General features: G+C 64.7%; 49 protein-coding genes and 2 pseudogenes (2 of these 51 running past the window's edge). 14 read left to right on the forward strand and 37 right to left on the reverse strand.

The annotated features are described in order from the left end of the window. Window positions 1-252, forward strand: the 3' end of a protein-coding gene (locus tag KSS93_RS20555; RefSeq protein WP_217885741.1) for a pirin family protein. Its footprint begins 471 nt before the window's first position; 252 of the gene's 723 nt are visible here — the last part of the coding sequence; the start codon falls outside the window, past its left edge; it ends in the stop codon at window positions 250-252. Between the two features lie 291 nt (window positions 253-543). On the opposite strand, the gene KSS93_RS20560 is transcribed toward KSS93_RS20555, so the two are convergent. The 3 genes from KSS93_RS20560 to KSS93_RS20570 all read right to left on the reverse strand — a co-directional run bounded on the left by KSS93_RS20560 (window position 544) and on the right by KSS93_RS20570 (window position 4,993). Continuing rightward, a complete protein-coding gene (locus KSS93_RS20560; RefSeq protein ID WP_217885742.1) occupies window positions 544-2,763 on the reverse strand; it encodes a TonB-dependent receptor in 2,220 nt (739 codons plus the stop codon). A 284-nt stretch (window positions 2,764-3,047) separates the two neighbouring features. Then, window positions 3,048-4,397, reverse strand: a complete 1,350-nt coding sequence (locus KSS93_RS20565; RefSeq protein WP_217885743.1) for a spinster family MFS transporter — start codon at window positions 4,395-4,397, stop codon at window positions 3,048-3,050. 167 nt (window positions 4,398-4,564) lie between these two features. Continuing rightward, window positions 4,565-4,993, reverse strand: a complete 429-nt coding sequence (locus KSS93_RS20570) for a hypothetical protein (protein ID WP_217885744.1) — start codon at window positions 4,991-4,993, stop codon at window positions 4,565-4,567. Window positions 4,994-5,079: 86 nt separating this feature from the next. Here KSS93_RS20570 and KSS93_RS20575 point away from each other — a divergent pair, with 86 nt between their 5' ends. After that, complete coding sequence (locus KSS93_RS20575) at window positions 5,080-5,439, forward strand: MerR family transcriptional regulator (RefSeq protein WP_217885745.1); 360 nt, start codon at window positions 5,080-5,082, stop codon at window positions 5,437-5,439. Between the two features lie 375 nt (window positions 5,440-5,814). Here KSS93_RS20575 and KSS93_RS27000 read toward each other — a convergent pair whose 3' ends face one another. The 4 genes and pseudogenes from KSS93_RS27000 to KSS93_RS20590 form a co-directional block, all read right to left on the reverse strand. Beyond that, window positions 5,815-6,321: a methyl-accepting chemotaxis protein gene (locus KSS93_RS27000; protein ID WP_437182134.1), complete on the reverse strand. Its 507-nt coding sequence runs from the start codon at window positions 6,319-6,321 to the stop codon at window positions 5,815-5,817. Window positions 6,322-6,351: 30 nt separating this feature from the next. Next, window positions 6,352-7,113 (reverse strand): annotated as a pseudogene (locus tag KSS93_RS27005) (PAS domain-containing protein); the annotation flags it as partial. 40 nt (window positions 7,114-7,153) lie between these two features. Next, the gene (locus KSS93_RS20585) at window positions 7,154-8,935 is read right to left on the reverse strand and encodes a sensor domain-containing phosphodiesterase (protein WP_217885747.1); all 1,782 of its coding nucleotides are present in this window, start codon (window positions 8,933-8,935) and stop codon (window positions 7,154-7,156) included. A 261-nt stretch (window positions 8,936-9,196) separates the two neighbouring features. Continuing rightward, the gene (locus tag KSS93_RS20590) at window positions 9,197-10,114 is read right to left on the reverse strand and encodes a LysR family transcriptional regulator (RefSeq protein WP_217885748.1); all 918 of its coding nucleotides are present in this window, start codon (window positions 10,112-10,114) and stop codon (window positions 9,197-9,199) included. A gap of 278 nt (window positions 10,115-10,392) precedes the next feature. Here KSS93_RS20590 and lysA point away from each other — a divergent pair, with 278 nt between their 5' ends. Beyond that, window positions 10,393-11,622, forward strand: coding sequence for a diaminopimelate decarboxylase (gene lysA, locus KSS93_RS20595; protein WP_217885749.1), 1,230 nt, complete (start codon window positions 10,393-10,395; stop codon window positions 11,620-11,622). A gap of 183 nt (window positions 11,623-11,805) precedes the next feature. Here lysA and KSS93_RS20600 read toward each other — a convergent pair whose 3' ends face one another. The 6 genes from KSS93_RS20600 to kdpF all read right to left on the reverse strand — a co-directional run bounded on the left by KSS93_RS20600 (window position 11,806) and on the right by kdpF (window position 19,774). After that, window positions 11,806-12,501, reverse strand: a complete 696-nt coding sequence (locus tag KSS93_RS20600; protein ID WP_217885750.1) for a response regulator — start codon at window positions 12,499-12,501, stop codon at window positions 11,806-11,808. Beyond that, window positions 12,498-15,152: a DUF4118 domain-containing protein gene (locus KSS93_RS20605; protein WP_217885751.1), complete on the reverse strand. Its 2,655-nt coding sequence runs from the start codon at window positions 15,150-15,152 to the stop codon at window positions 12,498-12,500. Before KSS93_RS20605 ends, KSS93_RS20600 begins: the two co-directional genes overlap by 4 nt. A gap of 187 nt (window positions 15,153-15,339) precedes the next feature. Then, on the reverse strand, window positions 15,340-15,903 hold the full coding sequence (gene kdpC, locus KSS93_RS20610; protein WP_217885752.1) for a potassium-transporting ATPase subunit KdpC: 564 nt from the start codon (window positions 15,901-15,903) through the stop codon (window positions 15,340-15,342). Window positions 15,904-15,915: 12 nt separating this feature from the next. After that, entirely contained in the window at window positions 15,916-17,970 is a 2,055-nt protein-coding gene (gene kdpB, locus KSS93_RS20615; protein WP_217885753.1) for a potassium-transporting ATPase subunit KdpB, read from the reverse strand. Between the two features lie 10 nt (window positions 17,971-17,980). Then, window positions 17,981-19,675 (reverse strand): potassium-transporting ATPase subunit KdpA, encoded by a 1,695-nt coding sequence (kdpA, locus tag KSS93_RS20620; RefSeq protein WP_217885754.1) that lies wholly within the window; start codon window positions 19,673-19,675, stop codon window positions 17,981-17,983. 9 nt (window positions 19,676-19,684) lie between these two features. Then, window positions 19,685-19,774: a K(+)-transporting ATPase subunit F gene (gene kdpF / locus KSS93_RS20625; RefSeq protein ID WP_033743702.1), complete on the reverse strand. Its 90-nt coding sequence runs from the start codon at window positions 19,772-19,774 to the stop codon at window positions 19,685-19,687. 1,135 nt (window positions 19,775-20,909) lie between these two features. Between kdpF and KSS93_RS20630 the strand changes: the two genes are divergently transcribed. The 4 genes from KSS93_RS20630 to KSS93_RS20645 all read left to right on the forward strand — a co-directional run bounded on the left by KSS93_RS20630 (window position 20,910) and on the right by KSS93_RS20645 (window position 25,479). Then, window positions 20,910-21,407 (forward strand): RNA polymerase sigma factor, encoded by a 498-nt coding sequence (locus KSS93_RS20630; RefSeq protein ID WP_217885755.1) that lies wholly within the window; start codon window positions 20,910-20,912, stop codon window positions 21,405-21,407. Continuing rightward, on the forward strand, window positions 21,404-22,396 hold the full coding sequence (locus tag KSS93_RS20635; protein ID WP_217885756.1) for a FecR family protein: 993 nt from the start codon (window positions 21,404-21,406) through the stop codon (window positions 22,394-22,396). Before KSS93_RS20630 ends, KSS93_RS20635 begins: the two co-directional genes overlap by 4 nt. 98 nt (window positions 22,397-22,494) lie before the next feature. Continuing rightward, window positions 22,495-24,906 (forward strand): TonB-dependent siderophore receptor, encoded by a 2,412-nt coding sequence (locus tag KSS93_RS20640; RefSeq protein ID WP_217885757.1) that lies wholly within the window; start codon window positions 22,495-22,497, stop codon window positions 24,904-24,906. Window positions 24,907-25,035: 129 nt separating this feature from the next. After that, window positions 25,036-25,479 (forward strand): EF-hand domain-containing protein, encoded by a 444-nt coding sequence (locus KSS93_RS20645; protein WP_217885758.1) that lies wholly within the window; start codon window positions 25,036-25,038, stop codon window positions 25,477-25,479. A 242-nt stretch (window positions 25,480-25,721) separates the two neighbouring features. Here the strand turns inward: KSS93_RS20645 and KSS93_RS20650 are convergent, their stop codons facing one another. The 8 genes from KSS93_RS20650 to KSS93_RS20685 all read right to left on the reverse strand — a co-directional run bounded on the left by KSS93_RS20650 (window position 25,722) and on the right by KSS93_RS20685 (window position 31,734). Further along, window positions 25,722-26,762, reverse strand: a complete 1,041-nt coding sequence (locus KSS93_RS20650) for an AI-2E family transporter (protein WP_217885759.1) — start codon at window positions 26,760-26,762, stop codon at window positions 25,722-25,724. Between the two features lie 11 nt (window positions 26,763-26,773). After that, the gene (locus KSS93_RS20655) at window positions 26,774-27,568 is read right to left on the reverse strand and encodes a DUF4892 domain-containing protein (RefSeq protein WP_217885760.1); all 795 of its coding nucleotides are present in this window, start codon (window positions 27,566-27,568) and stop codon (window positions 26,774-26,776) included. Between the two features lie 102 nt (window positions 27,569-27,670). Then, complete coding sequence (locus KSS93_RS20660; protein ID WP_217885761.1) at window positions 27,671-28,525, reverse strand: alpha/beta hydrolase; 855 nt, start codon at window positions 28,523-28,525, stop codon at window positions 27,671-27,673. After that, the gene (locus KSS93_RS20665) at window positions 28,522-29,310 is read right to left on the reverse strand and encodes an alpha/beta fold hydrolase (RefSeq protein WP_217885762.1); all 789 of its coding nucleotides are present in this window, start codon (window positions 29,308-29,310) and stop codon (window positions 28,522-28,524) included. The genes KSS93_RS20660 and KSS93_RS20665 overlap by 4 nt, the downstream gene beginning before the upstream one ends. Window positions 29,311-29,409: 99 nt before the next feature. Then, entirely contained in the window at window positions 29,410-29,793 is a 384-nt protein-coding gene (locus tag KSS93_RS20670) for a hypothetical protein (protein ID WP_217885763.1), read from the reverse strand. A 97-nt stretch (window positions 29,794-29,890) separates the two neighbouring features. Further along, the gene (sixA, locus tag KSS93_RS20675; protein ID WP_217885764.1) at window positions 29,891-30,349 is read right to left on the reverse strand and encodes a phosphohistidine phosphatase SixA; all 459 of its coding nucleotides are present in this window, start codon (window positions 30,347-30,349) and stop codon (window positions 29,891-29,893) included. Continuing rightward, the gene (locus KSS93_RS20680; RefSeq protein WP_217885765.1) at window positions 30,346-30,693 is read right to left on the reverse strand and encodes a DUF4389 domain-containing protein; all 348 of its coding nucleotides are present in this window, start codon (window positions 30,691-30,693) and stop codon (window positions 30,346-30,348) included. The genes sixA and KSS93_RS20680 overlap by 4 nt, the downstream gene beginning before the upstream one ends. A 15-nt stretch (window positions 30,694-30,708) precedes the next feature. Further along, window positions 30,709-31,734: an NAD(P)H-dependent glycerol-3-phosphate dehydrogenase gene (locus KSS93_RS20685; RefSeq protein WP_217885766.1), complete on the reverse strand. Its 1,026-nt coding sequence runs from the start codon at window positions 31,732-31,734 to the stop codon at window positions 30,709-30,711. 152 nt (window positions 31,735-31,886) lie between these two features. Between KSS93_RS20685 and KSS93_RS20690 the strand changes: the two genes are divergently transcribed. The 5 genes from KSS93_RS20690 (at window position 31,887) to fabB (ending at window position 38,803) form a co-directional block, all read left to right on the forward strand. Further along, entirely contained in the window at window positions 31,887-34,034 is a 2,148-nt protein-coding gene (locus KSS93_RS20690) for a TonB-dependent receptor plug domain-containing protein (RefSeq protein WP_217885767.1), read from the forward strand. Then, window positions 34,034-34,924: an ABC transporter substrate-binding protein gene (locus tag KSS93_RS20695; protein WP_217885768.1), complete on the forward strand. Its 891-nt coding sequence runs from the start codon at window positions 34,034-34,036 to the stop codon at window positions 34,922-34,924. The genes KSS93_RS20690 and KSS93_RS20695 overlap by 1 nt, the downstream gene beginning before the upstream one ends. After that, window positions 34,921-36,849: an ATP-binding protein gene (locus KSS93_RS20700; RefSeq protein WP_217885769.1), complete on the forward strand. Its 1,929-nt coding sequence runs from the start codon at window positions 34,921-34,923 to the stop codon at window positions 36,847-36,849. Before KSS93_RS20695 ends, KSS93_RS20700 begins: the two co-directional genes overlap by 4 nt. Before the next feature lie 206 nt (window positions 36,850-37,055). Then, on the forward strand, window positions 37,056-37,571 hold the full coding sequence (gene fabA / locus KSS93_RS20705; RefSeq protein WP_217839467.1) for a 3-hydroxyacyl-[acyl-carrier-protein] dehydratase FabA: 516 nt from the start codon (window positions 37,056-37,058) through the stop codon (window positions 37,569-37,571). Window positions 37,572-37,582: 11 nt separating this feature from the next. Next, on the forward strand, window positions 37,583-38,803 hold the full coding sequence (gene fabB, locus KSS93_RS20710; protein WP_217839468.1) for a beta-ketoacyl-ACP synthase I: 1,221 nt from the start codon (window positions 37,583-37,585) through the stop codon (window positions 38,801-38,803). 201 nt (window positions 38,804-39,004) lie between these two features. On the opposite strand, the gene KSS93_RS27010 is transcribed toward fabB, so the two are convergent. The 3 genes and pseudogenes from KSS93_RS27010 to KSS93_RS20720 form a co-directional block, all read right to left on the reverse strand. Beyond that, window positions 39,005-39,868: a methyl-accepting chemotaxis protein gene (locus KSS93_RS27010; RefSeq protein ID WP_437182135.1), complete on the reverse strand. Its 864-nt coding sequence runs from the start codon at window positions 39,866-39,868 to the stop codon at window positions 39,005-39,007. After that, window positions 39,860-40,666: pseudogene (locus KSS93_RS27015) on the reverse strand (MCP four helix bundle domain-containing protein); the annotation flags it as partial. The pseudogene KSS93_RS27015 and the gene KSS93_RS27010, both read right to left, overlap by 9 nt. Window positions 40,667-40,722: 56 nt before the next feature. Beyond that, the gene (locus KSS93_RS20720) at window positions 40,723-41,739 is read right to left on the reverse strand and encodes an amidohydrolase family protein (RefSeq protein ID WP_217885771.1); all 1,017 of its coding nucleotides are present in this window, start codon (window positions 41,737-41,739) and stop codon (window positions 40,723-40,725) included. 110 nt (window positions 41,740-41,849) lie between these two features. Between KSS93_RS20720 and KSS93_RS20725 the strand changes: the two genes are divergently transcribed. Then, on the forward strand, window positions 41,850-42,713 hold the full coding sequence (locus tag KSS93_RS20725) for a pirin family protein (RefSeq protein ID WP_217885772.1): 864 nt from the start codon (window positions 41,850-41,852) through the stop codon (window positions 42,711-42,713). A gap of 126 nt (window positions 42,714-42,839) precedes the next feature. On the opposite strand, the gene KSS93_RS20730 is transcribed toward KSS93_RS20725, so the two are convergent. The 4 genes from KSS93_RS20730 to KSS93_RS20745 form a co-directional block, all read right to left on the reverse strand. Then, window positions 42,840-43,565, reverse strand: a complete 726-nt coding sequence (locus KSS93_RS20730) for a dienelactone hydrolase family protein (RefSeq protein ID WP_217885773.1) — start codon at window positions 43,563-43,565, stop codon at window positions 42,840-42,842. 137 nt (window positions 43,566-43,702) lie between these two features. Further along, the gene (gene htpG / locus KSS93_RS20735) at window positions 43,703-45,610 is read right to left on the reverse strand and encodes a molecular chaperone HtpG (protein WP_217885774.1); all 1,908 of its coding nucleotides are present in this window, start codon (window positions 45,608-45,610) and stop codon (window positions 43,703-43,705) included. Window positions 45,611-45,704: 94 nt separating this feature from the next. Next, entirely contained in the window at window positions 45,705-46,163 is a 459-nt protein-coding gene (locus tag KSS93_RS20740; RefSeq protein WP_217885775.1) for a PaaI family thioesterase, read from the reverse strand. After that, a complete protein-coding gene (locus tag KSS93_RS20745; RefSeq protein WP_217885776.1) occupies window positions 46,160-46,636 on the reverse strand; it encodes a PaaI family thioesterase in 477 nt (158 codons plus the stop codon). Before KSS93_RS20745 ends, KSS93_RS20740 begins: the two co-directional genes overlap by 4 nt. A gap of 137 nt (window positions 46,637-46,773) precedes the next feature. On the opposite strand from KSS93_RS20745, the gene KSS93_RS20750 reads away from it, so the two are divergent. Then, a complete protein-coding gene (locus KSS93_RS20750) occupies window positions 46,774-47,058 on the forward strand; it encodes a hypothetical protein (protein WP_217839476.1) in 285 nt (94 codons plus the stop codon). Window positions 47,059-47,124: 66 nt separating this feature from the next. Here KSS93_RS20750 and KSS93_RS20755 read toward each other — a convergent pair whose 3' ends face one another. The 9 genes from KSS93_RS20755 to odhB all read right to left on the reverse strand — a co-directional run. Further along, window positions 47,125-47,871 (reverse strand): DUF599 domain-containing protein, encoded by a 747-nt coding sequence (locus KSS93_RS20755; protein ID WP_217885777.1) that lies wholly within the window; start codon window positions 47,869-47,871, stop codon window positions 47,125-47,127. A 236-nt stretch (window positions 47,872-48,107) separates the two neighbouring features. After that, the gene (brnQ, locus tag KSS93_RS20760; RefSeq protein ID WP_217839478.1) at window positions 48,108-49,421 is read right to left on the reverse strand and encodes a branched-chain amino acid transport system II carrier protein; all 1,314 of its coding nucleotides are present in this window, start codon (window positions 49,419-49,421) and stop codon (window positions 48,108-48,110) included. Window positions 49,422-49,778: 357 nt separating this feature from the next. Continuing rightward, a complete protein-coding gene (locus tag KSS93_RS20765; protein ID WP_217885778.1) occupies window positions 49,779-49,979 on the reverse strand; it encodes a hypothetical protein in 201 nt (66 codons plus the stop codon). 28 nt (window positions 49,980-50,007) lie between these two features. Continuing rightward, window positions 50,008-50,664, reverse strand: a complete 657-nt coding sequence (locus KSS93_RS20770) for a transposase (RefSeq protein ID WP_217885779.1) — start codon at window positions 50,662-50,664, stop codon at window positions 50,008-50,010. Next, window positions 50,661-51,431, reverse strand: a complete 771-nt coding sequence (locus KSS93_RS20775; protein ID WP_217885780.1) for a hypothetical protein — start codon at window positions 51,429-51,431, stop codon at window positions 50,661-50,663. The genes KSS93_RS20770 and KSS93_RS20775 overlap by 4 nt, the downstream gene beginning before the upstream one ends. A gap of 140 nt (window positions 51,432-51,571) precedes the next feature. Continuing rightward, on the reverse strand, window positions 51,572-52,456 hold the full coding sequence (gene sucD / locus KSS93_RS20780) for a succinate--CoA ligase subunit alpha (RefSeq protein WP_016393102.1): 885 nt from the start codon (window positions 52,454-52,456) through the stop codon (window positions 51,572-51,574). Continuing rightward, a complete protein-coding gene (sucC, locus tag KSS93_RS20785; protein WP_023629628.1) occupies window positions 52,456-53,622 on the reverse strand; it encodes an ADP-forming succinate--CoA ligase subunit beta in 1,167 nt (388 codons plus the stop codon). Before sucC ends, sucD begins: the two co-directional genes overlap by 1 nt. A 172-nt stretch (window positions 53,623-53,794) precedes the next feature. Then, on the reverse strand, window positions 53,795-55,231 hold the full coding sequence (gene lpdA / locus KSS93_RS20790; RefSeq protein WP_217885781.1) for a dihydrolipoyl dehydrogenase: 1,437 nt from the start codon (window positions 55,229-55,231) through the stop codon (window positions 53,795-53,797). A gap of 95 nt (window positions 55,232-55,326) precedes the next feature. Continuing rightward, window positions 55,327-56,542, reverse strand: the 3' portion of a protein-coding gene (gene odhB / locus KSS93_RS20795; protein ID WP_217885782.1) for a 2-oxoglutarate dehydrogenase complex dihydrolipoyllysine-residue succinyltransferase. It continues 41 nt past the right edge of the window; 1,216 of the gene's 1,257 nt are visible here — the last part of the coding sequence; its start codon lies beyond the right edge, outside the window; the stop codon is at window positions 55,327-55,329.

Raw genomic sequence — 56,542 nt, forward strand, 5'->3', positions numbered from 1 at the left:
CAGGTGCGTCAGGATGCGCGAGTGTATGCCGGCCTGTTCGACGGTGAAGAGCACGCCACCCTGAAACTGGCCAGAAACCGTCACGCTTATGTGCACGTGGCCCGCGGCAGTGTCGAGCTGAACGGCCGGCGGTTGCAGGAAGGTGACGGGGTGCGGGTAAGGCAGGAGCAGTTGCTGGAGCTGGCTAATGGCCGGGATGCCGAAGTGCTGGTGTTCGACCTGCGGCCCAACGAGCTGCCGCGCATGCCTTGAAGTGCAAATGCCCCGGGCCGGTGATGGCCTGGGGCATTGGCTTTTGCCGTTGGATCAGCAGCGCGTCGCATACCTTGTGGGAGCGGGTTTACCCGCGAAGCAGGCAACGTCGTGGATGGCACCGGCTACGCCGGTGATCGCCGGCAAACCCGCTCCTACAGGTACCGCGCCGGGTTCGGGCATCACGCGATCCTGTGGGAGCGGGTTTACCCGCGAAGCAGGCGACGCGGTGGCTGGCACCGGCTGCGCCGGTGATCGCCGGCAAGCCGGCTCCTACAGGGGGCGGACCGATCAGAAATCGATGGTGCCCGAGAACTTCACCAGGCGCGGATCACCCTGGGTCATGTAGCCGCCGTTGGCCGAGGCCCAGTAGTTCTTGTCGGTGAGGTTCTCCACGTTCACCCGCAGGGTCAGGTCCTTGTCCGAAACCTTCAGCTTGTAGCGGGCGCCGACGTCGAAGCGGTTCCAGGTGGGCAGGCTGAGTTTGTTCGCCGCATCGACATACTGCCCACCGGTGCGCAGCATGCGGCCGTTGAGCGCCAGGCCCGGCACGCCGGGGACATCCCAATCCACGCTGGCGTTGAGCTGGAAGGTCGGCACGCCGATGGCGTCGTTGCCATCGTTGGTACCGTTGGCGGTTTTCTTCTGCTCGGAGCTCATGCGGGTACCGCCGGCCATCAGGCGCAGGCCTTCGATCGGCTCGCCGAACACGCTCAGCTCGATGCCCTTGTTCACCTGCTCGCCATCGCGGATGTAGACATTGCCCAGGCGGTAGCCGTCAGAGGGTTTCTCGATACGAAACACCGCCAGGTTGGCGCCGTAGGTCTGCTTGTCGAACTTGATACCGGCTTCAAGCTGCTTGGTACGCCCCGGCGGGAACAGGGTGCCGGCGTTCACGGTACCGGCTGGTGCGCTCGGCCCCTGGGCCAGGCCCTCGATGCGGTTGGCGTACAGCGAGATGCTGTCGGTGGCCTTGAACACGATGCCGTAGACCGGCGTGGTCACGCCCTTGTCATAAGGCTGGTCCTTGCGGCTACCATCGTTAGCCGGGTTGGCGACGCCTTCGAAGGTCGAGCCATCATATTTGTAGTTTTCCATACGAAGTTGCTGGCGACGTAGACCATAGGTCAACAACAGGCGGTCATCGAACATGCCAAGCGTGTCAGAGATGGCAATGCTGCGGTTACGGGTCTTGGATGTCACACCCGGATCGCCCATGTCACCCCCAGTCATATAGGCATTGGTTGGTGCGGGCAGTTTCACCTTGTCGTAAATGCTGAAGTCACCTGGCGCAGCGCGATAAAACTTGTAGGCGTTTTCAGATTGCGTCCACATGGTGGTGGCGCCCACAGCGATCTGGTGGCTGAAAGGACCAGTTTGCAAGCGGCCATTCAGGCCAGCGCTAAAACTGGAGCTGTCTTCGCCATGGACGATGTCGGAACCGGCGATGGTGGCACGCCCGGTGTTACCCACCAGTGTCGGTGTGCCATAGGTGCCTTGCTCGCGAGTGTGACGGGCACCGCCGGCTAGGTAGGCGGTCCAACTCTCATTCAGGTCCCACTCACCACGGATCATGCCGAAGGTGTCTTCCGTCTCACTGTAGCTCCAGCTCTGGCCGTAGTTGTGGCTTGCATCTGGCGCAGTCGGCACCTGGGTGGTGGCATTGCCAGGGTTAGCAGTAGTGGCTTCACCCGGGCGCACCGAATTGCGCAGGTGGTTGATGCGCTGCTTCTGATAGCCGAAATCGGTGGACACACGGAAGCCGTCACCCCGGTAATCCAGCCCGGCAATGAACAGCTTGGTGCGCTGGTCCTGGTCGTCGACAGCCGTCTCGCCCTCACGCTGACTGAGGTTCAGCCGCGCACCAAAGCGGTTGTCTTCACCAAAGCGCTGGCCAATGTCCAGGTGCTCGCCAATGCGCCCGTCGCTGCTGATGTCCTGGGTGTAGCGGCGGGTCGGTTCGTCGCCGGCGCGCTTGGGCTGCAGGTTGACGTTGCCGCCAAGGCCCGTGCCGGTGGGGCTGACGCCATTCAGGAAGGCGTTCGGGCCCTTGAACACTTCAACGCGCTCCACCCCGTCGGTGGACATGATCTGCCGCGGCAGAATGCCGTACAGGCCGTTGAACGAGATGTCGTCCCCGGCCAGTGGCAGGCCACGAATAACGAAGACCTTGGACTGGTTGCCAAAGCCGAACGACTCACGCACCGACGGGTCGTTGGCCAGCACGTCGCCGATGTCCTCGGCCTGCTGGTCCTCGATCACCTTGGAGGTGTAGCTGGTCATGGTGAACGGCGTGTCCATGTAGTCCTGGTTGCCCAGCACCCCCATTTGCCCGCCACGGGCCACCTGGCCACCGGCGAATTCGTCAGGCAGCGCGTTGGGGGTCGGTTTGACGGCGTCGGCGTTGACGTCGGTGGCGTCCAGCTGGATCGGTTCGGCGGCTTGCGCCATCAGCGTTACAGAACAGCAAAGCGCCAGCAGGGCTGGGCGCGACGGGAAGCGGGACGCCATCGTGAAATCCTGACTTATAAATTGATTCAGAGCGAAGGCGTGAATGGTAATGCTTCGCAACTCCAAACATCAACCCGCCATACGGCGTTATGCCACCTTTGGGATAAACGGCGTGTTTGAGCCTTCGCGGGGGTCAGGAACCTAGGGGAATGCGGGGTACAGGTCTTGTAGGGATGTGCTGCATGTTACGGCCCTATCGCCGGCAAGCCGGCGCCTACAGAAGCGTGCATTCCCTTGTAGGAGCCGGCTTGCCGGCGATAGGGCCCTGTCAGGCGCCAAACAAATCAGGCCTCGGCAACCCGCCCAGCTGCCTCAGCCTGCTCGACCATCCCCTCGCGCATGCGCCGCGCATCGCGGCTGAAGCACCGCGAAGCCGCCAGCAAAAACACCAGGGTCAGCAGCAGCGCCACCGGTATCAGGTACATCGCATCATGCAGCCCCTGGGCCTTGAACGCCTCGCCCATAGCCACCTCCCCCGCCGCCTGCATGGCCGCCACGGCAAAGTGGTCGGACAGCCCGCCCACCACCACCGGCCCCAACCCGCCGCCCAGCAGGTACAACCCGGCAAAGTACAGCGCCATGGCCGTGGCCCGCAGTTGCGGCGGCACCACGTCCTGAATGGCGGTGTACACGCAGGTGTAGAAGTTGTACGAGAACAGCCAGCCCAGCCCGAACACCGCCACGAACAGCCCCAGCTCGATGCGCCCGGCGTGCAGCGCCCAGGCGGTGGCCAGGGTAGCCACCGCCATGCTCAGCACGGCGAACATCAAGCGGCCGTTGGCAAAGCGCTGGTGCACCTTGTCCGCCATCCAGCCACCCAAGGTAAGCCCCACCAAGCCAGACAAGCCGACGATCACCCCGGTGGCCACCGCCGCATCGTGCAGGGGCAGCGCAAAGTAGCGCTGCAGCATCGGCACCATGAACGAGTTGCAGGCATACGAGGCAAAGTTGAAGGTCAGCCCCGCCAGCACCAGCCAGGCGAAGGTAGGCACGCTCAGCACCCGGCGCAGCGGCCGGTCGATCGGCCCCTGGGCGATGGCCACCGCCTCTGCCGCACCGCGAACAGGTTCGCGAATGGTGAAGATGAACAGCGCCAGCAGCACCCCCGGCACCGCAGCGATGAAGAACGGCGCACGCCAGCTGCCAAAGGCCTGCACCATGGCGCCGATGGTGAAGAACGCCAGCAGCAACCCGAGCGGCAGGCCGAGCATGAAGATACCCATCGCCCGCGCCCGCCGCCCGGCGGGGAACAGGTCGCCGATCAGCGAGTTGGCCGCCGGCGCATAGCTGGCCTCGCCAATACCCACTCCCATGCGCACCAGCAAGAAGCTCCAGAAGCTGCCGACCATGCCGTTCACCGCGGTCAGCCCGCTCCAGGCCATCAGCCCCCAGCCCATCAGTTTGCTGCGCGAGCCGGTGTCGGCCATGCGTGCCAGCGGCAGGCCGGCGATGGCATATACCAGGGTGAAGGCAGTGCCGATCAGGCCGATCTGAAAGTCGCTCAGGTGCCACTCCAGGCGGATCGGCTCGATGATGATGGCGGGAATGGTGCGGTCGAAGAAGTTGAACAGGTTGGCCAGAAACAGCAAAAACAGGATGCGCCAGGCATTCGACGCTTGGGTGGCGGTGGACATGGTCGGGTCCCTCGTTATTGTTGTTCGGGGCTTCCAGTGCGCCACCCGAATCTAGAGGGGGAATGCTGCTACGTCTGCCAATATTGACCGTGCTGATACCGGGCAATGCCCGCCCCGCCAATGCCCAGCGCCCCACGTGTAGGAGCCGGCGCAGCCGGTGCCACCCGTCAACCCTCCGCCAACGGCGAATCAACGCCTACCACGGACCTGACCGGCAACCACTGCGCAATCCCCCACAGCACCTCAAACAGCAACACCCCCCACAGCAACGGCGAGGCGCCATGGGCCAGCGCATACCACTGCCATGCCGCGAACAACATCCGCCCCGCCGCGTCATAGCGCCCAAAGCGCTGTTGCGGGTGGCGGATGCGCAGCCAGGCCCACACGCACACGATCGACCCCATCAGGTTGGCCATCATCATCTGCAGTGCGTCGAACGCCGGCAGATGCCCGCCAAACCCCAGGCTGTCGTGCAAGGTGCCCAGCCAGGCATGCAACAGCATGAAGCTCCACGGCGTGGCGAAGCCCACGGTCACCACCAGGTCGTAGACACCACTGGCACGCACCAGCGTGCGGTATCGGGCCTTGCTCCACATGGGTATTGCTCCTTTGCAGTCAGTGAGAGCGCCAGGCTAAAGCCTGGGGTAAGCTCCAGGGTCAAGCCCCCTGACAAGGAAAGAGCGTGCGTATCGGTGAACTGGCCCAGGCCTGCGGTGTAAGCCGCGACACCTTGAGGTTCTATGAAGAGCGCGGGCTGATCCGCGCGCAGCGCTCGGCCAATGGCTACCGCGACTACCCGGCCGATACCGTGCAACTGGTGACCTTCATTCGCACCGCGCAGCAGTTGGGCTTCAGCCTGAGCGAGATCGGCAGCAACGTGGCACAACTGTGGCAAGCCGCGGCGCCGGACCAAGCCGTGGAGGCGTTGCTGCGTGACAAGCTGGCGCTGATCGAACAACGCCTCGAAGGCCTGCAGCAACTGCGCGCAGCCCTGCTGCACCGGCTGACACTGGCCTGCCCGCTGCGCCCGGAAATGGGTTGAGCAAAAGCCGAAACCGGCGCGCGGCCTGTGGGAACTGTCTTGTGCTGCCTGAACCGGCCTCATCGCCGGCAAGCCGGCTCTCAATGAACAAACTGCAACTCATTGATTTAACACGGTCCCTGTGGGAAGCGGCCTTGTGTCGCGATGGGCTGCGCAGCAGCCCGGGCAATTTTGCATGAAGCCGAGACCTTGGGGCCGCTTCGCGCCCCATCTCGACCGGACGGCGCCCCGGCAAGGCCGCTTCCCACAGAGACCGTGGAGCATCTGCGAGACCAGTTCTCTGCGCGACAGCGCAGCCCCGCAGGGCTGGGTGATCTCCTACTGGTACAGCGCTTGATTCTGGCCTCGCGCAATCTTGTAGGAGCGGGTTTTCCCCTAACCCAGGTCCTGGCTGACCCTGCCCACCGCCTCGACCACGCGCCGCGCACCGGCCTGCAGGCTTTCGATGGTAGCCCCGGCCTGGCTGGCCAACTGCAGCCCCTGGGCCGCCTGCCCGCGACTGCTGTCGATCTCGCTCACCGCCTGGCTGGCGAGGCTCTGGTTGTGCGCCACCACCGTCACGATTTCCTCGGTGGCGCGGCTGGTGCGCGCCGCCAATTGCCGTACTTCGTCGGCGACCACCGCAAAGCCGCGGCCCTGCTCGCCGGCACGGGCCGCCTCAATGGCCGCGTTGAGCGCCAGCAGGTTGGTCTGCGCGGCGATGCCGCCGATGGTCTGCACGATCGAGCTGATTTCCAGCGACTGTTTGCCCAAGGCATCGATGGTAGCGCTCGCCGACTGCAGCTGCGCCGTCACTGCCTGCATGGTCTGCTCCACCTGGCGCACCACCGCCACGCCCTCGGTGGCGCCGCTGTCGGTGCCCTGCGAAACCTCCATGGCCATCTGCGCGGCCTGTTTCACCGCTGCCTCACGCTGCACCTGGTCCGTCACCAGCGAGGCGAACTTCACCACCCGGCTTATCCGGCCCTCGGCGTCGCTGACCGGGTTGTAACTGGCCTCCAGCCAGACCTCGCGGCCGTGGCTGTCCAGGCGCATGAAGCGCCCGGTGACATACTGCCCGGCGTTGAGGGCCCGCCACAGTTCGCCATAGGCAGGGCTGGCGATGTATTCGGCGCTGCAGAACAGCTGGTGATGCTTGCCCTTGACCTGCTCGAGGCGATAACCCATGGCGCTCAAGAAGATCGGGTTGGCGTCCAGCACCGTGCCATCCAGGCCAAACTGGATCACCGCCGTGGAGCGCAGCAAGGCACCGAGCAGCGACTGGTTGTCATGCATCAGGGTCACCTCCTGGGTGACGTCGCGCCCACACACGGTCACCTGCCACAACCGCCCCTGCTCATCGAGCTGCGGGTACCACACCAGGCGCAGCCAGGCTTCACGGCCATCGGCGTGGCGCATCGGGTAGTCACCCTGTTGCACCTCGCCCCTGCCAAGCGCCTGGGCCAGCACGCCCAGGCGTGGCTGCGCCAGCCACTGCGCAAGCGTCTTGCCAGCCCAGGCCGAGGGGCCGATACCCAGCCCGGCGGCAGCGGCGTCGTTGCCCTCGATCACCCGCAGCGTGGCGTCCAGGCGCAAAAAAAACCCGGCTTGCTCCTGCTGTGCCAGACGTTGACGCAAAACGACAAGCTCTGCCTCGCTTGCGGCGAGCTTTGATTTCAATTGCCGGTTGAACATGTCACACCTGTGTGAGGGAGATACATAGCGAATGCCAGGGTCAAGCCACCCAGCCCTGTGGGCGAGTGGCGTCGTACCAGTGCTCGAAGGTGGCCACCGGCATCGGCCGGCCCAGGTAGAAGCCCTGGACCTCGGCACAGCCCCAAGCGGCCACCTGCTCCAGCTGCGCAGCCGTCTCGATGCCTTCGGCGGCCACCCGATAACCCAGCCGGGTGGCCAGCTCCACCAACGAGCGCACCAGCTGGCCGTCCCTGGCGTCGACACAGCCCTTGTGCACCAACGAACGGTCGATCTTGACCAGGCTGGCCGGGATGCGGCTCAGATAAGCCCAGTTGCTGTAACCGGTGCCAAAGTCGTCGATGGCGACCTCGATACCCGCCTGCCTGGCGCGCAACAACTGTTGCTGCACCTCCTCAAGCTGCTCGATCAGCGCGCTTTCGGTGAACTCCAGCTGCAGCCGTGATGGCTCGATATGGCGCTGCTGCAATTGCGCGAGCAAAGTGTCCATGAACAGCGGGCTTTCCAGGTCACGGGCGGTGACATTCATGCTGATGCACAGGCCCTGGGCGCGGGTTTGCTGCAACAGGCGCAGCACTTCGTGCATCACCCACAGGCTGATGGCGGTCATCAGCGCGGTCTTTTCAGCCAGGGCAATGAACTCCGCCGGGGAAACCTCGCCCAACTGCGGGTGGTGCCAGCGCAGCAACGCCTCCGCCGAACGGCACTGACCGTCGGGCAGATGCAGGCGCGGCTGCAGGTAAAGGCTGAGCTGGTCATCACGGCGCAACGCCTCGGCCAGCGACGCCAGCACGGTAAAGGCGCGGCGCTGGGCCGCGTCGACTTCGGGCTGGAACAGCGCGCAGCGGCCCGGGCTGAGCCGCGCCGTGTCAGCCGCACTGACCACCCGGCGCAACCACTCCAGGCCCGCGCATTCGTCGCTGGCGGCGCAAAGCGGGGCAATACCGATACCCGCATCCAGCAACAACGGAATGTCGTGGCACTGCACCGGCGCCTGCAAGGCTTCGATAGTGGCGGCGCAAAGCGGACGGACTTGCTCGGGGTCATCGACGATGACCGCAAAGCGTGTAGGGCTGATCTTGTAAAGCGGCATGTGCGCAGGCAGCTGCGCCACGATGCGCGCCTTGACCTGCAGGGTCAGGTCATGGGCGAAGTTGTAGCCCAGCGCCTGGGTGATGCCGTTCAACGCAGCGGCTGGGAGAATATCGATGGCCAGCAGGGTCAGGGCCTGGCCCCGATCAAAATGTGCCTGCACGTCGCACTCGAGCTTGAGGCGGTTGAACAGGCCGGTCGGCTGGTCGAGGAAATTGCTGCGCCGAATGCCGGCCAGGATCTTCATGACCATGTCGGCAAAGGCCAGCAGCATGGCCCGCTGCTCGTCAGTCATCGGCGGGCGCGGCACGCTGTCGATGATGCACAGGCTGCCGATGGCGATACGCTGCTCGACCAGCAGCGGCGCACCGCAGTAGTAGCGAATGCCAGGTGCGCCGGTCACCAGCGGGTTGTCGGCAAAGCGTGGGTCCTGCTGTGCATCCAGTACTTCGAGGGGGTGGGCCTGCAGAATGGTATGGGCGCAAAACGAAACGTCGCGGACGGTGGCGCTGCTCTGCAGGCCGGTGCGCGCCATGAACCACTGCTGGCATTCGCTGACGATGGACACCAGGCAGATGGGCGCTGCGAAGTAGGCTGCGGCCAGGCGCACCAGGGCATTGAGTTCGGGGTTCTGATCCTGCCCGGCCACGCACCACTCGACGACATTGGCCAGGCGTTCTTTTTCATTGATGGGCATCGGAGCGTTTTGCATGATGATTCGCCGGCCCCTCTTAGGTGTTCAGCACGAAGATATAGCACTTTGATACTAGTGAGACCGACGCGCAGACAAACGGTTCAGCGCTGACGCCAGCGAAGTGAAAGATAGCGCAAATACCTGTACACATATAAGCCTATGTACAAGTATTTTTTGCATGGCAGCGATTCAGCCCCTGAAAAAACCCTTTAAAACCGGGCCATAAGCTTTTTCACGACAACCACACCCAGCGCAAAAGTTGTACAAATTTGTGCGCAGTCAAAGGTTACCCTGCGCCAGTGCCGCCTCCATTGCCTGTGCCTGCTCGCGCAACGCTGCGCAGAACGGCCCCACCACCGCCGACGCCGGCCGGTGCTCGGGGCGAATCAGCATCACCCGATAGGGCACCGACACGCTCAAACGGCGCATCAGCAAACCACCCTGCCCCGCCTCCAGCCCGCTCAGCGGGTTGATGATCGCCACCCCCAGGCCCTGGCGCACCATGGCGCACACCGAGGCCGCACTGGTGGTCTCGATCACCGTGCGGCGGTTTACCCCGGCGGCGCGAAACTGCTGATCGAGCTGCTGGCGGTATGTGTCGAGGCTGGCCAGGTTGATGAAGTCGACCTCGTGAAAGTCGGCCAGGGCCAGCACCGGCTTGGCTTGCAACGGGTGGCCCTGGGGCAGCACGCAAACCATGTCGGCGCTGAACAGCAGCTCGCCCACCGCGCCGCGGGGAATCTGCTCCACCTCGGTCAGGCCCAGGTCGTGCTGCTGGGCCACCAGCGACTCTTCCAGCAGCGGCGACTCTTGCGCGGTAATGCTCACGCTGATCCCACGGTGCTGCTGGTGAAAGCGCTGGCAGGCTTTAGGCAGCAGGGTTTGCGAGAACAGCGGCAGGCAGGTGATGGCCAGCCGGCCCTGCTCGAAGTTGCGGATGGCCTGGGCGAAGCGGTCGATGCGTTCAAGGCCGATGAAGGCGCGCTCCACCTCGTCGATCAGCAGCAAGGCCTGGGCGGTGGGCACCAGGCGCCCGCCTTCGCGCTCGAACAGGTTCAGCCCGGTGACCTGCTCCATGCGCGCCAGCTCGCGACTGACGGTGGGTTGCGAGGTGAACAGCAGGCGTGCAGCGCCGGTGACGCTGCCGGCGGCCATGATGGCGCGAAAGATTTCGAGGTGGCGCAGGGTGAGGTTCATGGGCTTTGGCCGGCAAAGGTTTATGGCATGGGCAAATGAAAAGGGCTTACCCGTGAGCGATCTCTGCGGGAAGCGGCCTTGTGTCGCGATTGGGGCGCGTAGCGGCCCCAAGGGCTCTGCATCATGCAAAATCGCCGGGGCTGCTGCGCAGCCCGATCGCGACACAAGGCCGCTTCCCACGGACACATATCAAATATGAATCGCCAAAATAAAAATAGCTATTTTTCTGAATCAACCAATTCCGGCACCATCGGCGCATCCACTCACAGGACCGCCCCATGACCTTTCCCCTGCTTGCCACCTCCATTCGCCAACACGGCTCGCCCCTGTGGGCCTACGACGCGCACACCATCAACCAGCGCATCGACCAGTTGCTGCAGCACTTCGACACCGTGCGCTTTGCGCAAAAGGCCAACCCCAACCTGCACGTGCTGCGCCTGATCCGCGAACGCGGGCTGGTGCTGGATGCGGTGTCGCTGGGTGAAATGGAACGGGCCTTCGCCGCCGGTGCCCAGGTAGGCGGCGAGCACGCAGGCGTGGTGCTGACCTGCGACGTGCTGGACCAGCCGACCCTGGCGCGGGTGGTCGAGACCGGCATCGAGGTCAACGCCGGCTCCATCGACATGCTGCGCCAGCTGGGCGAACACTCCCCCGGCCACCGCGTGTGGTTGCGCATCAACCCAGGGTTCGGCCACGGCCACAGCCGCAAGACCAACACCGGCGGCGAAAACAGCAAGCACGGCATCTGGCACGAGCAACTGGACGAGGCGCTGGCGTGCATCCGCCAGTACGGGCTGCACCTGGTGGGCGTGCACATGCACATTGGCTCGGGGGTGGATTACCAGCACCTGGAGGCCGTGGCCAGCGCCATGGTCGGGCTGATCCGCCAGCTGGGTACCGACATCGAGGCCTTCTCCATCGGTGGCGGGCTGTCCACGCCTTATCGCGACGGCGACCAGCCGGTTGACCTGGCCCGCTACGCCCGCACCTGGGCAGTGGCACGCGCGGAGGTGGAGAGCCTGCTCGGCCACCCCGTGCGCATGGAGATCGAACCGGGGCGTTACCTTGTGGCCGAGAGCGGTTACCTGGTGGCCGAGGTGCGTGCGGTCAAGCAGATGGGCGAGCGCAACTACATCCTGGTGGATGCCGGCTTCAACGACCTGATGCGCCCGGCCATGTACGGCGCCTACCACCGCATGAGCCTGTACGACGCCAACGGCCAGCCGCTGGCCGGTGCGCTGCAGCCGACCGTGGTGGCCGGGCCGCTGTGCGAGTCGGGCGATGTGTTCACCCAGAACGACCAGGAGCTGACCCCGCAAAACCTGCCCCCGGCCAAGGTCGGTGACCTGCTGGTGATTCACGATGCCGGCGCCTATGGCGCGTCGATGTCGTCGAACTACAACAGCCGCCCGCTGCTGCCGGAGTTCCTCATCGAGCAAGGCAACCTGCGCATGATCCGCCGCCGTCAGACCGTGCAGGAACTGCTGGCGCTGGAGCTGGATATCTGACCCATAAATGATCTTGCTGCGCCCGTGTGGGAGCGGGCTTGCCCGCGAAGCAGGCGACGCGATGGCTGGCACCGGCTGCGCCGGTGTTCGCGGTGGTCCGGCACTCCGGCAAGCCCGCTCCCACAGGGATCGCGCCAGCTTTTAGGTATTGAGCAAGACAGTTGCTCCTACAACCCTTGAGCATCAGCCCTGCGGCGCCACCAACCGGTACCCCACCCCTGCCTCGGTGATGATGAACCTGGGCGCGGTGGGGTCATCGCCCAGCTTCTGGCGCAGATGCCCCACCACGATGCGCAAGTAGTGCGTATCGTCCACATGGGTCGGCCCCCAGATATCCTTGAGCAACTGCTGCTGGGTAATCACTCGCCCGGGGTGCCCGGCCAGTTGCGCCAGTAACGCATACTCCTTGCGCGTAAGCGCCACCTCGGCGCCCTCCAGGGTCACCTTGCGAAAGGCAAAGTCCACCACCAGCGGCCCGAAGCTCGCCGCCGCCTGCACATTGCCCACCTGCGGCACCTGGCGCAGCAACGCCCGCACCCGGGCCAGAAACTCCTGAATGCCGAACGGCTTGGTCACGTAGTCGTTGGCGCCGCCATCCAGCGCATCGACCTTTTGCACCTCGCTGGCCCGCACCGACAGCACCAGCACCGGCACCGCGCTCCACTCGCGCAGCTCGCGCAGCACCTGCTGGCCGTCCATGTCTGGCAGGCCGAGGTCGAGCACCACCAAATCCGGCTTGCCCAGCGCCGCCAGGGCCAAGCCCTCGCCGCCGGTGGCGGCCTCCAGCACCTTGTAGCCCTGGGACACCAGGCTGATGCGCAGGAACTTGCGGATCTGCGGCTCGTCGTCGATCACCAGCAGGGTGGCGGCTTGGCTCATGGGGCTTCACTTTCGGGGGCGGGTTGGGTGGGCAGCGGCAAGCATAGAGTGATGCAGGTGCCCTGGCCATCGATGCCCTCATCCACCAGGATGCGCCCGCCATGGGCGCCGATCATGCCCTGGCAGATCGCCAGGCCCAGGCCGGTGCCCTGGCCGCCCCGGTCACCCCGGGCGGCGGTGTAGAACATGTCGAAGATCTTCTCGCGCTCGGCCAGCGGAATGCCGGGGCCCTGGTCGCTGACGGCCAGGTGCAGTTGCTCGCCCTGCACCGACACACGCAGTTCCAAACGCCCCTGGGCGGGCGAAAAGCGCGCGGCGTTTTCCAGCACATTGACCAGCGCCTGTTCGATCAGCGCGGCGTGCACGTACAACAGCGGCAACTCGGCAGGCACCTGGGTGCTGACCTGCAACGGCTGCAGCACCGCCCGCAAGCGGTGCACCGCGCTGCCGACGATATCGGCCGGGGCCACCCAGTCGCGGGCCAGCTTAAGCCCGCCGTGGCCGAGGCGGGTCATGTCCAGCAGGTTCTGGATGTAGCGGTCCAGGCGCTCGGCTTCGTTGCGGGTGCCTTCGAGCAGTTCGCGGCGGTCGTCGGCGGGGATCGCCTCGCCCAGCGCCAGCAGGCTGTCGATGCTGCCACGCATGGCGGTCAGCGGCGTGCGCAGGTCATGGGACACCGAGGCCAGCAAAGCACTGCGCAACTGCTCGGTTTCACCATGCAGGCGCGCAGCCTCCAGTTGCTCGCCCAGGCGCGCCCGGGCCAGGGCCTGGGCCAGCGGTTGTGCCAAGGCCATCAGCAGGCGCCGGCGCTGGGCGCTGAGTGCTTCGCCGTCACGCGGGCGCACACCTAGCAGGGCCAGGGGCTGCTCGTCCACCGCCAGCGGCCACCACCACCAGCGCCCGTGGGGCAAGGTGTCGCTGCCAAAGCCTGCGGCCTGGCCATGCTGCCAGGCCCACTCGGCGGCGGCGCGCTCGTTGTCGGTGAAGGCTGGCGAGTGGCCGCCGGCCACCTGCAACAGGCCGTCGCCATTGCGCTCGAGCAAGCACACCTGCACGCCCTGCCAGCCATCCAGATGCTGGCCGGCAGCGCTGAACACCGCCTGGCGGTCGGTGGCCACGGTCAGCCGGCGCGACAGGTCGAGCAACTGATTGGTCTGCGCCTGGGTTTCGCGCAGGGCCTGCAACTGGCGGCGCTGGCGGGCGGCCAGGTTGCCGGTGAGCGCGGCCATCAGCAGGAAGAACACCAAGGTCAGCACGTCTTCTTCACGCTGGATGCTCAGCGAGAAGTTCGGCGGAATGAACAAAAAGTCGTAGGCCAGAAACGACAGCGCCGCACAGGCCAGCGCCGGCCCCAGGCTGCTGCGCACCGCCACCAGCAGCACGGCGGCAAGGAACACCAGCGAGATATTGGGCAGCGCCAGCACGCTGGAGACCGCCCATGCCAAGCCCGCCGCCAGCACCGTGGCGAACAGCGCCAGCAGGTAGTGGCGCCACACCCACACGCGCTTGACGGCTGCCCGCGCAGCAGGCGCCTCGGCATCACGGTCGAGCACGTTGACTTCCAGGCCATGGCTTTCACGCAGCAGCCGTGCAGCCACCCCCGCGCCGAACAGGCGCCGGCGCAGCAGGTCGCGGGACTGCCCCACCAGCACCAGGCTGGCGCGGCGCTCGGCGGCATGCTGAATCAAGGTGCGCGCCACTTCACCGGCGCGCAACAACACCACTTCGCCGCCCAAGCGCTCGGCCAGTTGCTGGGCCGCTTGCAAGCGATGGCGGGCGGTTTCGTCGCGCAGCCGGCCGTTGTCCACGTGCACCACGCTCCACGGCAGGTGGCGGCGCTGGGCCACGCGGCTGGCGTGGCGCACCAGGCGCTCGGCCTGCTCGTCGCCGTCGATGCCCACCAGCAACCGGCCACGCAGGGCCGGGGCTTCCTGGCCGCGCTGGCGGTAGCCGCTGGCAAGGTCGGCGTCCACCTGGGCGGCGGCGGTGTGCATGGCCAGCTCGCGCAGGGCGTTGAGGTTGGTCTGCGAGAAAAACGCATCGATGGCCGCGCGGGCCTGCTCGGGCACGTACACCTTGCCCTCGCGCAATCGCTCCAGCAGCTCGCGCGGCGGCAGGTCGATCAGTACCAGCTCGAAGGCTTCCTGCAGCACCCAGTCGGGCAAGGTTTCGCGTACCTGCACGCCGGTGATGTCGCGCACCTTGTCGTTGAGGCTTTCCAGATGCTGGACGTTGACCGTGGTGTACACGTCGATGCCGGCGGCCAGCAGCTCCTGCACGTCCTGCCAGCGCTTGGCGTGGCGGCTGCCGGGGGCGTTGCTGTGGGCCAGTTCGTCCACCAGCACCAGGGGTGGGGCAGCCTTGAGCAGGCCGTCGAGGTCCATTTCTTCGAGCTGCACGCCGCGGTATTCGCTGCGCAGCAGCGGTTGCTGGGGCAGGCCGCCGAGCAGCGCTTCGGTTTCGCTGCGGCCATGGGTCTCGACTACCCCGGCAAGCAGTTGCACGCCTTGGCGTTGCTGGGCGTGGGCGGCCTGGAGCATGGCGAAGGTCTTGCCAACCCCGGGGGCGGCGCCGAGGAACACCTTGAGCCGGCCACGGCCTTCGCGCGGCAGGCCGGCCAACAAGGCGTCGGCGCGGGTGGGGTTGCTCATGTTTGGTCCTTGGGTTGTGCGGGCATCTGGGTATTCGATGTGGGAGTAAATGGCGTAGATCCCTGTGGGAAGCGGCCTTGTGTCGCGATGGGCTGCAAAGCAGCCCCAGCAATCTTGCATGTAGCCGAAATCCTGGGGCTGCTTTGCAGCCCATCGCGACACAAGGCCGCTTCCCACCAGGGCTGGGTCAGTGCCCGGCCAGGGGCGCCAACCGCTCCAGCGCCTGGTTCAGCGCCAGCACATTGACCACCGGCGGCCCGATCAGTGGGTGCAGCGTGGCCTCATCCACCAGGTCTTGCAAGCGCGCCTCGCTCACTTGCCGCGCGGCTGCCACACGGGGCAACTGGTAGGCGATGGCCTCTGGCGGCAGGTGCGGGTCCAGGCCGCTGCCAGAGGTGCTCAGCAAGGCCTGGGGCACCGGGCCCTGCTGCGCCTGGTACAGGCTTGCGGCATCACCCTTGACCCGCTCGGCCAGCGCCGGGTTGCTCGGCGCCAGGTTGCTCGCACCGCTGGCCACGGTGGCGTAGGCCCCGGCCGATGGCCGCGACTGGAACCAGCCATCGCCCTTGAACTCCTGAGCGATCAAGGCCGAGCCACGCACCTGGCCGCGCTCGTCGCGCACCAGGCTGCCGTTGGCCTGCTCAGGGAAGGCCAGCTGGGCGATGCCGGTCACCGCCAGGGGGTACAGCGCGCCGGTGACCAGGGTCATCAGCAAGACCAGGCCCAGGGCCGGGCGTACATAGGTGCTCATGGTGTCTCTCCTTCAGACCAGGTGCAGGGCATTGAGCACGACGTCGATCAGCTTGATCCCGGCGAACGGCACGATGATGCCGCCCAGGCCGTAGATCAGCAGGTTGCGCCCCAGCAGGTGGGCGGCGCTGGCGGCCTGCACCCGCACCCCGCGCAGCGCCAGGGGGATCAGCACGATGATGATCAGCGCGTTGAACACGATGGCCGACAGAATCGCGCTCTGCGGGCTGGCCAGATGCATCAGGTTGAGCACGCCCAACTGCGGGTAAATGGCCGCGAACAATGCCGGCAGGATGGCGAAGTACTTGGCCACGTCGTTGGCGATGGAGAAGGTGGTCAGGGCGCCGCGGGTCACCAGCAGCTCCTTGCCCACCTGCACCACGTCCAGCAGCTTGGTAGGGTCGCTGTCCAGGTCGACCATGTTGGCGGCCTCACGGGCGGCCTGGGTGCCATCGTTCATGGCCATGCCCACGTCAGCCTGGGCCAGGGCCGGGGCGTCGTTGGCACCGTCTCCGCACATGGCCACCAGGCGGCCGTCGTCCTGTTCCTGGCGGATGCGCGCCAGTTTCTTCTCGGGGGTGGCCTCGGCCAGCACGTCATCCACCCCGGCCTCGGCGGCGATGGCAGCAGCGGTCAGGGGGTTGTCGCCGGTGACCATCACGGTGCGGATACCCAGCTTGCGCAGCTCGGCAAAGCGCTCGCGGATGCCGGGCTTGACTACGTCCTTGAGGTGAATCACGCCAAGCAGGCGCTTGTCGACGCACACCAGCAACGGCGTACCGCCGCTCTGGGCGATGCGCTCCACTTCACGGGCCAGGGGCACGGGCATTTCCAGGCGCTGCATGCCGACGAAGGCCAGCACCGCATCCACCGCGCCCTTGCGGTAGTGGCGCTGCTGCAGGTCGATGCCCGACAGGCGGGTTTCGGCGCTGAAGGCGATGGCCTCGTATTGCCCGGCCGAGGGCTCGACGAAATCATGCAACTGGCGCAGAAACTCGACGATGGACTTGCCCTCGGCGGTGTCGTCGGCCAGCGACGCCAGCAAGGCGCCCTCCCCCAGCTCTTTCGCGGTGATGCCGGGGGCAGCGTGCAGGGCGCTGCAGCGGCGGTTGCCGAAGGTGATGGTGCCGGTCTTGTCGAGCATCAGCGTGTGCACGTCACCGGCCGCCTCCACCGCACGGCCTGAGCGGGCAATCACGTTCAGCCGCACCAGGCGGTCCATGCCGGCGATGCCGATGGCCGACAGCAGGCCGCCGATGGTGGTGGGGATCAGCGTCACCAGCAGCGCGGCAAGGAAGATCAGCGGCAGGCTGCCACCGACAAAGCGGGCGAACGGCTGCAGGGTGACCACCACGATCAGGAAGATCAGGGTCAGGCCGATCAGCAAGATATCCAGGGCGATTTCGTTGGGGGTCTTCTGCCGCTTGGCGCCTTCGACCAGCGCGATCATGCGGTCAAGGGTCGATTCGCCGGGGTTGCTGGTGATGCGGATCAGCAGCCAGTCGGACACCAGCCGGGTGTTGCCGGTGACCGCCGAGCGGTCGCCGCCGGACTCGCGGATCACCGGGGCGGACTCGCCGGTGATGGCCGCCTCGTTGACCGCCGCGATGCCTTCGAGCACCTCGCCGTCACCGGGGATCATCTCGCCGGCCACCACCCGCACCACGTCGTCCTTGCGCAGTTGGCTGGCAGCAACGGCCTCGAAACTGCCGTCGGCGCCGCGCCGTTGGGCGGTGAGGCCCTGGCTGCCGGCCTTGAGGCTGTCGGCGCGAGCCTTGCCACGGCCTTCGGCCAGGGCTTCGGCGAAGTTGGCGAACAGCACGGTGAACCACAACCACAGGGCGATCTGCACGGCCACGCCGGTACTCACGCCGCTCTCGGGGTCCAGGCACAGCACGGTGGTCAGCAGCGCGGTCAGGGCCACCACCAGCATCACTGGCGAGCGTTTGAGCTGGCGCGGGTCGAGCTTGACGAAGGCTTGCAGCAGTGCCGGGCGCCACAGGGCGGCGAAGCGGGTCTGGTCCTTGGCGCTTTGTGGCGCCTGTACTTCAGGAATGGGCATGTTCATGGTGTATTCCTCAGAAACCCAGGCTCAGGTGTTCGGCGATCGGCCCCAGGGCCAGGGTCGGCAGGAAGGTCAGGCCGCCCACCAGCAGGATGGTCACCAGCAACAGGCCGGTGAACAGCGGGCCATGGGTGGGGAAGCTGTTGAGCCCCTGGGGCGCGCTCTTTTTCGCCGCAAGGCTGCCGGCCAGGGCCAGCACCGGCAGGATGTAGCCGAAGCGGCCGATGAGCATGGCCAGGGCGATCATGATGTTGTGGAACGGGGTGTTGGCGCCAAAGCCTGCGAAGGCCGAGCCGTTGTTGGCAGCGCCCGAGGTGTAGGCGTACAGCAACTGGCTGAAGCCATGGGCACCGGGGTTGCTCACCGCCCCGGCAGGGCCTGGCAGGCTGGCGGCGATGGCGCCGAGCACCAGCACGCCTACCGGCATCACCAGCAGCGTGGCCACCAGCAGTTGCACCTCGCGGGCCTGCAGCTTCTTGCCCAGGTATTCCGGGGTACGGCCGATCATCAGCCCCGCCAGGAACACCGCAATCAGCACGAACACCAGCATGCCGTACAGGCCTGCGCCGACGCCGCCGAAGATCACCTCGCCGACCATCATGTTGACCATGGCCACCATGCCGGTCAGCGGGTTGAGGCTGTCATGCATGGCGTTGACCGAGCCGTTGGAGGCGGCGGTGGTGGTCACCGTCCACAGCACCGAGCCTGTGGTACCGAAGCGGCTCTCCTTGCCCTCGAGCGGCGGGCCTTGCTGTACCTGGGCGCTGTCGAGTGCCGGGTTGGGCTGGTATTCGGACCACAGCGCAGTGCCGCCGCCAATCAGGAACAGCGCCAGCATGCAGGCGATGATCGCGCGGCTTTGGCGCAGGTCCTTGACGTAGTGGCCAAAGGTGAACACCAGGGCCACCGGGATGAGGATGATCGACACCACCTCGAACAGGTTGCTCCAGGCCGTGGGGTTTTCGAACGGGTGCGCCGAGTTGACGCCGAAGAAGCCGCCGCCGTTGGTGCCCAGTTGCTTGATGGCGATCTGGCTGGCGGCCGGGCCCAGCGGGATGGGCTGCTCGGCGCCTTGCAGGGTGATGGCGTGGGCGTAGTCGGCGAAGGTTTGCGGCACGCCCTGCCACACCAGCAGCAGCGCCAGCAGCAGGCACAGCGGCAGCAGCCCGTAAAGGGTGGCGCGGGTCAGGTCGACCCAGAAGTTGCCAAGGCCGGTGGTGCTGCGCCGGGCGATACCGCGGCACAGGGCTACCAGTACGGCAAGGCCGGTGGCGGCGCTGACGAAGTTCTGCACGGTGAGGCCGAGCATTTGGCTGAGGTAGCTGAGCGAGGCTTCGCCGCTGTAGGCCTGCCAGTTGGTGTTGGTCATGAAGCTGACGGCGGTATTGAACGCCAGCGACCATTCCTGGCCGGGCAGGTGCTGGGGGTTCAGCGGCAGGCTGCCTTGCAGCAGCAGCACGGCGAACAGCAGCGCGAAACCTGCCAGGTTGAAGGCCAGCAGGGCCAGGGTGTACTGCTTCCAGCTGTGCTGCTGCTCGGCGTTGACCCCGGCCAGGCGGTAGCAGCCGCGCTCCACCGGGCCGAGCAGCGGGGTCAGCCAGGTGCGCTGGCCTTCCATGACTTTGTAGTAGAAGCGCCCGAGCCAGGGGGCTGGCAGCAGCACGATGGCGAAGAACGCCAGCAGCAACAGGTAGTCGTAACTGTGCATGGTTGCCCCTTAGCTGCGATCGGCGCGCAGCAGCGCTACCAGCAGGTAAATCGCCAATGCCACTGCCAGTAGCAGTGACAGCCCGTCGAGCATGTACATGAGGTGATCTCCCTTGGTTCGGCTTGTGGGCCGCTTTGGGGGGATTGTCTTGGGTGGGGGCGTAAAGGGGCGAGATGGGGGTGGGGTGGGGCGTAAAGAGGGCGTAAAGGTTTTTGGGGTCGGGGTCGGGATTTGATGGTGACTGCTTTGGGAGATGTATGCGCATTCGTTGACGATAGAGGCTTTTCGTCACCTTTCCGCCCTTACGGCGGGTAACTTTTTGAAGGATCAAAAAGTCACCAAAAAATCCATGCTCCCATCATCCGGCCCCCTACGCTGCGCTTCGGGGGTTCCCTCGCTCCGGGCTTGCTCCGGAGGTACGCGCCGACGGGCCGTCCCTGGCCCGATCGGCGCTCGACCGGCATCCATGCCGGTCGCCCTCCTACGCAATCCCTACACTCGGCCTCCTGAAGTCGCGATTTGTGTTGCCTGGGCTATCGCGCGCTTAGAAGCAAGATCAACAGCCAGATCAAGAGCCAGATCAAGAGCTGGGATGTTGGTTTTATTGTTTTTGATGTGTTGTTTATTCTGACGCCATCGCGGGACAAGCCCGCTCCCACGTTAGTTGTGCGTACCAAACTCAAGCGTGGGAGCGGGCTTGCCCCGCGATTCAATCCTGAGTTCCCACGTTGGCAACTAGCGGTTAGCTGCGCCAGTGCAAGCGCCGCCCCTAACTTCGCGACTTCAGGAGGCCGAACGCAGGGATTGCGTAGGGGGGCGACCGGCATGGATGCCGGTCGAGCGCCGATCGGGCCAGGGACGGCCCGTCGGCGCGTACCCCCGGAGCAAGCCCGGAGTGAGGGAACCCCGGAGCGAAGCGCAGGGGCCGTATGAATGGAGCGAGGATTTTTTGGTGACTTTTTGATCCTTCAAAAAGTTACCCGCCGTAAGGGCGGAAAGGTGAATAAGCGTCACTATGAATAATGAATGCGCATACAACTTTCAAAACCAACCAACTAACAAACCAACAAACTAACCACAGCGTCCCCCCAAGATTCAAACCACCCGCAAGCCCCCAATCGCCAGCAAGCCAACGCCCCACAAAATCCCTCAACCCCCAACAAATACCAATAAAAGCAATTCTCATTTGTGCTACCGTGCCGCCTCGTCATCGTCAGCCCGCCAGGCCCCCACCATGCCCAGCTCAGATCTCAAGGCCCTCTACCTGGCCCACCGCGAGGAAATCCAGGCCTACCTGGACCGCCACCTGCGTTGCAAGGAAACCGCCGCCGACCTGACCCAGGACACCTTCATCCGCCTGAGCGAACAACTCGGCCGCAGCCGCATCGAGAACGTACGCGCCTACCTGTTTTCCAGCGCCCGCAACCTGTTCATCGACCACACCCGCCGCCAGCAGCACCGCAAAAGCGAACCACTGGACAGCGAAGAGGCCAGCGCCGCCGCGCAACCCAGCGTCACCCTCGAGCAGGCCGCCATCGCCAACCAGCAACTGGCCGCGCTCAACCAAGTCATCCAGAATATGCCCGCCCCCTGCCGCGAAGTGTTCCTGATGGTGCGCGTCGAAGGCATGACCTACGTCGATATCGGCGAGCGTCTGGGCATTTCGCCCAAGACCGCCTACAGCCGCATGGTCAAGGCCCTGGAGCTGCTGAAAAAAGGCATGCCCCGGTGAACCGACCGCACACCCCAGAGCCCATGAACAGCCAACCGCCCTTGCCCACCCCCGCCGCTGGCGATGATATCGGCCACCAGGCCAACGCCTGGTTCGCCCTGCTGCACGGTGGCGCGCCCAGCGCGCAGCAACGTGACGCCTGGGCCGCCTGGATGGCAGCCGATACGCGCCACGCCGAGGCCTACGCCGAGCTTGAGCAGTTGTGGGCGCTGTCTGCATTGCTCAAGCCACAGCCCGTTACTGCGGCACCGGCAACGCCGCAGCTGTCGCGCCGGCGCTTCGTCGGCATGGGCCTGGCGGCCGGCGTCGCGGCGCTGGCCGCTGGCACCGGCACGCTGTGGCTCAAGGGCGTTGACGCACCCTTTGCCGACCTGCGCACCGCCGTGGGCGAGCGCCGGGTGGTGCAACTGCCCGACGGCTCTACGCTGGAAATGGCCGGGCACACGGCATTGAACCTGGACTTCAGCACAACACGCCGCGCCGTCGAACTGCTGCACGGCCAGGCCTATTTCAGCGTACGCCCAAGCCCTGCCGGCGACTTCAGCATCAGCACCCAGGCCGGGCAACTGCGTACCGCCGAGGCCGAGTTCTGCCTTTCGTGCGAACACGCCGAGGCGCAGCTGGCGGTCAGCCGCAAGCAGGTGCAGGTGCTGACGGCCAGCCAGCAGACCGAGCTGGGCGAAGGCCTGGCGCTGCGCTTCAGCAAGGCGGCCACCGGCGATATCCAGCGCGCCGAGCTTGAACAGGCGCTGGCCTGGCGCAGCGGCCGCCTGGTGTTCTTCAACGAACCGCTGGCAACGGTGGTGGACGAACTGCAGCGCTGGCGCCAGGGGCGGATTTTCATCATGGACAAGCAACTGGCAACGCGCCGGGTCAGCCTGATCCTCAACCTGGAACACCCCGAGCAGATGCTCGACGTGCTGTCCCGCGCCCTGGCCATACGCACCACGCGCTACACCGGCCTGGTCACCCTGCTCTACCCCGCCTGAAAATTTTTTACATCGCCATCAGACATTTCCACACCCCATGCGTCTTCAAGCGGACTGAGAGTTATTCGCATATCTGCATTTGCATGGGGCTCGCCTGAATGGCTACACGACACACGCCGCACACCACCCTTCACCCACGCTGGCAGCGCAACGCCTTGAGCGCCGCGCTGGCCTGCACGCTGCTGGTGGGCATGCTGCCTGCGCAGGCGGCACCGGCCCAGGCGGCCAGTACGCACAGGCTGGCGCTGAACATTCCGGCGCAACCCCTGCGCCAGGCATTGCTGGTGTTCAGCCAACAGTGCGGGCAGAACGTGCTGCTGGACGGCAATGTCGACGCCAGCCTGCGCAGCACCGCAGTGGTCGGCAGCTATTCGCCGGACGAGGCCCTGGCGCGCCTGCTGCAGGGCAGCGGCTACCGCTTCGCACGCACCGATGCGGTAACCCTTTACCTGGTGCCGGTCGATACCGGCGCAGGCAGCGAGGTGACCCTGGCCCCGACGCAAATCCAGTACCAGCTCGGCGACGCCGAGGCGTTGAGCCGCGGCTACCAGGGCAGGCCGGCCGCCAGCACCACGCGCCTGGGCCTGAGCCCGCAGGAAACCCCGCAGGCGGTGTCCACCGTCACCCGCGCGCAGATCGACGACTTCAAGCTCAACAGCGTCAAGGACGCCTTGCGCAACGCCCCCACAGTGACGGTTGAGCAGTTCGAGACCGACCGTACTGCGTTCACCTCGCGTGGTTTTACCATCGACAACTTCGAGTTCGACGGCATGGGCATGCCGTTCTCTTCGGGCGTGCTGCTGGGTGACCAGGACCTGGCCGAGTTCGAGCAGATCGATGTGCTGCACGGTGCCAACGGCCTGATGAGCGGCGCGGGCAACCCGTCGGCCACGGTCAACTTCGTGCGCAAGCGGCCCACCAAAACGTTCCAGGCGCAGGTCAACACCAGTGTCGGCTCGTGGGACAACCGCCGGGTGGACTTCGATGTCAGCGGCCCGCTGACCGACAACGGCAAGGTGCGCGGGCGCGTCATCTACGCCCACGACAAGGGCAATTCGTACCTGGACCGCTACAGCCACGAAATCAATGTCACCGCCGGTCTGCTGGCGTTCGACCTGAGCGACGCCGACACGCTCACGGTGGGCTTCTCGGAGCAGAAAAGCGATTCCAACGGCAGCACCTGGGGCGCCCTGCCGATGGCCGACTTCGCCGGCAACCCGATCCACTACAGCAGCCGCAGCGCCAGCGTCGGCCAGCCCTGGACCTACTGGAACATCCACACCCAGCGCGCCTTCGCCGAACTTGCCCACGACTTCGGCGACGGCTGGCATGGCAAGCTCACCGTCACCGGCACCAACCAGCATCAGGACACCCAGATGCTGTACGCCATCCCCTTCACCGCCGACGACGCCTTCGCCTACATCAACCGCACCACCAGCACCGAGCACCAGCTCACCGGCGAGGCGCAGTTGTCTGGCCCGTTTGCCCTGTTCGGCCGCGAGCATGAACTGACCCTGGGCGCCAACTATGGCCGCAGCCGGCATGACGAGCGCGGCCATTACGCCAGCCCCAGCGGCAACCAGGTCGTCAGGCTTGAAGATGCCCTGGCCGGCAACGTGCCGCTGCCGGCACTGACCTACACCGATGAGCTCAATACCCAGCACTTCACCGACCGGCAGAAGAGCGTCTACGCCGGTGCGCGCTTCAGCCTGAGCGACGACCTGCACTGGATCGCCGGCGCGCGCATGCTCAGCGCCGATGGCGAAGGCATGGGCTACGGCTCGGCCCACGACACCCGGGTGCACGGCAAGGTCACGCCCTACACCGGGCTGGTCTATGACCTGACCGAACAGTGGAGCCTGTACGCCAGCTGGACCGAGATCTTCAAGCCGCAGTACCTGCGCAGCAGCGCGGGCGGGGTGATCGAGCCGCTGGAAGGCACCAGCAGCGAGGTGGGAATAAAGGGCAGCCTGCTCGACGACCGCCTGAACGTCAGCGCTGCGCTGTTCAAGACCGAGCAGCAGAACGTGGCGGTGACCACCGGCCAGATCATCAACGGCCAGTACGCCTACCGCGGTGAAGACAACGACAGCCATGGCATCGAGCTTGAGGCCTCCGGCGAAGCGCTGCCGGGCCTGGACCTGGCGGCCGGCTACACCTACGTGCACATCGAGGACCACAACGGCGACAAGACCCGCCGCTACGTGCCCAGCCATACCGTGCGCGGCAGCCTGACCTACCGCCTACCGGCGGCGCCCCAGGCCAAGGTGGGCACCCGGGTTCAGTGGCAGAGCGCGACCGAGGCTGACGGCAACCACCGGGTGCGCCAGGAGGCCTATGCGCTGGTGGACCTGATGGGCAGCTACCAGTTCGACCAGCACTGGAGCGCGGCGCTGAACCTGAACAACGTGTTCGACCGCAAGTATCTGTTGTCGCTGTACCAGTCGGCGGGCTCCACCAACTTTGGCGCGCCGCGCAACCTGACTGCTTCGGTGACCTGGAAGTATTGAGGCCTGGGCTGAAGGCCCCATTGCGGGGCAAGGGAGCAACTAGCACATGCGTGCTATGGATCACGCCCCCCTGCCCCGCTACGGTGCCGTGCTGGATTGCCTTCCCTTTCTGCATACCGGACGTTGCCCATGCCATCACACACCCGACTGTTATCCGCCGGCCTGCTGCTCGGCCTGCTCAGCAGCCAGGCAAACGCTGATTCCATAGACGAAATTTTCAGCGCCCAGGACAGCAACGGCGATGGCGCGATCTCCGTGCAAGAAGCCCGGGCAGCGGCCCCGGCGATCTTTCGCAGCATCGACCGCAATGGCAATGGCAGCCTGGACGTCGATGAAATCGCTGCCCACATAGCCGCCGAGGCTGGCCCGGGCACGGTATTCCCGGCGCAAGTGCTGGCCTCGGTGGCGCAGAAGACCCTGCAATACTGGGACGGTAACGGCGACGGCAAGGTGACCGAACAGGAATACACCGACGCTGCGGTCGCCTTGCTGCTAATGGCCGACAGCGACGGCGACCGGCTCGTCACCCGTGAAGAGTTGCAGCGCTTTCGCGGTGAAGCGCCCGCGCAGTAGCGCTGCCGCAAACGGCCCCATCGCCGGCAAGACGGCTACAGTGGAGCGTGTTGTTTTGGCTATCGCGAATACCTGTATGAGATTACCCAGCCCTTTCGGGCTGCGCTGTCGCGCAGAGAACTAGTCTCGCAGATGTACCGCGGCCCCTGTGGGAAGCGTGTTAAATCAATGAGTTGTTGTTTGTTCTATGAGAGCCGGCTTGCCGGCGATGGGGCCAGCCCAACTACACATGAACACTGGACTCAACGCGGCGCCGAATGCCGGCTCCAGTCCAGCAGCAGGCTATACCCCACCGCCAGCAAAGTCGGCCCGATGAACAGCCCGATGAAGCCGAACGCCAGCAACCCGCCGAACACCCCCAGCAACACGATCACCAGCGGCAGGTTGCCACCGCGGCTGATCAGGTAGGGCTTGAGCACGTTGTCCACGCCACTGATGACGAAGGTGCCCCAGATCCCCAGAAACACCGCCATGCCGTACTCTCCCTTCCACACCAGCCAACCGGTGGCCGGCACCCAGGCCAGCGGCGGGCCCATGGGGATCAGGCTGAGCATGAAGGTCACCAGGCCCAACACGATGGCCCCGGGCACCCCGGCAATCAGAAAGCCGATCAGCGCCAGCAGGCCCTGGGCGGCGGCAGTGCCGATCACGCCATTGACCACCCGCTGCACGGTGCCGGCCACCAGCTCCACGTAGTACTCGGCGCGCTCGCCCACCAATCGCTGCAGCAACCGCAGCACGAACGCCGCCAGGCGTGGGCCGTCGCGGTAGAAGAAGAACACGAACACCAGGCTCAGGGTGAGCTCCAGCACACCGCTGCCGATCTGCGCGCTGCGTGCCAGCAGCCAATTGCCCACCTGGCCCAGGTACGGCTTGGCCGAGGCCAGCAAGGCCGCGCCCTGCTGGTCGAGCGATTGCCACCAACCGACCAGGCGCTCGCCGATCAAGGGTATGCCCGCGACCCAGGCCGGCGCATCGGGCAGGCCCTCGACCTGAATGTCCCGCACAAAGGCGGTGGCATCGCGGATATGGTCGGCCAGGTTGAAACCCAGCCACACCAGCGGCAGCGCCACGATGAGGATCCAGGCCGTGGTCAGCAGGCTGGCGGCGAGGGTCTCGCGCCCGCCCAGTATACGGGTCAGCAGGCGCATCAGCGGCCAGCTGGCGAAGGCCAGGATGGCGCCCCACAGCAACGCCGAGATGAACGGCGCCATCACCCACAGCGCAGCGCCAAGCAGCGCCAGCAGCAGGATCTGCACCAGCAGGCGGTCGGTGTTGGGCATGGGGCGCTCGCTCAACGGATCAGCTCCAGGTGCAGGCCATCGGTAGGTGCATCGCCCACTTCAAGCCGGGCGCTGCGCACGCCGGCCTTGATCAACTGCTCGCGCCAGGCCTCGGCGCCCTTGCCACTGAGGCTGGCGCGCAGGGTGCTGTCGAGGTTCAGGCTACGGGCCAGCAGCGTGGCCCAGTTGGCCTGGGGTTGGGCAAGGTCAGGGTAGTCGAGCTTGCCGGTGTCGCGCAGCTCGCGCAGCACCGTGGCGGCAGTGGGCAGGATGTCGCCCAGCGGGCTTTCGGCGACGAACTCCTCCACATGCAGGTAGGCGCGGCGGTTGCCACGGGTGACGCTGTACAGCGCCACCAGGGTGTCGGCTTCTTCAGCGGAGCGGCGCAGCAGGATGAACGCCTGTTGCTCGTCACCGCCATTGAGGCGGGCATTGGCGAACACGTCGTTGGCCCACAGGCTGGCTTCGCCGCAGTCGCGGCCCTGGCACCAGAACAGCGGGTAACCGCCGTCTTGCTGCAACGCCTCGCGTGCACTGGTGAAGGCTTCGCGGGCGCTGCGCTCTACCGGTAGCTCGTAGGTGACCGAACTGACCTGGCCACGGCTTTCGACCTTGTCTTCGACCCGCAGGCGGCCGCTGATCTTGCGCAGCGGGCCCATGGGGTAGACGCGCTCCTGGGCAACGGCTGGGCGCTGGTCGACCACTTTGGCGTCAACCGGGACGGGCAGGTTGCCGGCCCACACTAGCGGGCTGGCGGCAGCGAGGCAGGCGGCGATGGCGCCGCGCAACAGCAAAGGTGTGCTCATCGGCAGCCCTCGTGGCTGCGGGGCTCGGGTGCATGGATGTCTGGCATGTACATGGTTGTCTCCCTTTCAACCCGCCAAGCCTCGACACTTGCCCGGTGCAAGTCAAGGAAAGCCAAAGAAGCGATTGAAACAGTCTGCAACAAGGCTTGCGCCGTGCTCGTCATTCAGGTGCAGGTGATGGCCACCCGGCAACAGCACCTGCTGGAAGGGTAGCTGCTCCAGCAGCTGCGTGTGGCGCGCCAGCATGCCGTCGGCGGCCACCACCAGGCAGGCCGGGCATTTCAGCCGATGCACGAAGGCCATCGCCTGGGCCTGGGCCAGGCGCTGCGGCGAGGGCAGCGTCAGGCGGCTGTCGCTGCGCCAGCTGTAGCCACCGGGCACCGGCATCAGGCCGCGACGGGCCAGCAGCTCGGCAGCCTCGCGGCTGACCGCAACCATGCCTTTCATGCGCGCTTCGACGCCCTCGTCCAGCGAGGTATAGACAGTCTTGCGCTTGCCATCCAGGCGCAGTTGCGCCTGCAGCGCCATACCCAAACGCTCGGCGGCGTCCTGCTCGGCGCCGGTGGGCGGGATCACGCCGTCGATCAGCGCCAGGTGGCTGACCCGGTCGGGCAAGGCGCCCGCCAGTTGTACCGAAATGATCGCTCCCAGCGAATGCCCCAGCAGGCCGAAGCGCTGCAAGCCCAACTGCTCGGCCACCCGCAGCACGTCATGGGCGTAGTCGGCCAAGGCGTAGCCGGCGCCTGGGGGACGGTGTTCGGAATAACCGTGCCCGGCCAGGTCGAGGGCGACGATACGCAGGCCTTTAAGCTGCGGCGCCAGCCGGGCGAAGCTGTTGGCATTGTCGAGCCAGCCGTGCAGTGCGATCACCGGCAGGCCATCGGCGGGCCCGAACAGGTGTGCGGCCAGTTCGATATGGCCCAACGCCAGGCGCACTTCCTCTACCTGCGGGCTCATGCCTGCCCCCAGCGGTCGAACAGGCCCTTGAGCAGGCTTGCGGTATCCAGCGGGCGCTCCAGCGGGAACATGTGCCCGCCCGGCAGGCTGTGGTACTCCCCCTGTGCCATGCCGCGCACGCCAAGGGCGTGGTGGCGGCGGATCACCCGGCTGTGGGTGCCGCGCACCACCGCCAGCGGCACCTGCATCTGCCGCGGCGGCAAGGGGCTGGCGTGCGGGATACTGCGGTAGATGCTGATTTCGGTGGCCGGGTCGAAGCGCAGGCGCAGGCCGCCTTCTGCCTCCTCCAGCCCATGCTCCAGATAAGCTTCCAGGCATTCAGGGTCAAAATGGCGAAACAGGGTCTTGCCGGTGAAGTAGCGCCGGGCGCTTTCCCGGTCGGTGAATACCTCGCGCCGGCCCAGGGTGCGCCCGGCCGGGGTGATGCGGTCGATGAACCCCCAGCGTTTGGCGGCCTGGATCAGCCACTGGTCGGCGCGGGTCAGTACCGGCGAGTCGAGCATCACCACCCCGCGGTAGTACTGCGGGCAGCGCAGCGCCGCATGCAGGTGCAGCACACCGCCCAGCGAGTGCCCGACGCCCCACACCGGCGCCTGCTGCTGCGCAAGGTGATGCAGCAGCTCGTCCACCAGGTTCTGCCAGTTGTCGTTCACCGGAAAGCGCGGGTCATGGGCGTGCTGCGCCAGGTGCTGCACGGCGTAGTCCGGCGCCAGGGCGCTGAACAACTTGCCGTAGGTGGCCGAGGGGAAGCCGTTGGCGTGGGCGAAGAAGATCTGCTGCGACATGGCCGCCTGCTCTGCTCGGAGGAGTGATGGCCCATTGTCGGCAAGGCAAAGGGTGGCGGCAACGTTCGGAAAGGTCATCACCAACGGCGATCAGGTCAATCAGAACTTTCCGAAGCTGTCCATGGAGCGGCGCAGGCAGGCCTGCACGTAGGCCAACTGATGCTCCAACGCCTCACGGGCCAGGCGCTGGTCCTGGTACTCCAACTGCAGCCGGCGCAGCGCCAGGCAGCTGGTTTGCAGCAGGTGCGCCATACGCAGGCTGGCGTCCTGCAGGCAGCGCAGCTCTTCTTCACCATCGAACGAAGCATCTGCGCCGGTACCCTGGCGCCCACGCACCGATGCCATCAGCTGGTACATCTTGGCATCGGCACTGTCACGCAGCAGGCTGTACTCGGCAAACTCCAGCAGTTGATCGTCCTGAACCTTCTCCAATGTGGGTTGCAGGTCAACCGAACACACCAGTTCCATCCATCGCCCACTCATGCCCATCTCCCCGAACGCTAGCGTTATCACTTGATGGCGATAACGCTAGCAAGCCGGCTGAGCGGGTAACAACTGGCAAAAATATCAGTTGCCGGGGTTATTGCGAATGGTGAAGGGCGCGCAGGGTCATGAGCCCCGCCAGGGGCCACTCCCCCTCGAGTTGCGCCAGGCTGGCCGTGCTCATGGGCGCCGGTTGCTGGCTGTGGCCATGTTCCAGCAGGCTGACCAGCGCCCCCACCAAGGGCTGGTGGCTGACCAGCAGGACCTGTTCGAGCCCCAACCGCTCAAGTTCGGTGAGCACCTGCTGCGGGTCGCTTTCCGGGGTCAGCCAGGGCACCGTGCGCACCGGCTCGGCAAAGCCCAGGGCATCGTGCACCAAGGCCGCCGTTTGCTGGGCGCGCACATAGGGGCTGGCGATGATCGCCTGCAACGGCTGGCCGAGCAGCCGCGCGGCACTGAACAGCACCTGCTCGCGACCATGCTCGGTCAGGCGCCTTTCGGCGTCGGTGTTGGCCCGCGGCTGGGCTTCTCCGTGGCGCAGCACCCACAGTTTCACAGCTTGGGCTCCTCGTCGCGCACCGGGTGCGGCGCCGGGGGCACGCTGTGGGGAGCCTCGCCTTCGGGGGCACGAGGGGCCGGCCAGTCGGCGAACGGCCAGGGTTTCTGCTCGCTGTGGAAGCTGCCGAAGCGGCCGATCTGCGCCAGGTACTGGCTGAGGCTGTCGCCGAAGTTCATCAGGCTGAGGCTGGGCGCGCCGTAGATCAGGCGGTAGATCAGTTGCACCAGCACCAGGCCTGCGAGCAGCAGTTCGGCGAGCTGCCACACCACCAGGAACACCAGCATCCACAGCACCCGCAGGATGATCGACTCGCGCTGGGCGCTTTGCGGCGTTTCGTTCATCTGTCGCTCCTTGGTTCAGTTGAAACCGCTGGTGGAAATGAAATCGACATCGGTCTTGGGCTCGGCGCGCATCAGGTGCTCGATCACCTGGGCCAAGGTGCGGCCTTCAAACAGGATGGCGTGCAGGCCGGCAACCAGCGGCATGTACACGCCTACCTCTTGCGACTTGGCCTTGAGCACCTTGAGCGTGTTGACCCCTTCGGCCACCTCGCCCAGGCGGCTGACGGCCTCGTCCAGGGTCAGGCCTTGGCCCAGGGCGTGGCCCACCTGATAGTTGCGGCTCTTGGGCGAGGAGCAGGTGACGATCAGGTCGCCGACTCCGGCCAGCCCAAGGAAGGTCATGGGGTTGGCGCCCTGGCTCACGGCAAAGCGGGTCATCTCGGCCAGCGCGCGGGTAATCAGCATGCTTTTGGTGTTCTCGCCCATGCCCAGGGCCACGGCCATGCCGGAAATGATCGCGTAGACGTTCTTCAGCGCGCCGCCCAGCTCGACACCAAAACGATCGGCGCTGGCGTAGACGCGGAAGGTGCGACCGTGCAGCACAGCCTGTACCTGCTGGCACAGCGCTTCGTCTTCACTGGCCACCACCGTGGCGGTGAGGGCATGCTCGGCGATCTCGCGGGCAAGGTTGGGGCCGGACAGCACGCCGATACGGGCCTTGGGCGCGATCTCTTCGAGGATCTGGCTCATCAGTTTGAAACTGTGCGCCTCGATCCCCTTGGTCAGGCTCACCAGGCACTTGCCACCCAACAGCTCGGCATGGGGTGCCAGCACACTGCGCAGGGCGCTGGAGGGCAAGGCCACGAAGACCAGTTCGCTGCCTTGCAGCACCGGCAGCAGGTCGCTCACCGGCTCGACGCCGTCATGCAGGCGGATGCCCTTGAGATAACGCGGATTCTCACGATTGCTGCGCATCGCCTCGGCCTGGGCCGGGTCGCGCATCCACTGGCGCACGGGGTGGCCGTTTTCTGCCAGCAGGTTCGCCACGGCGGTGCCGAAGCTTCCGCCTCCAAGAACTGCAACAGGGTGCTGTTCAGTCATATCCAATCCGTTAACCAGTAAAAGTAAATGGCGACCGGCGCATTATAAGGGCAAGCCGCAAGCCTCAAGCTACAAGTGGCAAGAAAAGCGGCAGGTCCACCGAGCTCTTGCAGCTTGCAGCTTATAGCTTGCAACTTGAATGCTCGGTTAACATGCCTGATTCATTTTTGAAACAAGGTCGTACCGTGTTCCCTGGCACGCCCCCCTACCCTCGCCTGCTCCTGCTGACGGCCTTGCTCGGCGGGCCGGCCGTGGCCGACGACCTGTTCATCGACAACCAGGACCTGCCTCAGGTTCTGACCGCCACCCGCCTGAAACAATCCCCGGCCGCCGTGCCGGGCAGCATGACCGTGCTCGACAGCGAGCTGATCCGCGCCAGCGGCGCCCGTGACATACCTGAACTGCTGCGCCTGGTGCCGGGCATGATGATCGGCTACGGCGCCGGCAACCAGCCCACGGTCAACTACCACGGCAGCAACGTCAACGACGCCCGGCGCATGCAGGTACTGATCGACGGCCGCTCGGTGTACCGCGCAGGCCTGGCCACGGTGGACTGGAGCGATATCCCGGTGGCGCTGGAAGATATCGAGCGCATCGAGGTGTTCCGCGGCCCCAATACGGTCAGCTACGGCGCCAACGCGCTGATGGCGGTGGTCAACATACTCACCCGCAACCCGGCCGACAGCCACGGCACCCGGCTGAAGATGACCCGCGGCCAGGATGGCATCAACGACTACTACGTCAGCCACGGCCTGGGCTGGGATGGCGGCGACCTGCGCCTGTCGGTATCGGGCCAGCAGGACGACGGCTTCGACGAAGACCAGTTCGGCCACGACTACCGCGACAGCCGCAGGCTCAACCGCATCAACCTCAACGCCATCCACTACTTGGCGCCAGACCAGACCCTCGAATGGCAACTGGCAGCCAAGGAAGGCAGCAACCAGCGCCCATACACCTACCAGCCTGTGTTCGGCCGATACCGGGCGGGCAACGACGCTGACGTCAACGCCAAGGACTACGCAGGCTCAGTGCGCTGGAACATCGACTTCAACCCCGACCACAGCCTGTATGTGCAGGGTTCGGCGCAGCACTTCGACCGCCAGCAGGTGTGGCGGGCCTGTGATGCCGCCATCGCCTTCAGCCCCGAACTGACGCGGCTGTGGCAGCTCAACCCGAACTATGCCGAGCAGGTGGCGCGCAGCCTGTTCACAGGCAGCCCGCCAACCAGTAGCGACCCGACCCTGAACGCCCTGCGCCAGGAAGTGTTGAACCAGTGGAATGCCGGCGGCAATAACACTGTCTGCGGCGACGTCGACCAGAGCACCCGCGAAACCCGCTACGACCTGGAAGTGCAGGACACCCTGAGCCTGACCGACAGCCTGCGCCTGGTCAGCGGCATGAACTACCGCTATGACAAGGCCGACTCGCAGACCTACTTCAACGGCACCCTCGACGACCAGACCTGGCGCCTGTTCGGCCAGCTCGAATGGCGCGCCGACGAGCACTGGATCGTCCAGGGCGGCGCCATGTACGAAAAATCCCAGCTGTCGGGCAATTCGCTGACCCCGCGGGTGGCGGTGAACTACCTGATCACCCCGCGCCATGGCTTGCGCGCGGTGTACTCCGAGGCCATCCGTTCGCCGGACATGTTCGAGAACAACGTCAACTGGAGCTACACGGTAAAAAACCTGTCGCCCAACCTGTACGGCCTGCAGAACGGTGAGTACTTCGTCAAGACCCGCGGCCCGGGCAACCTCGACCAGGAACACATGCGCTCGCGCGAACTGGGCTACAACGGCTACTTCAGCGACATCGACCTGAGCATGGACGTGAAGCTGTTCTACGACGAGATCACCGGCATGATCAGCGAGCCGTTGAAGAACAACCAGTACATCGCCAGCAACGCCAACAAATCGCGCTTCAGCGGCAGCGAGGCGCAGTTCGACTGGCGCATGAGCCGCCGCGACCGCCTGCGCCTGACCTACGCCTACGTCGACGCCTGGGCCAGCAACCCGGCAGACAGCCGCCTGACCGCCCGCAACAGCGGCTCGGCCGGCTGGCTGCGCGAATGGGGCGATGGCTGGTCGAGCGCGCTGTTCTATTACGGTGACGACGCGCTCAACGAGTACCGCTACGAGCGCATCGACCTGCGCCTGGCCAAGCGCTTCAAGGTGCAGGGCAGCAACCTGGAGCTGGCCGCCCTGTGGCAGCAACGCCTGGACGACGAACCCACTACGCTGGTGCAGAACCGCTACGACAGCCGCCATCGCTTGAGCGTCAGTGCGGAGCTGGAGTTCTGATGAGCTTACTGCTGCGCTTGCTGCTGTTGTGCCTGCTGCCACTGGGGTCGCTGTCTGCCAGCGAAATCCTGCTGGTGGGCGCCGAGGAGCAGCCTGGCATCCGCAGCTTCGTCAGCGCCCTGGAGCAGCGCCGACCCCACGACAAGGTAGCGTTTCGCGAGGTGGCGCAACTGCCCAAGCCTGGCCAGTTGAAAGCCGACACCCGGTTAATTCTGCTCGACGGGCCGGCGCTGGACTGGCGCCTGACTGAAGCCGCAGGCCCATCGGCGCTGGCCCTGCGGGTCAGCCGGGTACAGGCCGAGCAGCGCTTGGGAAAGTCACGCCCAGCGTTCCTCAGCCTGCTGTGGAGCGACCCGCCACTGGCGCGGCAACTGCGCCTGGCCCACTACCTGTTGCCGCAGGCCCGGCGCATTGGCGTGCTGTACGCTGAACAAAGCCGTTTTTTACTCGATGAATTACGCCAGGCCGCCGAACCCCTGGGGCTGGAGATAGTCGCCCAGGACTGGCCCGACCTTCGCGACAGCCGCCCGCTGCAGCACCTGCTGGCCAACAGCGACGTGCTGCTGGGGCTCGACGACCCTGAACTGTACAACTCCAAATCCGCCAAGAACGTGCTGCTGAGCAGCTACGGCCGGCAAATGGCACTGATCGGCCCCAACGCAGGGTTCGTTCGTGCCGGCGCCCTGGCCAGCACCTACAGCGACCAGGACGACTGGCTGGCCGTGCTCGAGCAGTTGCTCGACCAGCCGCCGGCGCGCTGGCCGCGCAGCCTCTACCCCGCGCGCTTCGGCGTCAGCGGCAACCAGCAGGTCGCCCGCGCCCTGGGCCTCGAAGCCATCGAGCCCGGCGCAGCCGCCAAGGCCCTGGCCGCAGGAGAACCCACCCCATGAGCAAACGCCTGAGCTGGGATATCCATACCCGCACCCAGATCATCAGCCTGGGCCCTGCCCTGCTGCTCACCTTGCTGTTGATCAGCTTCTTCACCTTCGTGCGCATTCAGGACTTGCGCCAGGAGCTCAACCACACCGGGCAACTGATTGCCAACCAGCTGGCCCCAGCCTCCGAATACGGCGTGATCTCGGGCAACAACGAAGTGCTCGACAGCCTGATGCGCGCCACCCTGAGCATCCCCCATGTGCGCTTTCTTGAAGTGCAGGACAGCCGCAATCACATCCTGGTGTACGTCGAGCAGCCCGACGAAAGCCAGAACCGCGCCCAGCGCGTGGAGGTGTTCCAGGCACCGATCCGCCTGCAGCAGATTCGCCTGGACAACGATTTCCTGCAGGGCAAGCCACAGTTGCCGAGCATCGGTGACGACTACCTGGGGCGGGTGATCGTCGGCATGTCGGACGACGCCTTCAGCCAGCGCCAGCAGGAAATCGTCATCAAGGCCGGCATCCTGGCGCTGTTCGCCCTGCTGTTCACCTTCTTGCTGGCGCGGCGCCTGGCCATGAGCCTGTCCAAGCCCATCAGCGACATGGGCCATGCGGTCAAGGCCATCCAGCAGGGTGACTTCAACGCACCACTGCCGGTGGTCGATGACAGCGAACTGGGCCATCTGGCCAGGCACATCAACAACCTGGCCAGCGCCCTGGACCACGCCGCCCACGAACAGCAGCAGGCCATGGGCCAACTGATCCAGGCCCGCGAGGAGGCCGAGCAGGCCAACCGCGCCAAGTCCGATTTCCTGGCGATGATGAGCCATGAGCTGCGCACACCCATGAACGGCGTGCTGGGCATGCTGCAACTGCTGGAGACCACCCGCTTGACCGGCGAGCAGGCCGAGTACACCGCGGTGGCCAGCGAGTCCACCGGGCACCTGCTCAAGGTGATCAACGACATCCTCGACTTCTCGCGGATCGAGCGCACCACGCTTGAGCTGGAACACATCGACTTCAACCTCGCCGAGCTGATCACCAGCAGCGTGCAGTCGTTCCAGCACACCGCCCAGCAACGCGGCCTCACATTGCGCCTGCAACTGCCGCAGGCCCCGGCGCCGCAGCAGGTGGTCGGAGACCCGACGCGCATCCGCCAGATTTTGCTCAACCTGGTGGGCAATGCGCTGAAGTTCACCGAGCGTGGCGAGGTGGCGGTGGAGGCACGCTGGCAATTGCTCGACCGCCAGCTGCTGTGGTTCACCTGTGCGGTGCGTGACACCGGCATCGGCATCGACAGCAACCGCCTGGAAATGATGTTCGTGGCCTTCCAGCAGGCCGACAGCTCGATTTCGCGCCGCTACGGCGGCACCGGCCTGGGCTTGTCGATCGCCCGCACCCTGGCCGAGCGCATGGGTGGCCAGTTGCGCGCCGAAAGCCGCGAAGGTCTGGGCTCGACCTTCACCCTGGAAATGCCCCTGGCGCTGTCGAACACCCCGGCGGCTCTACCGCCAGGCGCGGCCGCGGCAGAGCTGCCCGGCCACGCTGGCGAGCGGATCCTGCTGGTGGAAGACAACCCGGTCAACCAGAGCGTGATCGAGGCCATGCTGCGCAGCCTGGGCTTCGAGGTCGGCCTGGCCGTGGACGGTGCCCAGGCGGTCGAGCTGGTCGGCCAGCAGCCGTTTGCCGCCGTGCTGATGGATTGCCGCCTGCCGCTGATGGACGGTTACGAGGCCACCCGGCGCATTCGCCTGCTGCCGCAAGGCGCCGGGCTGCCGATCATCGCCCTGACCGCCAATGTACTGGAGGGCGACCGTGAGCGCTGCCTGGCCGCCGGCATGGACGATTACCTGAGCAAACCATTCAAACGCACCGACCTGCAGCGCACATTGGGCCACTGGTTACCCGGTCGGACAGCCGCGACTGGCGATAAATGCTAAAGTGCGGCAGTCTTAAAGACTGGACAGGACCGACGCCGGCCCTGAAAATAACATTTCAGTGCACACCTGTACTTCATTTGCCAGGTGCGCTGTGACTTTCACCACAACGCAATAGTCTACCTGTAGGCTGCCGCCCCGGATGCAAAGCGTTTCGGGCCGGCCGGGAAGATTCATCCCCTGCCACAGGGGGTTATTGAGGAGCTCGCATGACCAAACAAAACGCCTTTACCCGGGAAGACCTGCTGCGCTGCAGTCGCGGTGAGCTGTTCGGCCCAGGTAATGCGCAACTGCCCGCCCCGAACATGCTGATGGTCGATCGCATCGCCCACATCAGCGAAGAAGGCGGCAAGTACGGCAAAGGTGAATTGGTCGCCGAGCTGGATATCAATCCGGACCTGTGGTTCTTCGCCTGCCACTTCGAAGGCGACCCGGTGATGCCAGGCTGCCTGGGCCTCGATGCCATGTGGCAGTTGGTCGGCTTCTTCCTCGGCTGGCAGGGCCTGCCAGGCCGCGGCCGCGCCCTGGGTTCGGGCGAAGTGAAATTCTTCGGCCAGGTACTGCCTAGCGCCAAGAAAGTCACCTACAACATTCACATCAAGCGCGTCCTGAAGGGCAAGCTGAACATGGCCATCGCCGATGGCTCGGTCAGCGTCGATGGCCGCGAGATCTACACTGCCGAAGGCCTGCGGGTCGGCGTGTTCACCTCCACTGACAATTTCTAAGGGTTATTCGCATGCGCCGCGTCGTTATCACTGGTCTGGGCATCGTATCGTGCCTGGGCAATGACAAAGCTACCGTCACCGAAAACCTGCGCAACAGCCGTCCGGGTATCCGCTACAACCCGGAATACAAGGAAATGGGGCTGCGTAGCCAGGTTTCCGGCTCCATCGACCTCAACCTCGAAGAGCTGATCGACCGCAAGGTCTATCGCTTCGTCGGCCACGCCGCTGCCTACGCGTACCTTGCCATGCAAGACGCGATCAAGGACTCCGGCCTGACCGAAGAGCAGGTTTCCAACCCGCGCACCGGCCTGGTTGCCGGCTCCGGCGGCGCTTCCACGCTGAACCAGATGGAAGCCCTGGACACCCTGCGCGAAAAAGGCGTCAAGCGCGTCGGCCCGTACCGTGTCACCCGCACCATGGGCAGCACCGTTTCGGCGTGCCTGGCCACCCCGTTCAAGATCAAGGGCATCAACTACTCGATCTCGTCGGCCTGCGCCACGTCCGCACACTGCATCGGCACCGCACTGGAGCAGATCCAGTGGGGCAAGCAGGACATCGTCTTCGCCGGTGGCGGTGAAGAAGAGCACTGGAGCCAGTCGTTCCTGTTCGATGCCATGGGCGCCCTGTCGACCAAGCGCAACGAAACCCCGGAACTGGCCTCGCGCGCCTACGACGCCGACCGTGATGGCTTCGTCATCGCTGGCGGCGGCGGCATGGTAGTGGTCGAGGAGCTGGAACACGCCCTGGCCCGTGGCGCCAAGATCTACGCCGAAATCGTCGGTTACGGCGCGACTTCCGACGGCTACGACATGGTCGCCCCGAGCGGCGAAGGCGCCATCCGCTGCATGCAGCAGGCGCTGTCCACCGTCGACACCCCGATCGACTACCTGAACACCCACGGCACCTCGACCCCGGTCGGTGACGTTGCGGAAATGAAAGGTGTACGTGAAGTGTTCGGCGCCAACGCCCCGAAGATCAGCTCGACCAAGAGCCTGTCGGGCCACTCGCTGGGCGCCGCCGGTGTGCACGAGGCGATCTACTGCCTGCTGATGATGGAAAACAACTTCATCGCCGGCTCCGCCAACATCGACGAGCTGGACCCAGAGGTCGCCGACCTGCCGGTACTGCGCAAAACCGAAGAAAACGCCAAGATCGACACGGTCATGAGCAACAGCTTCGGCTTCGGCGGCACCAACGCTACCCTGGTGCTCAAGCGCTGGACCGGCAAGTGATTGCCTGATGCGCTGAAGCAGAACGCCCCGGCCTAGGCCGGGGCGTTTTTGTTTGTGCCTCAGCCGCAACACAAACCTGTGTAGGAGCGGCCTTGTGCCGCGAAAGGGGCGCGCAACGGCCCCAGCAATCTCGGTAATGACGCCGAGCCCCAAGGGCCCGTTCGCGGCACGAGGCCGCTCCTACACAGGGCAATCAGGCCTTCAAACCGAAAACCGCTGCACCAGGGTATTGAGGTCCACCGCCAACTGCGACAGCGCCTGGCTGGCGGCGGAGGTCTGCTCGGCGCCGGCCGAGGACTGATGCGCCAGGTCGCGGATGGTGGTGAGGTTACGATCCACCTCCCGCGCCACCTGCGCCTGTTCTTCGGAGGCACTGGCAATCACCAGGTTGCGCTCGTTGATCTGCCCGATGGCCTCGGCAATCGCCTCCAGCGCCGCCCCGGCCGCATGCGCTCCACCCAAGGTCGAGCGGGCCTGGGCATCGCTTTGCTGCATGCCCTGCACCGCGCGCCCGGCACCGCCCTGGATGGCGACGATCATCTGTTCGATTTCGCGGGTCGAAGTCTGTGTACGATGGGCCAGCGCCCGCACCTCATCCGCGACCACGGCAAAGCCACGCCCGGCCTCCCCTGCCCGCGCAGCCTCGATGGCAGCGTTGAGCGCCAGCAGGTTGGTCTGCTCGGCAATGGCGCCGATCACATCCAGCACCTTGCTGATATCGTGCACCTGCTGCGCCAACTGCCCCACTTCCTCGGCATTGCCGGCCACGCCGCTGGCCAGGGCCTCGATGGCGGCCACCGTGGCCTGCACCTGCTCGCGGCCCTGGCGGGCAATACGGTCGGACTCGCTCGAGGCCTCGGACGTCGCAACGGCGTTGCGCGCCACCTCCTCCACGGCAGCGGTCATCTGGTTCACCGCCGTGGCTGCCTGCTCGATCTCAAGGCTCTGCTGCTGCAGCCCCCGGGTGGCATCCTCGGTCACCGCGCTGAGTTCTTCAGACGCCGAAGCCAGCTGGCTGGCGGAGTCAGAGATCCGCCCGATGGTCTCGCGCAGGCTCTGCTGCATGCGCTTGAGCGCGGCCAGCAGGCGCGCCGGCTCGTCATCGCCCTGCACGCTGATCTGCGGCGTGAGGTCGCCGGTGGCCACGGTTTCAGCAACCTGCAGCGACTGCCCCAGGGGCCTGACGATGCTGCGGGTCAGGGCCAGCGCCAGCACCACAGTCAGGGTCAGGGCCACCAGCAGCAGCCCGGCCACCCAGACCCGCGCACCACTGTAGACCGCCTCGGCCATGGTGGTGGCGAGCCCGGCATGGTGGTTGTTCAGCTCGATCAGCTCGTTGAGCGTGGCGGTCATCTGGTCGGCGATCTGGTTCATCTCGCCATTGACCAGAGTGGCGGCGGCGCCGATGTTGCCCTGGGTGGCCAGTTGCACCACCTGCGACTGCAGGCCCATGTACTGCTGCTCCAGGGCCTGGTAGCGGTCGAACAGGGTGCGCTCCTCGGGCAGCACGATCAACGCGCCGTAACGCGCCTGGGCCTTGCTCAGGCCGGTCTTGATCTCGTCGATACGGGCGGTGTTCTGCTGCTGCGCGGCGCTGTCGTTGTTGACCAGCAGACGCAGGGTCAGGGCGCGGATACGCAGAGCGTCCTGGGCCATGTGCCCGACCGAGATGACACTGGGCAGCCAGTTGTCGTCGACTTGCTCGGCCTGCTGGCGCATGTCGGTCATCTGTTTCAGCGCCAGAGCGCCCAGCGCCACCACCAGCAGGGCCATGATGCCGAAGCCGAGGCTGGCGCGCGGGGCGATGTTCAAACGTCTGAGGTTCATTCGGGTTCCCTCCCAAAAGTGATCGTTCCTTCGCATAAAGAAGGTATCGGGCGATTGGCAATTTGCGTAAGACGAAAACGCAATATCAAACGCTACTTCACCGGCTTTGCAGCCTTGGGCAGTACGGCCAGGAAGTTGTCCCGCGCGACCTTGCGCGCCACCGCCTCTGGCAAGGCATCGAGAAACGGCTTGAAACCGTGCATCTGCTCGCCGATACCGTCGAAGCGGCCGACCACATCCGAGCCCAGCATGAAGCGCTCGGGAAAGCGCTCGACCAACGCCAGCCATGGCTTGCGCGGCGTGCCGTGCTCATCCAGCAGGTACGGCTCGAGCACGCTCCAGGACAGGTCGACGTACAGGTTCGGGTAACTCTCCAGCAACCGGCTCAATACCGGCAGCAGAAAGTCCATCTTCGTTTGATGACGGTGGATCTCCAGGCTGCTGCCGGCGTGGGCCCAGATGAAGCGGGTATGCGGGTGGTTACGCAGCGGCTCCTCGATTTCTGCCAGGTACAGCGGGTTGCGCTCGCGCTTGGAGGTGATATTCGAATGCAACAGCACCGGCAGGTCGCGCTCGGCGGCCAGGTGGTAGATACGGGTCATCGCCTCGTTGTTGGCCCGCGGCGTGTCGCCGCTGGTCAGGGCGGTGAGGTCGTCGTGGCGGGTGAACACCTCGCCGATGCCCTGCCACAGCCCCGGGTAGAGTTCGAGCATGCGCTCGATATGGCTGACAGCGTTCTTGTCCACCGGGTTGAAACCGGTGAGAAACGGGTGGAAACGCCTGCGCTGTTCAGGGGCCAATGGCTGCAGTGCGGCCGCCACGTACAGATCGGTGGCGCTGTACCAGTAGGCGTCGGCATCGTCACCGGCGTAGTAACGCGGGCGCTTGGGCTCGTCCTCGTGCCATTTCTTGGCCACCGGAATGCCCGAGATCATCGACTGCTCCACCCCGGCTGCGTCCATGGCAGCAAGCAGCGCCGGCATGCCTTCGCTTTCCTGGAAAAAGTCCACGTAGTGCAGGTGGGCATCGCTGTAGCGGTATTCGCGGGCCTCGGCCGCCAGGGGCAGGTAGCCGCAGAGCAGCAGGCCGGCCAACGCACGGGTTATCATCGGCGCCTCCTTCAGAGTTGAGAAAACAGTAGACCCGCCAGCGCTCGCGGCAGTTCAGCAGCGGCCTTCGACCCGTTATGCTGGGGCCCTCACCGCCCGGAGCCCCACCCATGAGCAGCCCCCTGGTCATCCGCCCCCGCGCCGAATCGGTCGAGGGCCAGCCGATCCTACGCCCGTTGCCGTCGGCCCAATGCCGCAGCGTCGGCCCATTCGTGTTCTTCGACCATATGCTTGAAACCGACTACGCCCCGGGCCACGGCATGGATATTCGCCAGCACCCGCATATCGGCCTGTCGACCCTCACCTACCTGTTCGAGGGCGAAATCCAGCACAAGGACAGCCTGGGCTCGGACCAGCGCGTACAACCCGGCGAAGTCAGCTGGATGACCGCAGGCGCGGGCGTGGCGCATGTCGAGCGCACCCCGGCCGAAGTGTTCACCCGCGGTTCGCGGCTGCATGGGCTGCAGGTGTGGCTGGCCTCGCCCCAGGCGCACGAGCAGGGCCCGGCAAGCTACAGCCACCACCCGGCGGCCAGCCTGCCGGTCAGCGATACCCTTGGCGTACGCATTTGCATGATCGCGGGCACAGGCTTTTGCCTGGCGTCACCGGTGCCGGTGCTCTCCCCTACCCTGTATGCCCATGTGCAGATGCAGCCGGCGACCACCCTGAGCGTGCCGAACGAGCATGCACAGCGTGCGCTGTACCTGCTGGAGGGCGAGCTGATGCTGGATGACGAGCCGGTACAGCCGTGTAGCCTGGTGGTGCTGCCGGAGGGTGAAGAAGCCGTGCTGTACGCCGCGCAAGAGTGCCAGCTGGTGCTGATCGGCGGCGCGCCGCTGGATGGGCCGCGGCGGATGAACTGGAACTTCGTTGCCAGTGACCCGGAGCTGATCGAGCAGGCCCGGGTGAAGTGGGCTGCGGGGGATTGGCCGGTGGTGCCGGGGGAATATTCGCGGATCGAGTTACCGCGTTGATTTGGGGCCGCTTTGCGGCCCTTCGCGGGTAAACCCGCTCCCACAGGGTTATGTGCAACCTCAAGCCAGCACCAACCTGTGGGAGCGGGGTTTACCCGCGAAGGGCTGCAAAGCAGCCCCTGCGCATCAGCGCTGGAACACCTCCTTGAGCAGGTTGTGCATCGAGCGGAACGCGCGCTCAGAGGTGCGGCGGTCGTACTGCATCTTGCCCGGCACGTTGGCGTTGGGGTCGGTGAACGAGTGCACCGCGCCGCCATAGCTCAGCAACTGCCAGTCAACCTTGGCAGCGTCCATTTCTGCCTCGAAGGCCGGCAACTGCTCCTTCGGTACCAACGGGTCGGCAGCACCGTGCAGCACCAGCACCGAGCCTTTGATGCGCTTGGCGTCTTCAGGGTTGGGGGTGTCCAGGGTGCCGTGGAACGACACCGCGGCACGCAGGTCGGCGCCGGTACGGGCCAGCTCCAGGGCGCAGCAGCCGCCGAAGCAGAAGCCGAAGGTGGCCACCTTGCCCGGTTCCAGCAGGGCCTTGGACTGGCCCAGCAACTGCGCCAGAGCTTCCTGCATGCGTTTGCGCAGTTCACCGCGGTCGTTCTTCAGCGGCATCATCGCCGCCCCGGCTTCATCAGCGTTGGACGGGCGCACCGATTGGCCGTACAGGTCGGCGATCAGTACCACGTAGCCTTGCTCGGCCACTTCCTTGGCGATGCGCTCGGCGCCTTCGCCGATGCCCATCCAGTTCGGCGCCATCACCAGGCCTGGGCGGCCCAGCGCACCGGGCTCGTAGACCAGGCGGCTTTCGTAGGTCTTGCCGGACAGGTGATAGACCAGCGATTCGACGATGACTTTGCTCATTCAGCTCTCCTGGGGCGTTCACGGTTTGGCAAATTCTAGACGGTGCAATCTCATCGCGGGGCAAGCCCGCTCCCACGGGAAGCGACGGGGCACCTAAATGAAAAAAGCCCGCCGAAGCGGGCTTTGTCTGCATCAGGTCAGGCGGACAGCTCGACCAGCAGCTTGTTCAGGCGGCGCACATAGGCTGCCGGGTCCTTCAAGCTGTCACCGGCGGCCAGTGCGGCCTGGTCGAACAGAATGTGCGACAGCTCGCCGAAGCGGTCTTCGCTCTGCTCGTGGTCCAGCTTCTCGATCAGCGGGTGGCTTGGGTTGAACTCGAAGATCGGCTTGGAATCCGGCACCTTCTGCCCGCTGGCTTCGAGGATCTGGCGCATCTGCAGGCCCAGGTCCTGCTCGCCGATGGCGAGGATCGCCGGCGAGTCGGTCAGGCGGTGCGACACTCGCACCTCGGCGACGCTGTCACCCAGCGCAGCTTTCAGGCGCTCGACCAGGCCCTCTTTGTCTTTGGCGACTTCTTCCTGGGCTTTCTTGTCTTCTTCGGAATCCAGCTTGCCCAGGTCCAGGTCGCCGCGGGCGACGTCGACGAACGCCTTGCCGTCGAACTCGCTGAGGTAGCTCATCAGCCACTCATCGATACGGTCGGTCAGCAGCAGCACTTCGATGCCTTTCTTGCGGAAGACTTCCAGGTGCGGGCTGTTCTTGACCTGCGCGTAGGTTTCGCCGGTGAGGTAGTAGATCTTGTCCTGGCCTTCCTTGGCGCGGGCCAGGTAATCGGCCAGGGCAACGCCTTGCTCGCCGCTGTCGTCGTGGGTCGAGGCAAAGCGCAGCAGGCCGGCGATTTTTTCCTTGTTGGCGAAGTCTTCGGCCGGGCCTTCCTTCAGCACCTGGCCGAAGTTCTTCCAGAAGCCCTTGTACTGCTCAGGCTCGTTCTTGGCCAGCTTCTCCAGCATGTCCAGCACGCGCTTGGTCAGCGCGGTCTTCATCGAATCGATGATCGGGTCTTTCTGCAGGATTTCGCGGGACACGTTCAGCGACAGGTCGTTGGAATCGACCACGCCCTTGATGAAGCGCAGGTACAGCGGCAGGAAGGATTCGGCCTGGTCCATGATGAACACGCGCTGCACGTACAGCTTCAGGCCGCGTGGTGCTTCGCGCTGGTACAGGTCGAACGGCGCACGGGCCGGCACGTACAGCAGCGAGTTGTATTCGAGCTTGCCTTCGACCTTGTTATGGCTCCAGGCCAGCGGGTTCTCGAAGTCATGGCCGATGTGCTTGTAGAACTCCTGGTACTCCTCGTCCTTGACCTCGCTGCGCGAACGGGTCCACAGGGCGCTGGCGCGGTTGACGGTTTCCCATTCCTGGGCAGGGGCTTCTTCACCCTCGGCGGCTTCGGCCTGCTCTTTGGGCAGCTCGATCGGCAGGGCGATATGGTCGGAGTACTTCTTGACCACGTTGCGCAGGCGCCAGCCATCGGCGAACTCGTCTTCGCCAGCTTTCAGGTGCAGAACGATGCGGGTGCCGCGCTGTGGTTTTTCGACGGTGGAGACTTCGAAATCACCCTCGCCCTTGGACGACCAGTGCACGCCTTCGGCGGCCGGCAGGCCGGCGCGGCGGCTGAACACATCGACCTTGTCGGCGACGATGAACGCGGAGTAGAAGCCCACGCCGAACTGGCCGATCAGGTGCGAGTCCTTCTTCTGGTCGCCGGTGAGGTTCTTCATGAAGTCGGCTGTGCCGGACTTGGCGATGGTGCCCAGGTGGGCGATGACATCTTCGCGGCTCATGCCGATACCGTTGTCTTCCAGGGTGACGGTATTGGCGGCCTTGTCGAAGCTCAGGCGGATCTTCAGTTCAGCGTCGCCCTCGAGCAGCTCGGGCTTGGCCAGGGCCTCGAAACGCAGCTTGTCGGCAGCGTCGGAGGCGTTGGAGATCAGCTCGCGCAGGAAGATCTCCTTGTTCGAATACAGCGAATGGATCATGAGGTGCAGCAGTTGCTTGACCTCGGTCTGGAAGCCCAGGGTTTCCTTTTGAGTCTCCACACTCATCGTCTTCAAACTCCAATCTGTTGGTTGTGGGCGCCTGGAGGCCCGCTGGGCCTGCTTATTGCGGCGGATGACCAACAAATGGGGGCATGCCGGACTATTTCAAGGGCTTTTGCGGTTCGATCTTGAAATGCGCGCGGGCGGTGGCGATGGGCGCATCACGATCCCCCTGCCACGCGGTGATGGCGACGTTGGTCACCCTCCTGCCCTGGCGCCACAGCTGGCACTGGGCGAAGGTGTCGCACAGGTGGCCGGCGCGCAGGTAGTCGATGGAAAAATCGATGATTTTCGGAATGCTCACGCTCTCGCTGTAGATCAGCAGGTACAGCGCCGCAGACAGCTCCATGAAGCCTGCAATCACTCCGCCGTGGATGGCAGGCAACAGCGGGTTGCCGATGTTGTTCGGGTTGGCCGGCAGGCGGAACAGCAAGTCATCGCCCTGGCGTTCACATTCGATGCCGATCAGCCCGGCATAGGGGATCAACGCCAGCAGCGGGCCATAGTCACCGCGGGCATGGGCCTGGTTCAGTTGCTCGCGCACGGCTTGCGGGATCATGGACGCGGCTCCTTGAGGGCATTGCCAAAGTGAATACCGCCCTTGATGCCCTGCCCCAGGCGCATGAAGGTGCCCACCACCTGGCAGATAGGCTGCGACGGGTCGCCCTGGTAGGCGCTGCCACGGGTGAAGATCACGTCGCGGGTCACCCGGTAGCACTGGGCGTGGCCATAAATGGGCTTGTCCGGTTCGCCCGGGTGCATATAGTCGATGCGCAAATCGAGCGTGGGGCACACCTCGAACTGCGGCAAGGCACACAGCGTGGCCATGCCGCAGGTGGTGTCCATCAGGGTGGTCAGCGCCCCGCCATGCACCGCACCGGTCTGCGGGTTGCCGACAATCGCCGGCGACCAGGGCAAGATCAGGGTCATGCCTTCGGCGTCAGCATGCTGAACACGCATCTGCAATAACTGGCAGTGTTTGAGTGCCGAAAGAAATCGTTCAGCCATGGCCATCAAAGGGGTTTCGCTCATGTATCCCTCCCCGCATAAAACCGCAAAAAAGTCTATATAGGCCAGGTGGTTATATATCTGTAACTTTTGCGGAACTAATCCGATGGGGGCGTGTTCGAAGGTACAAGTAAAGTTATTCCACCCAGGAGAGACACCCCATGCGTAAACCTTTTGCTTTTGCTCTGATGCTGGCCGCTACCATGGGCCTGGCCGCTTGCGATAAAGCGAGCGAAGACAAGGCCCAGGACGCACAGCAACACGCCGAGCAAGCCCAGGAAAAGATGGGCGAAGCTCAGGATAAAATGAACGACGCCGCCAAGGAAAACGCCGAAGCCGCCAAAGATCAGGCCGAAGCGCAGCAGAAAGCCGCTGAAGAAGCTGCCCCTGCTACCCCGGCTCCGGAAACCGCTCCGGCTGCGCCAAGCGAACCTGCCAAGCAATAATTGGCTAGACAAAAAAACCCGACTTTGTCGGGTTTTTTTGTGCCTTGCATTAATGGGTGAAACGCTTCAGTTGAGTGTCGCGGAAGTTTCCTTGCCCGCCTCTGCCGAGTGCGGCGTGGGGGTGAATACCATGACTTCCAGCACATGGGAGTGGAACTCCCGGCGATACAGAATGAATACCACGCCGACACTCATCGCCATGAACAACCATGGGCTGATAAACCAGCTCAGCATGGCCATGCCAAAGTAATAAGAACGCAGCCCCAGGTTGAACTGGTTGGCTGCCAGCGACAGCACCCGCGCTGCACGCAAGGCGAAGGCGTTACGCTCCTGCTCGTTCACCAGCCGCTCGCCGATCATCGGCGCCGAGCCCACCAGTACTGCGGCGAAGTTGTACTGACGCATGCACCAGCTGAAGGTGAAGAAGGCGTAGACAAACACCGTCGCCAGGCACAACAGCTTGATTTCCGACATGCCCTGGGAGGCCTGCTGCACCAGCGGCAGGTCGGCCAGCAGCGACAATGCACGGTCAGAGGCACCCAGCACGGTGAGGATACCGGCAAGGATGATCAGGGTGCTGGAGGCGAAGAATGAGGCATTGCGCTCCAGATTGCCGATCACGCTGGCATCGGCGATGCGGTTGTCACGCAGCAGCATGCGGCGCATCCAGTCTTCGCGGTACAGGTGCAGCACGCTGGCCAGGCACGCGGTGTCACGACCCTTCCAGAGGGCGTAGCGGGTGTAGCCTCCCCAGCAGATGACGAACCAGCAGGCGGCCAGGAGGTTGCCAAGGTTGCTTTGAATGAAGCTCATGCAGGTATCCCGTAAAAGAGAAACAGACCGGCTTTCGACGCCCGGATTCGGCAAAAGGCACGCGGCATGCAAAAAATCGATGGCCTTCAGACGTGGGAGCGGGCTTGCCCCCGCGATAGCGTCATCACAGGCAATAAAAAACCCCGCGCCTTCACAGGACGCGGGGTTTTCGGTTTGCACCTGCGGCAGGCACCTTGTTGGCTTGTGGCCGGTGCCGCCCTCAAGGCTTCAACCCATCAAGCCAGCACTTCGCGCGGCTTGCCCAGCATGCGGTCGCAGACCACGGCCACACCCAGGGTGATGACCGAAGGCACCAGCCAGGCCAGGCCCTGCTCGCTCAGCGGCAGGTGCGCGGCGGCGTCCGGCAGCCAGTGCGCAAGGCCACTGCCCTTGATCGCATCGACCAGGCCGAACAGCAGCGACACCAGCATCACCGGGGCCAGAATACGTACTGGCGAGTTCCACAGCTCCTTCACGAAGCTCAGGCCCACCACCACGATGCACGGCGGGTAGATCGCGGTGAGCACCGGGATCGAGAACATGATCAGTTTGGTCAGGCCCAGGTTCGAAACCAGCAGCGAGAAGCCGGCCAGGATCACCACCAGGGCGCGGTACGACAGCGGCAGGATCTGGCTGAAGTACTCGGCGCAGGCACAGGTCAGGCCAACCGCGGTCACCAGGCACGCCAAGGCGATCAGCACGGCCAGGAAGCCGCTGCCCAACGAGCCGAAAGTGTGCTGCACGTAGGCATGCAGCACCGCGGCGCCGTTGGTGGCATCGGCGGCGATGTCGTGGCTGCCCGCGCCCAGGCGGAACAGGCTGATGTACACCAGGGCCAGGCCGACACCGGCGATCAGGCCGGCGATGATGGCGTAGCGGGTGATCAGCTTCGGCGACTCCACGCCGCGCGAGCGGATGGCGTTGACGATGACGATGCCGAAGACCAGTGCACCCAGGGTGTCCATGGTCAGGTAGCCGTTGATGAAGCCCTGCGAGAACGGCGCGGCGACGTACTGCGGCTGCGCCTCGCCGATGGTGCCGGCCGGCAGCGCGAAGGCGGCGATGCCCAGCACGGCCAGGGCGATGATCTTCAGTGGCGCAAGGAAGCGGCCGACGGTATCGAGCAGCTTGCCCGGGTACATCGACACCGCCAGCACCACGGCGAAGTACACCAGGCTGTAGATGAACAGTGCAGTCGGGCTTTCACCGGTCAGCGGCGCCACACCCACCTCGAACGACACGGTGGCGGTACGCGGGGTGGCGAACAGAGGGCCGACAGACAGGTAGCACACCGCCGCCAGCAGGCCGCCGAAGAACTTGCCGATCGGGCTGCTGAGGGCGTCCATACCGCCGCCGACCTTGGCCAGGGCAACCACGGTGATGACCGGCAGGCCAACGGCGGTAACCAGGAAGCCCAGGGCTGCCATCCATACGTGAGGCCCGGACTGCAGGCCAACGATAGGCGGGAAGATGATATTGCCGGCGCCTACGAAAAGCGCAAACGTCATAAAGCCAAGCGCCAGGATATCCTGGCCTTTGAGAACTTTCATTTAGGGTAGTACCACACTGCTGAAATCGGGATTCGAGAGGGAATTTCCCCGTGAATGAGGGAAATGTTGCCCGGCTTGGTGAGCCAGACCCGTTTAGCGTGTCGTTCCCTTTTGGGGTACGGGCACAGAGTGAACGCGTAGGTTAACCGTTTTACCGAATAAACGCACTGTAACGGTGCTGTTTGTCCGATGTGCGTAGCTGTTTGTCGCATGGGTGATGCCTTGAACACGCATCCTGACAGACAACGCCGTTTGCGCCAGCCAGAAAAAACCTGTCAGACCCGTCGATTTCTCCCACACGTAACACATGCAAGACGGGTCCCTGGGGACGCCGGCCTTTCCCCAGGGGCCCGAACATCAGGCCTGCTCGACCTTCAGGTCAGCGCCGGCGGCTTGCCAGAAGCGCTTGATCTCATGGATGTTGCCGAAGTTGTAGCGCGGGCCAGGGTAGAAGCCACCTCCACTCTCGCACTCCAGTTCCGAGTCGCTACCGGTCTGCGGCATGGTTTCGCTGCCGGCGTTGTACAGGCGGGCTTCAGCCCAAACAGGTTTTTGCATGGTTTGTTTCCTTCTTTTGGTTTCAGGGTTACATCACGGTGTGATGTGCTTGCCACAGCGCCTCGATGCGCTGGTGGATCTGTTGCTCCTGCGAGCCGAGCCCCGAGTAGGCTGGCTGCAGTCGGTCATCGAAACACCACTCCTGGCGAGCGCCGCGCGCAGCAGGCGATACGGCGATCATCAACGCCAGGGAGATGGAAAACTCGTCGGGGGGCAGTTGGTAGTGCAGGTCTTCGAACGCACGCATGTGCAGCAATGTCCCCGGGCTCAGGCGAATATGCTCGGGCTCCCCCAGCACAGGCCGTGTTTGCTCATCGACCTGCCCGCCGTTGAGCAGCGGGTACTTGACCGTGCGGTAGCCACTGCCCTGGTAACCCACGGCGAACAGCTCGAAGTCATGGGTGTGGGGCAAGCCGTAGATGAACGTCTGCCGCTCCGCCTGTGCCTGGGCCGGTAGCCAGCAGCTCATGCGCAGCGACACCCGCGCCGAGGCATGCAAAGCAAAGCCGTAGGGGTTGTAGGCCTGCTCGCCACGAGTAAACGCATGCTGCTGGATATGCTGGTACATGCACTGCCCCAGCAGGCCGCGATCCTGTGCCAAAGCCTGCAGGTCGGCAGCGATGGCTTCGCGCTCGCACTCAAGGTCTCGCGCTTCGATTCGCTCGATGAAGTTGTGCAGGTTCATGCCACGCCCTGCGCCTTGTACTGCGCAAGCATGGCGTCGAGCCCCGGGTTGGCCAGTGAGCCCAGTATTTCGCTGTACTGCCCAAGATTTTCGGGGTTGTGCTGCATCAACACCAGGAATGCCTGCCAACGAACGGCCGGGTGATGGTGGAAGATCAACTCCGCGGTCACCTGCTCCAAATGCGGGTCACCAATACGCTGCAAGGCCTCGAGCAACAGCAGAAAACGCGATGCCTGGGGGGCGGCGGGGAACCAGGCGACACGCACCAAGGTGTGGCTGTCGAACACTTCGATATCGCTACCGGGCACTGGCAGATTAAGGCTGAATGCCAGATGCTCTTGCTCCCCTGGACTCAGTTCGACCACCTGCCGGCTTCCTTCAACCAGCAACGGCGCGTTGGGGGTTACCCGCACTGCCCTGCCGTTACGTAGGCGATCACCCTTGCGCTCGAACAAACGCAGCAAATACTCGAAACCGGCTGGAGCGAACCAGATGCTGTAACCCGACGTGGAGTACAGATGTTCCGCCGCCGAGGTGACTCGGGTGACATTCAGGGCCACAGCGTCTTGCTCGGCATTGAGCCGCAAACGTTCACTGAAATGCGCGACCGCACCACATAGCACAGCCTTGCGCGCCGCTTCGGGCTGGCTGTCAAGGCGTTGCCTGAAGCCGCGCCAGGCCGCCTCGACGAAGGCGCGCATGTCGGTGTGCCGAACGCGCGCCAACAACTGCTGTGGTTCTGGCCTGCCCTGCAATAGTGCTTCCATGATCTGCCTGCCATCTGCTCTGTATTCGTGTGAGGGATGATCTCAGGCGGCTGGCTGGGCAATAAGCTGGAGCAGTCTCCAGAAACGACAAAGGCCACCCGAAGGTGGCCTTTGTGCGCGTGGGGGGTACTACGTGTTACTTACTTCTTGGCTTCCCAGCCAGTCAGCTCGGCCAGGGCCTTGCCGATGTCAGCCAGGGAACGCACGGTTTTCACACCAGCGTCCTGCAGGGCGGCGAACTTCTCGTCCGCAGTGCCCTTGCCGCCGGAGATGATGGCGCCAGCGTGGCCCATGCGCTTGCCAGCAGGGGCGGTAACACCAGCGATGTACGAAACCACTGGCTTGGTGACGTTGGCCTTGATGTAGGCAGCAGCCTCTTCTTCAGCCGAACCGCCGATCTCACCGATCATGACGATCGCTTCGGTCTTCGGGTCTTCCTGGAACAGCTTCAGGATGTCGATGAAGTTCGAGCCCGGGATCGGGTCACCGCCGATGCCGACGCAGGTCGACTGGCCAAAGCCGGCGTCGGTGGTCTGCTTGACAGCTTCGTAGGTCAGGGTGCCGGAACGCGACACGATACCGACCTTGCCTGGCAGGTGGATGTGGCCTGGCATGATGCCGATCTTGCACTCGCCCGGAGTGATGACACCTGGGCAGTTAGGGCCGATGAGCGTGACGCCCAGCTCGTCGCACTTGACCTTGGCGTCCAGCATGTCGAGGGTAGGGATACCTTCGGTGATGCAGACGATCAGCTTGATGCCACCGAAGGCGGCTTCCAGGATCGAGTCCTTGCAGAAAGGAGCCGGAACGTAGATTACCGAAGCGTCAGCGCCGGTAGCTTCTACGGCTTCTTTCACGGTGTTGAACACCGGCAGGCCCAGGTGGGTGGTGCCGCCTTTGCCCGGGGTCACGCCGCCAACCATCTTGGTGCCGTAGGCGATGGCTTGCTCGGAGTGGAAGGTACCCTGCGAGCCGGTGAAGCCCTGGCAGATGACTTTGGTGTCTTTATTGATCAGGACGCTCATTACTTGCCCTCCGCAGCTTTGACAACTTGTTGAGCAGCGTCGGTCAGGCTGGTTGCAGCAATGATGTTCAAACCGCTTTCTGCCAGTACTTTAGCGCCGAGTTCGGCGTTGTTGCCTTCCAGACGGACAACAACCGGTACTTTAACGCCGACTTCTTTCACGGCGCCGATGATGCCTTCGGCAATCATGTCGCAGCGAACGATGCCGCCGAAGATGTTGACCAGTACGGCCGCGACATTGCTGTCGGACAGAATGATCTTGAACGCTTCGGTAACGCGTTCTTTGGTAGCGCCGCCGCCCACGTCGAGGAAGTTGGCTGGCTTGCCGCCGTGCAGGTTGACGATGTCCATGGTACCCATGGCCAGGCCAGCACCGTTGACCATGCAGCCGATGTTGCCTTCCAGCGCTACGTAGTTCAGTTCGAACTTGGCAGCGTGAGCTTCACGGGCGTCGTCTTGCGACGGGTCGTGGAAGGTCTTCAGCTTGGGCTGACGGTACATGGCGTTGGCGTCGATGTTGATCTTGGCATCGAGGCAGTGCAGGTCGCCGTCGGCCTTGATCACCAGCGGGTTCACTTCCAGCAGGGCCAGGTCGTGATCCTTGAACAGCTTGGCCAGGCCTACGAAGATCTTGGCGAACTGTTGGACTTGCTTGCCTTCCAGGCCCAGCTGGAATGCCAGCTCACGGCCTTGGAACGGCTGAGCGCCGACCAGCGGGTCGATGGTGGCCTTGAGGATCTTCTCGGGAGTGTCGTGAGCGACTTTCTCGATGTCCACGCCACCTTCGGTGGAGGCCATGAACACGATGCGGCGGCTCGAGCGATCGACTACAGCGCCCAGGTACAGCTCTTTGGCGATGTCAGTGCAGGATTCGACCAGGATCTTGGAAACTGGCTGACCATTGGCATCGGTCTGGTAGGTAACCAGATTCTTGCCCAGCCACTGTGCAGCGAACGCCTTGGCGTCTTCCTTGCTGCGAACCAGCTTGACGCCGCCCGCTTTACCGCGACCACCTGCGTGGACCTGAGCCTTTACGACCCACTCCGAACCGCCGATCTTGTCGCAGGCTTCTGCTGCAGCTTCAGGGGTGTCGACTGCGAAACCCTTGGAAACTGGCAGGCCGTATTCAGCGAACAGCTGCTTACCCTGATACTCGTGAAGATTCATGCTTTTTACCGTCTTCGTTAGGTACTGCGCTTCGGCGCTGCGCCATTACTGGCGCCGCACCACCTGTGACCGTTGACCCCGGGTTATCCCATGTGATCCGGTCCGGCGGACGTTCCGCGGTGAGTCATGCACGCAAGACTCACGACGGGCAGCCCGCCGTGGTTTCTTATAATTAACGCTTCTTACGGTTGGCTACGTGAATGGCACCGCCATTCACCGCCAGCGCTGCTTCATGCAGCGCTTCGGACAGGGTTGGATGGCTGAAGACCATCATGCCCAGATCCTCGGCACTGGTGCCGAATTCCATTGCGATCGCGCCTTGCTGTACCAGCTCGGCAGCCGATGGGCCGATCACGTGTACACCCAGTACGCGGTCGGTCTTCGCGTCGGCGATGACCTTGACGAAACCGCCGGTGTCGTTGGCTGCCATCGCACGGCCGCTGGCCGCGAACGGGAAGGTGCCCACGTTAACCTCAACGCCTTCGGCTTTCAACGCCTGTTCGGTCTTGCCGACCCACGCGATTTCCGGGTGGGTGTAGATGACCGACGGGATCAGGTCGTAGTTCATCTGGGCCTTGTGGCCCTTGATGCGCTCGACGACCATGATGCCCTCTTCCGAGGCCTTGTGCGCCAGCATCATGCCGCGTACCACGTCACCGATGGCGAACACGCCCGGTACGCTGGTGGCGCAGTGATCGTCGACGAAGATGTAGCCACGCTCATCGATGGTCACGCCGCTGTCGGCGGCCAGCAGGTCGGTAGTTACCGGGCGACGGCCGACCGCGACGATCAGCTTGTCGAAGGTGATCTTCTGCTCGCCTTCGGCGTTGGTGTAGGTGACTTCGACTTCGTTGCCGTTGACTTTCGAGCCGGTGACGCGAGCGCCCAGCTTGATGTCCAGGCCTTGCTTGGTCAGGGTCTTCTGGGCTTCTTTCGACACGGCGGCGTCGGCAGCCATCAGGAAGGTGTCCAGGGCTTCCAGCACGGTGACTTCAGCACCCAGGCGAGCCCATACCGAGCCCAGCTCCAGGCCGATCACGCCGGCACCGATCACGCCCAGGCGCTTCGGTACGGCCTGGAATTCCAGGGCGCCGGTGGAATCGACGATGACGTTCTGGTCGACCGGAGCCGGCGGAATGTCGATCGGGCGCGAGCCGGAAGCGAGAATGACGTTCTCGGCTTCGATGACTTCGGTGGTGCCGTCAGCCTTGGTGACTTCGACTTTCTTGCCAGCCAGCAGCTTGCCGTGGCCCTGGATCGAAGTGACGCCGTTGGCCTTGAACAGGGTGGCAACGCCGCCGGTCAGGTTCTTCACGATGCCGGCCTTGCGGCCAACCATCGCAGCTACGTCCATCTTCACTTCGCCAGTGGAGATACCGTGGACGTTGAAGCTCTCTTTGGCTTCCTTGTACTTCCAGGAGCTGTCCAGCAGCGCCTTGGATGGAATGCAGCCTACGTTCAGGCAGGTGCCGCCCAGGGCCAGCTTGCCCTCAGCGTCGGTGTACTTCTCGATACAGGCAGTCTTCAGACCGAGTTGGGCGGCCTTGATGGCAGCCACATAGCCGCCAGGACCTGCACCAATCACCACTACGTCGAATTTCTGGGTCATAAAAGCTTCCTTATCAGCAACTAGCTACAAGCCAAAAGCTGCAAGCCTACACGCTTCTACATGAAGCTTGCAGCTTGCAACTTGTGACTGCTTGATTAGATGTCCAGCAGCAGGCGAGACGGATCTTCCAGCAGGTTCTTGATGGTCACCAGGAAGGTTACCGCTTCCTTGCCGTCGATCAGGCGGTGGTCGTAGGACAGCGCCAGGTACATCATCGGGCGGATCACCACTTGGCCGTTGATGGCCATCGGGCGCTGGATGATGTTGTGCATGCCCAGAATGGCGGCCTGCGGCGGGTTGACGATCGGGGTCGACATCATCGAACCGAAGGTACCGCCGTTGGTGATGGTGAAGGTGCCGCCGGTCATTTCGTCGATCGACAGCTTGCCGTCACGGGCCTTCTTGCCGAAGGTGGCGATGCCGTTTTCGATCTCGGCCAGCGACATCGATTCGGCGTTGCGCAGCACCGGCACCACCAGGCCACGGTCGCTGGAAACAGCGACGCCGACGTCAGCAAAGCCGTGGTAGACGATGTCGTTGCCGTCGATCGAGGCGTTGACTGCCGGGAAGCGCTTGAGCGCTTCGGTAGCAGCCTTGACGAAGAACGACATGAAGCCCAGGCGCACGCCGTTGTGGGTCTTCTCGAACAGGTCCTTGTACTTCGAACGCAGGGCCATGACTTCGGTCATGTCGACTTCGTTGAAGGTGGTCAGCATGGCCATGTTCGACTGGGCTTCGACCAGACGCTCGGCGATCTTGGCGCGCAGGCGGGTCATCGGCACGCGCTTCTCGGTGCGATCGCCAGCGGCGACGACCACTGCAGCAGCAGGAGCAGCAGCCGGTTTGGCAGCAGGAGCGGCAGCCGGGGCCGACTTCTTGTTGGCGACGGCGGCGACGACGTCTTCCTTGGTGATACGACCACCTTTGCCGGTGCCGGCAACGGTAGCCAGGTCGATGCCGTTTTCTTCGGCCAGCTTGCGGGCAGCAGGTGCAGCAACCGGGTCGTCTTCGCCAGCGTCGGCGGCGGCAGCGGCCGGAGCGGCAGCAGGCGCAGCAGCAGCAGCAGCGGCTGGTGCAGCAGCAGCAGCAGCGGCTGGTGCAGCGGCGGCAGCACCACCTTCAACGATCGAGCCCAGCACTTCGTCGGACAGGACGGTGTCGCCCTCGCCCTTGACGATGGCACCCAGCACGCCGTCGGCGGTGGCCAGGACTTCCAGGACGACCTTGTCGGTTTCGATGTCGACGATCAGCTCGTCACGCTTGACGGCGTCGCCCGGCTGCTTGTGCCAGGTGGCAACGGTGCCGTCGGCG

It is taken from the genome of Pseudomonas xanthosomatis (genome assembly GCF_019139835.1).
GTDB classification, from domain to species: Bacteria; Pseudomonadota; Gammaproteobacteria; order Pseudomonadales; family Pseudomonadaceae; genus Aquipseudomonas; species Aquipseudomonas fakonensis.

What these genes read in the sequence shown, in the direction of transcription:
- fabB (WP_217839468.1), top strand. Translation starts at nt 37,583, where the DNA reads ATGCGCCGCGTCGTTATCACTGGTCTGGGCATCGTATCGTGCCTGGGC.
- KSS93_RS20630 (WP_217885755.1), top strand. Translation starts at nt 20,910, where the DNA reads ATGCCCAGCTCAGATCTCAAGGCCCTCTACCTGGCCCACCGCGAGGAA.
- KSS93_RS20670 (WP_217885763.1), bottom strand. Translation starts at nt 29,793, where the DNA reads ATGAGTGGGCGATGGATGGAACTGGTGTGTTCGGTTGACCTGCAACCC.
- brnQ (WP_217839478.1), bottom strand. Translation starts at nt 49,421, where the DNA reads ATGAAAGTTCTCAAAGGCCAGGATATCCTGGCGCTTGGCTTTATGACG.
- kdpF (WP_033743702.1), bottom strand. Translation starts at nt 19,774, where the DNA reads ATGTACATGCTCGACGGGCTGTCACTGCTACTGGCAGTGGCATTGGCG.
- KSS93_RS20755 (WP_217885777.1), bottom strand. Translation starts at nt 47,871, where the DNA reads ATGAGCTTCATTCAAAGCAACCTTGGCAACCTCCTGGCCGCCTGCTGG.
- KSS93_RS20750 (WP_217839476.1), top strand. Translation starts at nt 46,774, where the DNA reads ATGCGTAAACCTTTTGCTTTTGCTCTGATGCTGGCCGCTACCATGGGC.
- KSS93_RS20570 (WP_217885744.1), bottom strand. Translation starts at nt 4,993, where the DNA reads ATGTGGAGCAAGGCCCGATACCGCACGCTGGTGCGTGCCAGTGGTGTC.
- sucD (WP_016393102.1), bottom strand. Translation starts at nt 52,456, where the DNA reads ATGAGCGTCCTGATCAATAAAGACACCAAAGTCATCTGCCAGGGCTTC.
- KSS93_RS20700 (WP_217885769.1), top strand. Translation starts at nt 34,921, where the DNA reads ATGAGCAAACGCCTGAGCTGGGATATCCATACCCGCACCCAGATCATC.
- KSS93_RS20695 (WP_217885768.1), top strand. Translation starts at nt 34,034, where the DNA reads ATGAGCTTACTGCTGCGCTTGCTGCTGTTGTGCCTGCTGCCACTGGGG.
- fabA (WP_217839467.1), top strand. Translation starts at nt 37,056, where the DNA reads ATGACCAAACAAAACGCCTTTACCCGGGAAGACCTGCTGCGCTGCAGT.
- KSS93_RS20685 (WP_217885766.1), bottom strand. Translation starts at nt 31,734, where the DNA reads ATGACTGAACAGCACCCTGTTGCAGTTCTTGGAGGCGGAAGCTTCGGC.
- KSS93_RS20745 (WP_217885776.1), bottom strand. Translation starts at nt 46,636, where the DNA reads ATGAGCGAAACCCCTTTGATGGCCATGGCTGAACGATTTCTTTCGGCA.
- KSS93_RS27010 (WP_437182135.1), bottom strand. Translation starts at nt 39,868, where the DNA reads ATGCAGCAGAGCCTGCGCGAGACCATCGGGCGGATCTCTGACTCCGCC.
- KSS93_RS20560 (WP_217885742.1), bottom strand. Translation starts at nt 2,763, where the DNA reads ATGGCGTCCCGCTTCCCGTCGCGCCCAGCCCTGCTGGCGCTTTGCTGT.
- KSS93_RS20770 (WP_217885779.1), bottom strand. Translation starts at nt 50,664, where the DNA reads ATGAACCTGCACAACTTCATCGAGCGAATCGAAGCGCGAGACCTTGAG.
- KSS93_RS20585 (WP_217885747.1), bottom strand. Translation starts at nt 8,935, where the DNA reads ATGCAAAACGCTCCGATGCCCATCAATGAAAAAGAACGCCTGGCCAAT.
- sucC (WP_023629628.1), bottom strand. Translation starts at nt 53,622, where the DNA reads ATGAATCTTCACGAGTATCAGGGTAAGCAGCTGTTCGCTGAATACGGC.
- KSS93_RS20590 (WP_217885748.1), bottom strand. Translation starts at nt 10,114, where the DNA reads ATGAACCTCACCCTGCGCCACCTCGAAATCTTTCGCGCCATCATGGCC.
- KSS93_RS27000 (WP_437182134.1), bottom strand. Translation starts at nt 6,321, where the DNA reads ATGGCCATGGAGGTTTCGCAGGGCACCGACAGCGGCGCCACCGAGGGC.
- lpdA (WP_217885781.1), bottom strand. Translation starts at nt 55,231, where the DNA reads ATGACCCAGAAATTCGACGTAGTGGTGATTGGTGCAGGTCCTGGCGGC.
- KSS93_RS20565 (WP_217885743.1), bottom strand. Translation starts at nt 4,397, where the DNA reads ATGTCCACCGCCACCCAAGCGTCGAATGCCTGGCGCATCCTGTTTTTG.
- KSS93_RS20680 (WP_217885765.1), bottom strand. Translation starts at nt 30,693, where the DNA reads ATGAACGAAACGCCGCAAAGCGCCCAGCGCGAGTCGATCATCCTGCGG.
- kdpA (WP_217885754.1), bottom strand. Translation starts at nt 19,675, where the DNA reads ATGCACAGTTACGACTACCTGTTGCTGCTGGCGTTCTTCGCCATCGTG.
- KSS93_RS20605 (WP_217885751.1), bottom strand. Translation starts at nt 15,152, where the DNA reads ATGAGCAACCCCACCCGCGCCGACGCCTTGTTGGCCGGCCTGCCGCGC.
- KSS93_RS20740 (WP_217885775.1), bottom strand. Translation starts at nt 46,163, where the DNA reads ATGATCCCGCAAGCCGTGCGCGAGCAACTGAACCAGGCCCATGCCCGC.
- KSS93_RS20655 (WP_217885760.1), bottom strand. Translation starts at nt 27,568, where the DNA reads ATGAGCACACCTTTGCTGTTGCGCGGCGCCATCGCCGCCTGCCTCGCT.
- KSS93_RS20640 (WP_217885757.1), top strand. Translation starts at nt 22,495, where the DNA reads ATGGCTACACGACACACGCCGCACACCACCCTTCACCCACGCTGGCAG.
- KSS93_RS20775 (WP_217885780.1), bottom strand. Translation starts at nt 51,431, where the DNA reads ATGGAAGCACTATTGCAGGGCAGGCCAGAACCACAGCAGTTGTTGGCG.
- kdpB (WP_217885753.1), bottom strand. Translation starts at nt 17,970, where the DNA reads ATGAACATGCCCATTCCTGAAGTACAGGCGCCACAAAGCGCCAAGGAC.
- KSS93_RS20600 (WP_217885750.1), bottom strand. Translation starts at nt 12,501, where the DNA reads ATGAGCCAAGCCGCCACCCTGCTGGTGATCGACGACGAGCCGCAGATC.
- KSS93_RS20720 (WP_217885771.1), bottom strand. Translation starts at nt 41,739, where the DNA reads ATGATAACCCGTGCGTTGGCCGGCCTGCTGCTCTGCGGCTACCTGCCC.
- KSS93_RS20660 (WP_217885761.1), bottom strand. Translation starts at nt 28,525, where the DNA reads ATGAGCCCGCAGGTAGAGGAAGTGCGCCTGGCGTTGGGCCATATCGAA.
- kdpC (WP_217885752.1), bottom strand. Translation starts at nt 15,903, where the DNA reads ATGAGCACCTATGTACGCCCGGCCCTGGGCCTGGTCTTGCTGATGACC.
- KSS93_RS20690 (WP_217885767.1), top strand. Translation starts at nt 31,887, where the DNA reads ATGCCTGATTCATTTTTGAAACAAGGTCGTACCGTGTTCCCTGGCACG.
- KSS93_RS20650 (WP_217885759.1), bottom strand. Translation starts at nt 26,762, where the DNA reads ATGCCCAACACCGACCGCCTGCTGGTGCAGATCCTGCTGCTGGCGCTG.
- htpG (WP_217885774.1), bottom strand. Translation starts at nt 45,610, where the DNA reads ATGAGTGTGGAGACTCAAAAGGAAACCCTGGGCTTCCAGACCGAGGTC.
- KSS93_RS20645 (WP_217885758.1), top strand. Translation starts at nt 25,036, where the DNA reads ATGCCATCACACACCCGACTGTTATCCGCCGGCCTGCTGCTCGGCCTG.
- KSS93_RS20725 (WP_217885772.1), top strand. Translation starts at nt 41,850, where the DNA reads ATGAGCAGCCCCCTGGTCATCCGCCCCCGCGCCGAATCGGTCGAGGGC.
- KSS93_RS20765 (WP_217885778.1), bottom strand. Translation starts at nt 49,979, where the DNA reads ATGCAAAAACCTGTTTGGGCTGAAGCCCGCCTGTACAACGCCGGCAGC.
- lysA (WP_217885749.1), top strand. Translation starts at nt 10,393, where the DNA reads ATGACCTTTCCCCTGCTTGCCACCTCCATTCGCCAACACGGCTCGCCC.
- KSS93_RS20730 (WP_217885773.1), bottom strand. Translation starts at nt 43,565, where the DNA reads ATGAGCAAAGTCATCGTCGAATCGCTGGTCTATCACCTGTCCGGCAAG.
- KSS93_RS20665 (WP_217885762.1), bottom strand. Translation starts at nt 29,310, where the DNA reads ATGTCGCAGCAGATCTTCTTCGCCCACGCCAACGGCTTCCCCTCGGCC.